Source organism: Rahnella perminowiae, from assembly GCF_019049695.1.
GTDB lineage: Bacteria > Pseudomonadota > Gammaproteobacteria > Enterobacterales > Enterobacteriaceae > Rahnella > Rahnella perminowiae.
Map to the genome: position 1 here is coordinate 115,344 of NZ_JAFMOT010000179.1, position 45,479 is coordinate 160,822.

38 protein-coding genes, 1 other RNA gene, 1 pseudogene and 1 other annotated feature (1 of these 41 only partly in view) are annotated in these 45,479 nt (G+C 50.5%); of the genes and pseudogenes, 23 read left to right on the forward strand and 17 right to left on the reverse strand.

Annotation, left to right across the window (positions count from 1 at the left end; translation table 11 throughout):
• Positions 1 to 1,108: the 5' portion of an SgrR family transcriptional regulator gene (locus tag J1781_RS14970; protein ID WP_217233813.1), read on the reverse strand. Its footprint begins 605 nt before the window's first position; the window shows 1,108 of its 1,713 coding nt (coding positions 1-1,108); it begins with the start codon at positions 1,106 to 1,108; its stop codon lies off the left edge, out of view.
• A gap of 193 nt (positions 1,109 to 1,301) precedes the next feature.
• Between J1781_RS14970 and cof the strand changes: the two genes are divergently transcribed.
• Positions 1,302 to 2,120 carry an HMP-PP phosphatase gene (gene cof, locus J1781_RS14975; protein WP_217220239.1) on the forward strand — a complete coding sequence of 273 codons (819 nt, stop codon included), beginning with the start codon at positions 1,302 to 1,304 and terminating at the stop codon, positions 2,118 to 2,120.
• Positions 2,121 to 2,292: 172 nt separating this feature from the next.
• Here the strand turns inward: cof and J1781_RS14980 are convergent, their stop codons facing one another.
• The gene (locus J1781_RS14980; RefSeq protein WP_217233814.1) at positions 2,293 to 3,336 is read right to left on the reverse strand and encodes a PLP-dependent cysteine synthase family protein; all 1,044 of its coding nucleotides are present in this window, start codon (positions 3,334 to 3,336) and stop codon (positions 2,293 to 2,295) included.
• Positions 3,337 to 3,456: 120 nt separating this feature from the next.
• On the opposite strand from J1781_RS14980, the pseudogene J1781_RS14985 reads away from it, so the two are divergent.
• From J1781_RS14985 to amtB, 5 genes and pseudogenes are all read left to right on the forward strand, one after another.
• Positions 3,457 to 3,912, forward strand: a pseudogene (locus J1781_RS14985) (Lrp/AsnC family transcriptional regulator).
• Between the two features lie 136 nt (positions 3,913 to 4,048).
• On the forward strand, positions 4,049 to 5,797 hold the full coding sequence (locus tag J1781_RS14990) for a SmdA family multidrug ABC transporter permease/ATP-binding protein (protein WP_217233815.1): 1,749 nt from the start codon (positions 4,049 to 4,051) through the stop codon (positions 5,795 to 5,797).
• Entirely contained in the window at positions 5,784 to 7,613 is a 1,830-nt protein-coding gene (locus J1781_RS14995; protein ID WP_238483555.1) for a SmdB family multidrug efflux ABC transporter permease/ATP-binding protein, read from the forward strand. Before J1781_RS14990 ends, J1781_RS14995 begins: the two co-directional genes overlap by 14 nt.
• A gap of 342 nt (positions 7,614 to 7,955) precedes the next feature.
• The gene (gene glnK, locus J1781_RS15000) at positions 7,956 to 8,294 is read left to right on the forward strand and encodes a P-II family nitrogen regulator (RefSeq protein WP_009639071.1); all 339 of its coding nucleotides are present in this window, start codon (positions 7,956 to 7,958) and stop codon (positions 8,292 to 8,294) included.
• Positions 8,295 to 8,379: 85 nt separating this feature from the next.
• Positions 8,380 to 9,669: an ammonium transporter AmtB gene (gene amtB / locus J1781_RS15005; RefSeq protein ID WP_015698311.1), complete on the forward strand. Its 1,290-nt coding sequence runs from the start codon at positions 8,380 to 8,382 to the stop codon at positions 9,667 to 9,669.
• 151 nt (positions 9,670 to 9,820) lie between these two features.
• On the opposite strand, the gene tesB is transcribed toward amtB, so the two are convergent.
• On the reverse strand, positions 9,821 to 10,687 hold the full coding sequence (gene tesB, locus J1781_RS15010; RefSeq protein WP_129992082.1) for an acyl-CoA thioesterase II: 867 nt from the start codon (positions 10,685 to 10,687) through the stop codon (positions 9,821 to 9,823).
• A 269-nt stretch (positions 10,688 to 10,956) separates the two neighbouring features.
• Between tesB and J1781_RS15015 the strand changes: the two genes are divergently transcribed.
• Positions 10,957 to 11,538, forward strand: coding sequence for a YbaY family lipoprotein (locus J1781_RS15015; protein ID WP_129952825.1), 582 nt, complete (start codon positions 10,957 to 10,959; stop codon positions 11,536 to 11,538).
• Between the two features lie 70 nt (positions 11,539 to 11,608).
• Here J1781_RS15015 and J1781_RS15020 read toward each other — a convergent pair whose 3' ends face one another.
• Positions 11,609 to 11,917, reverse strand: a complete 309-nt coding sequence (locus J1781_RS15020) for an MGMT family protein (protein ID WP_129952824.1) — start codon at positions 11,915 to 11,917, stop codon at positions 11,609 to 11,611.
• Positions 11,918 to 12,109: 192 nt separating this feature from the next.
• Between J1781_RS15020 and ffs the strand changes: the two genes are divergently transcribed.
• An RNA gene (gene ffs, locus J1781_RS15025) (signal recognition particle sRNA small type) lies at positions 12,110 to 12,206 on the forward strand.
• 127 nt (positions 12,207 to 12,333) lie between these two features.
• Here ffs and J1781_RS15030 read toward each other — a convergent pair.
• Both J1781_RS15030 and J1781_RS15035 read right to left on the reverse strand, forming a co-directional pair.
• Positions 12,334 to 13,683, reverse strand: coding sequence for an NCS2 family permease (locus J1781_RS15030; protein WP_217233816.1), 1,350 nt, complete (start codon positions 13,681 to 13,683; stop codon positions 12,334 to 12,336).
• 74 nt (positions 13,684 to 13,757) lie between these two features.
• Positions 13,758 to 15,545: an adenine deaminase gene (locus J1781_RS15035; RefSeq protein WP_217233817.1), complete on the reverse strand. Its 1,788-nt coding sequence runs from the start codon at positions 15,543 to 15,545 to the stop codon at positions 13,758 to 13,760.
• Between the two features lie 139 nt (positions 15,546 to 15,684).
• Between J1781_RS15035 and J1781_RS15040 the strand changes: the two genes are divergently transcribed.
• Complete coding sequence (locus tag J1781_RS15040; RefSeq protein WP_129992080.1) at positions 15,685 to 16,641, forward strand: LysR family transcriptional regulator; 957 nt, start codon at positions 15,685 to 15,687, stop codon at positions 16,639 to 16,641.
• Between the two features lie 75 nt (positions 16,642 to 16,716).
• Here J1781_RS15040 and J1781_RS15045 read toward each other — a convergent pair whose 3' ends face one another.
• The 3 genes from J1781_RS15045 to J1781_RS15055 form a co-directional block, all read right to left on the reverse strand.
• A complete protein-coding gene (locus J1781_RS15045) occupies positions 16,717 to 16,920 on the reverse strand; it encodes a hemolysin expression-modulating protein Hha (protein WP_013576617.1) in 204 nt (67 codons plus the stop codon).
• 45 nt (positions 16,921 to 16,965) lie between these two features.
• Positions 16,966 to 17,334, reverse strand: coding sequence for an Hha toxicity modulator TomB (tomB, locus tag J1781_RS15050; protein ID WP_129952820.1), 369 nt, complete (start codon positions 17,332 to 17,334; stop codon positions 16,966 to 16,968).
• A 231-nt stretch (positions 17,335 to 17,565) separates the two neighbouring features.
• Positions 17,566 to 17,919: a hypothetical protein gene (locus tag J1781_RS15055; protein WP_217233818.1), complete on the reverse strand. Its 354-nt coding sequence runs from the start codon at positions 17,917 to 17,919 to the stop codon at positions 17,566 to 17,568.
• Between the two features lie 380 nt (positions 17,920 to 18,299).
• Here J1781_RS15055 and J1781_RS15060 point away from each other — a divergent pair, with 380 nt between their 5' ends.
• From J1781_RS15060 to J1781_RS15070, 3 genes are read left to right on the forward strand one after another with little or no spacing between them, the layout of a single operon-like run.
• Entirely contained in the window at positions 18,300 to 19,028 is a 729-nt protein-coding gene (locus tag J1781_RS15060) for a metal ABC transporter ATP-binding protein (RefSeq protein WP_205951586.1), read from the forward strand.
• Positions 19,025 to 19,882: a metal ABC transporter permease gene (locus J1781_RS15065; RefSeq protein WP_217139370.1), complete on the forward strand. Its 858-nt coding sequence runs from the start codon at positions 19,025 to 19,027 to the stop codon at positions 19,880 to 19,882. Before J1781_RS15060 ends, J1781_RS15065 begins: the two co-directional genes overlap by 4 nt.
• Before the next feature lie 28 nt (positions 19,883 to 19,910).
• Positions 19,911 to 20,789: a metal ABC transporter substrate-binding protein gene (locus J1781_RS15070; protein WP_129992124.1), complete on the forward strand. Its 879-nt coding sequence runs from the start codon at positions 19,911 to 19,913 to the stop codon at positions 20,787 to 20,789.
• A 122-nt stretch (positions 20,790 to 20,911) separates the two neighbouring features.
• Here the strand turns inward: J1781_RS15070 and ykgO are convergent, their stop codons facing one another.
• The 4 genes from ykgO to J1781_RS15090 form a co-directional block, all read right to left on the reverse strand.
• On the reverse strand, positions 20,912 to 21,052 hold the full coding sequence (gene ykgO / locus J1781_RS15075) for a type B 50S ribosomal protein L36 (RefSeq protein ID WP_013576611.1): 141 nt from the start codon (positions 21,050 to 21,052) through the stop codon (positions 20,912 to 20,914).
• 21 nt (positions 21,053 to 21,073) lie between these two features.
• Complete coding sequence (locus J1781_RS15080) at positions 21,074 to 21,328, reverse strand: type B 50S ribosomal protein L31 (RefSeq protein ID WP_120506405.1); 255 nt, start codon at positions 21,326 to 21,328, stop codon at positions 21,074 to 21,076.
• A gap of 119 nt (positions 21,329 to 21,447) precedes the next feature.
• Positions 21,448 to 24,600, reverse strand: a complete 3,153-nt coding sequence (gene acrB, locus J1781_RS15085; protein WP_129952815.1) for a multidrug efflux RND transporter permease subunit AcrB — start codon at positions 24,598 to 24,600, stop codon at positions 21,448 to 21,450.
• A gap of 16 nt (positions 24,601 to 24,616) precedes the next feature.
• A complete protein-coding gene (locus J1781_RS15090; protein ID WP_129952814.1) occupies positions 24,617 to 25,792 on the reverse strand; it encodes an efflux RND transporter periplasmic adaptor subunit in 1,176 nt (391 codons plus the stop codon).
• Positions 25,793 to 25,933: 141 nt separating this feature from the next.
• On the opposite strand from J1781_RS15090, the gene acrR reads away from it, so the two are divergent.
• Positions 25,934 to 26,572, forward strand: a complete 639-nt coding sequence (acrR, locus tag J1781_RS15095) for a multidrug efflux transporter transcriptional repressor AcrR (protein ID WP_129952813.1) — start codon at positions 25,934 to 25,936, stop codon at positions 26,570 to 26,572.
• A 171-nt stretch (positions 26,573 to 26,743) separates the two neighbouring features.
• Positions 26,744 to 30,139: a mechanosensitive channel MscK gene (gene mscK, locus J1781_RS15100; RefSeq protein WP_217219826.1), complete on the forward strand. Its 3,396-nt coding sequence runs from the start codon at positions 26,744 to 26,746 to the stop codon at positions 30,137 to 30,139.
• A gap of 60 nt (positions 30,140 to 30,199) precedes the next feature.
• Here the strand turns inward: mscK and rsmS are convergent, their stop codons facing one another.
• Both rsmS and priC read right to left on the reverse strand, forming a co-directional pair.
• Complete coding sequence (rsmS, locus tag J1781_RS15105; RefSeq protein ID WP_129952811.1) at positions 30,200 to 30,373, reverse strand: pleiotropic regulatory protein RsmS; 174 nt, start codon at positions 30,371 to 30,373, stop codon at positions 30,200 to 30,202.
• Between the two features lie 95 nt (positions 30,374 to 30,468).
• A complete protein-coding gene (gene priC / locus J1781_RS15110) occupies positions 30,469 to 31,005 on the reverse strand; it encodes a primosomal replication protein PriC (protein WP_129952810.1) in 537 nt (178 codons plus the stop codon).
• Between the two features lie 114 nt (positions 31,006 to 31,119).
• On the opposite strand from priC, the gene J1781_RS15115 reads away from it, so the two are divergent.
• The gene (locus J1781_RS15115; protein ID WP_217139368.1) at positions 31,120 to 31,488 is read left to right on the forward strand and encodes a DUF454 family protein; all 369 of its coding nucleotides are present in this window, start codon (positions 31,120 to 31,122) and stop codon (positions 31,486 to 31,488) included.
• A gap of 184 nt (positions 31,489 to 31,672) precedes the next feature.
• Positions 31,673 to 32,224, forward strand: a complete 552-nt coding sequence (apt, locus tag J1781_RS15120; protein ID WP_013576602.1) for an adenine phosphoribosyltransferase — start codon at positions 31,673 to 31,675, stop codon at positions 32,222 to 32,224.
• 63 nt (positions 32,225 to 32,287) lie between these two features.
• On the opposite strand, the gene J1781_RS15125 is transcribed toward apt, so the two are convergent.
• A complete protein-coding gene (locus J1781_RS15125; RefSeq protein WP_217233819.1) occupies positions 32,288 to 34,351 on the reverse strand; it encodes an alpha-amylase in 2,064 nt (687 codons plus the stop codon).
• A 320-nt stretch (positions 34,352 to 34,671) separates the two neighbouring features.
• Here J1781_RS15125 and dnaX point away from each other — a divergent pair, with 320 nt between their 5' ends.
• From dnaX to J1781_RS15160, 7 genes are all read left to right on the forward strand, one after another.
• Positions 34,672 to 36,621 (forward strand): DNA polymerase III subunit gamma/tau, encoded by a 1,950-nt coding sequence (gene dnaX / locus J1781_RS15130; protein WP_217219824.1) that lies wholly within the window; start codon positions 34,672 to 34,674, stop codon positions 36,619 to 36,621.
• Positions 35,957 to 36,021: a sequence feature (DnaX frameshifting element), on the forward strand. It overlaps the preceding gene by 65 nt.
• A 41-nt stretch (positions 36,622 to 36,662) precedes the next feature.
• The gene (locus tag J1781_RS15135) at positions 36,663 to 36,992 is read left to right on the forward strand and encodes a YbaB/EbfC family nucleoid-associated protein (protein ID WP_013576599.1); all 330 of its coding nucleotides are present in this window, start codon (positions 36,663 to 36,665) and stop codon (positions 36,990 to 36,992) included.
• Positions 36,992 to 37,597 carry a recombination mediator RecR gene (gene recR, locus J1781_RS15140; RefSeq protein WP_015698289.1) on the forward strand — a complete coding sequence of 202 codons (606 nt, stop codon included), beginning with the start codon at positions 36,992 to 36,994 and terminating at the stop codon, positions 37,595 to 37,597. The genes J1781_RS15135 and recR overlap by 1 nt, the downstream gene beginning before the upstream one ends.
• 174 nt (positions 37,598 to 37,771) lie before the next feature.
• A complete protein-coding gene (htpG, locus tag J1781_RS15145; RefSeq protein WP_217219828.1) occupies positions 37,772 to 39,640 on the forward strand; it encodes a molecular chaperone HtpG in 1,869 nt (622 codons plus the stop codon).
• 278 nt (positions 39,641 to 39,918) lie between these two features.
• Positions 39,919 to 40,563, forward strand: a complete 645-nt coding sequence (gene adk / locus J1781_RS15150; RefSeq protein WP_217233820.1) for an adenylate kinase — start codon at positions 39,919 to 39,921, stop codon at positions 40,561 to 40,563.
• A 351-nt stretch (positions 40,564 to 40,914) separates the two neighbouring features.
• Complete coding sequence (gene hemH / locus J1781_RS15155) at positions 40,915 to 41,877, forward strand: ferrochelatase (RefSeq protein ID WP_129952804.1); 963 nt, start codon at positions 40,915 to 40,917, stop codon at positions 41,875 to 41,877.
• Positions 41,878 to 41,915: 38 nt separating this feature from the next.
• On the forward strand, positions 41,916 to 43,235 hold the full coding sequence (locus tag J1781_RS15160) for an inosine/guanosine kinase (RefSeq protein WP_217219822.1): 1,320 nt from the start codon (positions 41,916 to 41,918) through the stop codon (positions 43,233 to 43,235).
• Between the two features lie 38 nt (positions 43,236 to 43,273).
• On the opposite strand, the gene J1781_RS15165 is transcribed toward J1781_RS15160, so the two are convergent.
• Positions 43,274 to 45,415 (reverse strand): metallophosphoesterase family protein, encoded by a 2,142-nt coding sequence (locus J1781_RS15165; protein WP_217233821.1) that lies wholly within the window; start codon positions 45,413 to 45,415, stop codon positions 43,274 to 43,276.
• Between the last annotated feature and the right edge of the window lie 64 nt (positions 45,416 to 45,479).

Genomic DNA, 45,479 nt, shown 5'->3' on the forward strand with positions numbered 1-45,479 from the left:
CGCTGCGCTGAATAATACGGACGATTTTACGTGCCTGAGCCTCATTTAACACGCCACGTTTAAGATTGGCAGCGATGTAGCAAAATCCCAGGCTGGTACTGCGTCTGACGGGTTTCACACGCGATAATTCATCCTGTTCCCCCAAAATGATCCGCACAGGATGCTGGCAACTGACGTTGCTCTTCTGCGCAAACAGTTGCGGCGTGATCCAAAATTCGATAGCTGCCAGATAAGGGTGCTGCAAGGCGTACAACGTATGTTGTTCCAGCCTGAGAAGTTCGGGCGAAAAGGTAGTCAGGCGAAAAGGGCCTGCACCGATATGCGGGTTATCAGGATGCGATAACAAGCAGTTCAGGTCGGCAAACCGGTGCGCCAGCCAGTAATCAGGTTTATCGAGTTCAAACTGCAGGCACAGTGCGTGCGGCTGTGACAATTTGCTCACGGATGCCAGATTATGTTTACCGCGCGGCGAATTTCTCAGTTGTTCAAAACGCGCCATCAATTGCGCCGTTTTAAGGGGTTCACCGTTATGCCAGAACAACTGGCTGCGCAGGAAAAACTGCCAGGTTTTGCCGTTATTACTGATTTGCCAGTGATGAGCAAGATCGGGCTGAGGGGTTGAATTTCCGGGAATAAAACGCGTCAGCCCTGCATGAATAGTATGGGCAAGATGCTGCTCAGCGCGACCGGTCAGTGTCAATGGATCCAGCGGCTGGAGAGGGCGATAGTAAGGAATGCGCAGTGTGGGCGCATCCTCCTGCCATTGTCCGCCCAAATGCGGTGCGAGCAATGCATTGAGATGGCTCGGATCCAACTGACTAAGTTGCAATGCGGTCGAATGTTCGCCATTTTTCAGCAGTGCCTGCAGATAGGCTCCCCGCAGATCTTCAGGTGTTCTCAGGCAACAGAGCGAGGCGCGTTTCCCGCGGCCGGCTTGCGATTGCCAGTCAATCCAGCCCGCATCCTGAAAATGTGCCAACAGTGTACGGGTATGCCGTTCACTGCAGCAGAATACCTCTGCCAGTTCTGCCACGGTAAACTGAACCGGATGTTGTCCGGTCTTCAGGTATAAACGCTGGAACTGATTTAGCCGGTTTTGCAGGCGCACGATAAACAGGAAGCCTTATTTTTTCAGATTAAATAATCTGTTCAGCCTATCGCACCTATGATGCCCTGGCTTGCAGTGAAGAGCCAAAGTGTGAACTAAAACCGGAACAGTATTCACAAACTGTTCACTATTAGTTCCGCAAATCGCAGTCCATACTTTGACGGTGAAAATCATTCCCTTTCTGAGAGAAAATATGTTCCGTTTAGCTGCATTTGATATGGATGGCACACTGCTTTTACCTGATCACACGCTGGGCGAAAAAACGCTGGCGACGCTACGACAGCTGGCCGAAAAGCCAATAAAACTGACGTTTGCGACTGGCCGTCATTATCTCGAAATGAAAGATATTCTGGCGAATATCGGGCTTGAAGGTTTTCTGATCACCGGAAACGGCACGCGCATTCATGACTTATCCGGGCACCGGCTGCATGCCAATGACTTGTCCGAAGATTGTGCGCATGAGCTTTTACATACGCAATGGGACACGCCTGCCAGCTTGCATGTATTCCGTGATGACGGTTGGTTTACTGCTCTGGATGATCCGGATTTACTGATCCCGCATCAGTTCAGCGGCTTTCGCTACCAGTTACAGGATCTGCGTTTATTACCTGACTCCGGCAACAGCAAAGTTTGTTTCTGCGCACCGCACGAAACCCTGCTGGCGCTGGTACCGCAACTTGAAGCGCATTTCGGCCCGCGCCTTGACCTGTGTTTTTCAGCGGCAGACTGTCTGGATGTGCAGCCAGCCGGGAGCAATAAAGGCAGCGCTCTGGCGCTTCTTACTGCTGGTCTGGGTATCGATATGTCAGAATGCATGGCATTCGGCGATGCCATGAACGACAAGGAAATGCTGGAAAGTGTCGGGATGGGGCTGATCATGGGTAACGCCTTGCCTGTGCTGAAGGAACGAGCCTCTCATTTACAAATTATCGGACATTGCCGTAATCAGGCTGTGTCTCACTTTTTGCAACACTGGCTGCAGACTCCACACCTCACCTATTCCCCCGAATAATAAGGTATTGCAGCAAGCCGGGTTCACTTTAACTGTCCCGGCTTTTTTCCGTCATACTTCAAGCTGCAGAGGCGTTGGCTGCGTTTGCTCACCCGAATCACTTACTGATGTATGTTCATTGGGATTCACACATTTTCCGCCTGCCTGCAACGCGAATTATTTTTGATAAATATTAGTTAAGTCCTTCCAGTTGTGCCGCATAAACCGAAATGTCACCGATATTATTCTCTACCCAGTGATTATCAAAATAGGTATTAAGATAACGTTCGCCGCTGTCGCAAAGCAGGGTAACGATCGAACCGGTTTCGCCTTTCTCTCGCATGTGTTTTGCCAGTTGCAATACTCCCCACATATTGGTGCCTGTCGAGCCGCCGACTTTTCTCCCCAGTACCTGCTCAAGCCAGCGGACGGCAGCAATGCTTGCGGCATCAGGCACTCGCATCATGCTGTCAATGACGTCAGGAATAAATGAGGGTTCGGCACGCGGGCGCCCGATACCTTCAATGCGACTGCTGCATTGTGCATTAACGCTGGCGTCACGTTGCTGAAAATAATCGTAAAAGACAGAGTTTTCCGGATCCACCACCACCAGTTCGGTATCGTGCCCCCGATAACGGATGTAGCGGCCAAGTGTTGCGGACGTTCCGCCGGTGCCGGCGCTCATTACCAGATAACGCGGCACCGGATGTGGTTCGCAGGACATCTGACGAAAAATACTGTCTGCAATATTATTGTTGCCGCGCCAGTCAGTGGCCCGCTCCGCGTAGGTAAACTGATCCATGTAATGGCCGTTCAGTTCTTTCGCGAGCTGCTCCGAGGCAGCATAAATCTGACCGGAGTTTTCGACAAAATGACAGCGGCCGCCATAAAACTCAATTTGTTGAATTTTGCGCGGGGCGGTACAGGCGGGCATCACGGCAATAAAGGGCAGGCCCAGAAGACGCGCGAAATAGGCTTCGGAGATAGCGGTACTGCCCGAAGATGCTTCAATAATCGGTGTATTCTCGCGGATCCAGCCATTACACAGGCCATATAAAAATAATGAGCGAGCCAGACGGTGCTTCAGGCTGCCGGAAGGGTGCGTGCTTTCATCCTTCAGATACAACGAAATTCCGGGAAAATCATTCAGTGCGAGACGGATTAAATGTGTGTCGGCTGAACGCTGATAATCGGCGTCGATTTCTCTGATGGCGTGATTGACCCAGGGATTACGCATGTTGCAGGCTCGTAAGTAAGTTTTGATAAGATAAAGAATAACGTAATCATTAGAGAAATAAGTTACTCTTTTTGCCATGAATACCCTTATTGAGAGAAAATATTTCTCCGGGAGAGCGAGATGATAGATAAAACTGACCGCGCACTTTTATCGTTGCTACAGAAGGATTGCACCCTTTCTCTCAACACACTGGCGGAGGCCGTCAATCTCACGACCACCCCTTGCTGGAAAAGAATAAAGCGTCTTGAAGATGAAGGGATTATTTGCGGGAAAGTGGCGTTGCTCGATGGTGAGAAACTGGGGCTGAGCCTGACGGCATTTGTGCTGATTAAGACGCAGCATCACAACAGCGAGTGGTAACAGCGATTTGTTCAGCAAGTCGAAGCGTTTCCGGAGGTGCTGGGTTTTTACCGGATGGCGGGCGAATACGATTACCTGCTGCAGGTTCAGGTCTCCGATATGAAAAGCTACGATAACTTTTACAAGCGACTTGTGAATGGCATTCCAGGACTGAACGATGTGACCTCAAGTTTTGCGATGGAGCGCATAAAATCGACCACTGCATTGCCGATTTAATGCAAAAGTTGCAGTAAAAAGTTTCATCAGAAACACTTGTTAACTCTGGTATCCTTGTCGGCCTGAAGAGGAAACGGGGAGTTCGGCTGCCGGTTTAACTCAATAAAATCATTATTATTTGTATGGAAAATGCTGCGTGAGATTGTTTGCACAACTGGGCTGGTACTTCCGGCGTGAATGGCGCCGGTATCTGGGAGCCGTCGCCTTACTGGTCATTATCGCCGTTCTGCAATTACTGCCGCCAAAACTGGTGGGGGTCATTATCGATGGTGTTACGTCAAAACAAATGTCTTACAGCATGCTTTTTGCGTGGCTTGGCCTGATGCTGGGTACGGCTGTTGTGGTCTACCTGCTGCGTTATGTCTGGCGTGTGCTGCTCTTTGGCGCGTCTTATCAGCTTGCAGTTGAACTGCGGCAGGACTTTTTTCGCCAGCTGAGTCGCCAGCATCCCGCTTTTTATCTGCGCCATCGCACGGGTGATTTAATTGCACGTGCTACGAATGACGTCGACCGTGTGGTGTTCGCTGCGGGGGAGGGCGTACTGACGCTGGTGGATTCTCTGGTCATGGGGTTGGCGGTACTTATCGTTATGGCAACCCAGATCAGCTGGGAACTGACATTACTCTCGCTGGTGCCGATGCCGGTAATGGCCATCATCATCAAGCGCTATGGCGACCAACTTCATTCCCGCTTCAAGACTGCACAAGCTGCGTTTTCCTCGCTTAACGATCAGGCGCAGGAAAGCCTGACCAGTATCCGCATGATCAAAGCTTTTGGCCTGGAGAATCATCAGTCATCGCAGTTTGCTGACGTGGCTGCGGATACCGGTGCAAAAAATATGCGTGTCGCGCGCGTTGATGCCCGCTTTGATCCGACCATTTATGTTTCTATCGGCATGGCGAATCTGCTGGCCATCGGCGGCGGTAGCTGGATGGTCGTTAATGGTCACCTGACGCTGGGTGAACTCACCAGCTTTGTCATGTACCTTGGCCTGATGATCTGGCCGATGCTTGCGCTCGCCTGGATGTTTAACATCGTCGAACGTGGCAGTGCGGCCTACAGTCGTATTCGTAGCCTGTTGCAGGAAGCCCCCTCTGTTGTGGATGGCATCATCCCCCTACCGGCAGAGCGTGCGGTGCTGGAAGCACGCATCACTGATTTCCATTATCCGGAAAATAGCCACGCTGCGTTAACGTCGGTCAATTTTTCCCTGCAACCTGGGCAAATGCTGGGGCTATGCGGTCCGACAGGTTCCGGTAAAAGCACGCTGTTGGCACTCCTTCAGCGCCAGTTCGATGTCACTGACGGGGATGTGCGTTATCACGGATTATCCCTTAAAGAAATTCAGCTTGATGACTGGCGTGCCCGTCTGGCTGTTGTCAGCCAAACGCCTTTCCTGTTTTCAGACACTGTCGCGCAGAATATCGCGCTCGGAAGACCTGATGCCACGCAGGAAGAGATTGAAGAAGCCGCGCGTCTCGCCAGCGTCCATGACGATATTCTGCGATTGCCTCAGGGATATGATACTGAAGTCGGCGAGCGTGGCGTCATGCTTTCCGGTGGTCAGAAGCAGCGTATTTCGATTGCACGTGCATTGCTCCTCAAAGCTGAAATTCTGATCCTTGATGATGCTTTATCCGCCGTTGATGGCCGGACAGAACACCAGATCCTGCACAATCTTCGCCAGTGGGGCAGTGACCGTACGGTGATCATCAGTGCTCATCGACTTTCAGCACTGACCGAAGCCAGTGAAATTTTGGTGTTCAGTCAGGGGAGTATTTCACAGCGTGGCAATCATGATCAGCTTGCTGCAGAACCCGGCTGGTACCGCGATATGTTCCGTTATCAGCAATTAGAAGCCGCGCTGGATGATGTGCCGCAGTAAAAGGAGCCGGAACGCCGTGGCTGAACAAAAAATAATTAAAATTCAGAAGCTTTGGCCAACGCTAAAGCGCCTGTTAAAATACGGAAAACCCTACACTACACCGCTGTCTTATGCGGTGCTGATGCTATGGATTGCCGCTGCAGCGGAAGTGACCGGCCCTATCTTAATCAGCTTCTTTATTGATCATTACGTGGCTAAAGGTGAGATGCCGTGGGGGAAGGTTAGTTTGCTCGCGTTAAGCTTTCTTTTCCTGCAATTCCTGGCGGCAAGCCTGCATTATTTTCAGGCACTGTTGTTCAACCGTGCTGCGGTGGGTGTCGTTCAGCGCCTGCGCACCGAAGTTATGGATGCTGCACTACGGCAGCCGCTGAGTGCATTCGATACTCAACCTGTAGGTCAGCTGATTTCCCGCGTGACAAACGACACGGAAGTTATCCGTGATTTGTATGTGACTGTGGTATCGACAGTCTTGCGCAGTATTGCCCTGATTGGGGCAATGCTGGTGGCGATGTTCAGTCTCGACTGGCGTCTGGCATCGGTGGCGATTTGTATCTTCCCGGCCGTGTTTGTTGTGATGGGGTTGTACCAGATTTACAGTACGCCGGTGGTGCGCAAAGTACGTGCTTACCTGGCGGATATTAATGATGGTTTCAATGAAGTCATCAACGGTATGAATGTCATTCAGCAGTTCCGCCAGCAGAAAAGATTTGGGGAACGGCTTGCCCGCGCCAGTCAGTCGCACTATATGGCCCGTATGCAAACGCTGCGGTTGGAAGGATTCCTGTTGCGTCCTTTGCTCAGTTTATTCTCCTCGTTAATTTTATGTGGTCTGCTCATTCTCTTTGGATTCAGCGCAGAGGGCTCTGTGGGCGTTGGTGTTTTATACGCCTTCATTAATTATCTCGGACGGCTCAACGAGCCTCTGATTGAACTGACCTCACAGCAATCGATTATGCAGCAGGCAGTGGTTGCCGGTGAGCGTATCTTTGATTTGATGGACAGGACGCAGCAGCAGTATGGACCCGATGATAAATTGCTGACCAGCGGTGAGATTGATATCAAAGACGTCAGCTTTGCTTATCTGCCGGATAAATGGGTGCTGGAAAACATTTCTTTGCACGTCCCTTCACGCGGATTTGTCGCGTTGGTCGGGCATACCGGCAGCGGTAAAAGCACGCTGGCAAATCTGCTGATGGGCTATTATCCGCTAAACAAAGGTGAGATCCGGGTTGACGGGCGTAACCTCGCCGATTTATCGCATACCAGCCTGCGTAAAGGTATTGCGATGGTGCAACAGGATCCGGTCGTTCTGGCAGAGTCCGTATTTGCCAATGTCACGTTAGGCCGTGATATTGATGAAGCACAGGTTTGGCATGCGCTGGACATTGTCCAGCTCTCACCGCTGGTGCGCGAAATGCCCGAAGGTATCAATACGCGTCTGGGAGAACAGGGCAATAATCTTTCTGTCGGGCAGAAGCAATTATTGGCGATGGCGCGCGTTTTGGTGCAGGCACCGGAAATTCTGATCCTTGACGAGGCAACGGCCAATATTGACTCCGGCACAGAGCAGGCAATTCAGCGCGCATTACGGGCTATCCGTCAGCAGACTACACTTGTGGTTATTGCACACCGGCTTTCAACGATCGTAGATGCCGATAATATTTTGGTATTGCACCGCGGACAAGCCGTTGAGCAGGGTAATCACTTGCAGCTGCTGGCAGAAAAAGGCCGGTATTATCAGATGTATCAGTTGCAACTTGCCGGGCAGCAATTGGCTTCTGCCGGACAGATTACACCTGCAACAGAAAACGCATAATCTTATCCCGGTGCCGTCTCTCCGCGGTACCGGCTATCTTTTTTCCCCGGTTTTCTTTTCCCGTTTTTAGCTTTCCCCGCACTGTATTCATGCAGGCAAAACCTTTTTATCAATCCGGATGCACTAAAAAGCAGCGATGAGCACTTAAATGGTGCGAGCGCTGCTGTGCTGAATAGGATTTGGCAACTGTGCGCAGGGTCACGATTATTCTGAAAATGCCGTATTACGTGGGAATTGCATGAATCTGTGACCAATTTCAACTCTGGCACACCCTTTGCTTTATTCAATCCGTATCGGGCGTGAGTCCTCTCACGGCAGGCCCTTAATTCGAGGAGTGGCACAATGAAGCTGGTTACTGTGGTGATCAAACCTTTTAAGCTGGAAGACGTGCGTGAAGCGCTGTCTGCTGTTGGAATTCAGGGGCTGACCGTAACGGAAGTTAAAGGTTTTGGCCGTCAGAAAGGTCATGCAGAACTTTACCGTGGCGCGGAATACAGCGTGAACTTCCTACCAAAAGTAAAAATCGACATTGCTATCGCTGACGATCAGCTTGATGAAGTGATCGACGTGATCAGCAAAGCGGCCTACACCGGCAAGATCGGTGATGGCAAAATTTTCGTTGCTGAGTTGCAACGTGTTATCCGTATTCGTACCGGTGAAACCGACGAAGCAGCACTGTGATTTCAGGTTCTTTTCTCTCACACCAATCGGTTTGAGATAAATCAGATGAGAAAAAACAGTTTTGAGAAACAGGGGTGGGTTAATAATGAAAAAACTTTTATCCATGATGGGGCTTGGTGCAGTGGCTTTGCTGCCTTCGCTGGCCATGGCGGCAGCACCAGCAGCGGCAAACGGCGCTGATAATGCCTTTATGATGATTTGTACTGCGCTGGTATTGTTCATGACCGTACCTGGCGTAGCGTTGTTCTACGGCGGCTTACTGCGTTCGAAAAACGTTTTGTCCATGCTGACTCAGGTTATTGTCACCTTTGCTCTGGTCTGCGTTCTGTGGATCCTCTACGGCTACAGCCTTGCTTTCAGCGAAGGTAATGCGTTCTTCGGGGGTTTCAGCAACGTCATGATGAAAGGCATTGGACTGGATTCTGTGACAGGCACCTTCTCGCAGATGATTCATGTTGCATTCCAGTGCTCATTTGCCTGTATCACGGTGGCGCTGATCGTGGGCGGTATCGCTGAGCGTGTACGTTTTTCAGCGGTTCTGATTTTCACGGTGATCTGGCTGACTTTCTCTTACATCCCGATGGCTCATATGGTGTGGGCAGGTGGTTTCCTGGCTGCTGATGGTGCGCTGGACTTTGCCGGTGGTACTGTTGTCCACATTAACGCCGCAATTGCAGGCCTGGTGGGAGCGTATCTGCTCGGTAAACGTGCCGGTTTTGGTAAGGAAGCTTTCAAACCACACAACCTGCCAATGGTCTTCACGGGTGCCTCAATCCTCTACGTGGGCTGGTTTGGCTTCAACGCGGGTTCAGCAAGTGCCGCAAGCTCTGTTGCCGCATTGGCTTTCCTGAACACGGTAATTGCTACCGCTGGCGCAATCCTGTCCTGGACGCTGGTTGAGTGGATGGTACGTGGTAAGCCTTCACTGCTGGGCGCAAGTTCTGGTGCTATCGCGGGTCTGGTCGCTATCACGCCGGCATGTGGTACGGTGGGCGTTGGCGGTGCTTTGATCATCGGTCTGGTCGGTGGTATCACTGGCCTGTGGGGTGTGGTTACCCTGAAAAAATGGCTGCGTGTTGATGACACCTGTGACGTATTCGGTGTTCACGGCGTGTGCGGTATCGTAGGTTGCCTGCTGACTGGCGTGTTCACTTCCAGTTCCCTGGGCGGCGTAGGTTATGCAGAAGGCGTGACCATGGGCCATCAGGTGTGGGTGCAGTTCTTCAGCGTATGCGTGACCTTGGTGTGGTCCGGTGTTGTGGCCTTCATCGGTTACAAAGTGGCTGATATGATTGTAGGTCTGCGTGTTCCTGAAGAGCAGGAACGTGAAGGTCTGGATGTTAACAGCCACGGTGAAAATGCTTACAACCAATAAGCCAGTAGTAATCTGATTTCAGAGAAAGTAGTGCGCTAACTCTCTCATTAAGCAGTACAGAACAATAAAATAATGATGATATGCAAAAGGGGCGATAGTGATATCGCCCCTTTTTAATGCGCCATTTTCACAGGACGTTTTTTAATAAAGATTATTCAGGCTTTCGCTGACGAATAACGCCTTCCTGGACCGTAGAGGCGACCAGAACGCCATCGCGGGTATAAAACTGCCCACGCACAAAACCGCGCGCACCGGAAGCAGAAGTACTTTCAACGGCATACAGCAACCAGTCATCCATGCGGAACGGACGGTGGAACCACATCGAATGGTCGATGGTCGCGACCTGCATTCCCGGTTCAAGGAAGCCAATGCCATGAGGTTGCAGCGCCGTAGGCAGGAAATTGAAGTCAGATGCATAGCCCAGCAAATACTGATGAATTCGCAAATCATCTGGCATCTCACCGTTTGCCCGGAACCACACGGCACGGTTAGGTTCTTCGACGCTTCCTTTCAGCGGGTTATGAAACTTCACCGGACGCATTTCAATAGGCTTATGGCCGATAAATTTTTCGCGGAATTTTTCCGGTATCAGATGCGCCAGATTTTTAGCAATATCGGATTCTGATACCAGCGTTTCCGGTGGTGGTACATCCGGCATGGCGTTCTGATGCTCAAAGCCACTTTCCTGGCTCTGAAACGACGCTGTCATATAGAAAATCGGTTTTCCATGCTGTACGGCTTTTACACGGCGTGCACTGAAGCTGTTGCCATCGCGCAGGATTTCCACGTCATAGATGATGGGCTTACTGCTGTCGCCTGGGCGCAAAAAATAGCTGTGGAAAGAATGGATACCCCGCTCCGCCGGGACAGTCTGCTTGGCGGCATACAATGCCTGTCCGACCACCTGACCGCCAAAGACCTGACGTAAGCCTAAATCTTCACTTTGGCCACGGAACAACCCTTCTTCAATTTTTTCCAGATCGAGCAGATCCAGCAGATTTTTTAATGCCTGACTCATAGTGGCCTCATGAAAGTAACCAGAGAAATCGACCTCAGTTGTTCGGGGTAATGCAGGCAGGAATCTTCTGAAATACGCCTTCACCGACAGGTCTAACCTGTTAATCATAGTGGATCTTCCGTTTTGCCAGAAGATCTGTTTGGCCGTTAACAGGAAAACCTCAGATTCTTGTGCCATGATTAATAGGTAAGCTGGTTAAAGTCACTACATTCATCGTCGGCGCTTATTACGGCTTGTCGACAAGCGACTATAAAAAGGGAGTACGATCAATGAAACTTTGGCAGATAGTAGGTGGAACCGCGCTGTCTCTGACTCTTGCCGGATGTGCACAGCATCATGAGGCACCAGCGCAGCAACCTCCTGTGAATACGGCGGCCAGTCCGGTCACTCAACCTGCGATCACCGGCCCGAATGTATCGGGTAGTGTGTTCATCAATCAGCGTGTTGCTTTGCCACCGGATGCTGTCCTGACGGTGACATTGTCTGATGCTTCGGTGGCGGATGCGCCATCCCGGGTGATTTCGCAAAAAGTAGCAAGAACGCAAGGGAAACAGGCTCCGTTTACCTTCATCCTGCCATATAACCCGCAGGAAATTGCTCCTGACGCCCGTATTCTTCTGAGTGCAGCGGTAACCATCAATGGTCAGATGACCTTCATCACTGATTCCATTAAAGAAGTGATTAACCATGGTCAGGGTACACGTGCTGATCTGCAACTTGTCCCTGTTGTCGCCGTACCTGTCGCGACTAAACCGAGCACTTTGGGGCCAATGAGCAACCCGTCAAATCCGGGGCTGGGCACATCACCCGCACCGGTAAGTTCGGCACCCGCGCAACCCATGACTTATTGATTCATGACTTGTGATGGCTAAGCACCGCTCCGGCGGTGCTTATCTGTAAGATGGTTTAGTGAACGCAACATCACCATTTCCAGCCATATTTCTCTAAATCCACTTTGCCTTGCTTAAAGGTAATGCCTTCTGCCAGCAGTGCCTGACGCTGACGCTTAAAGTCTTCGCCCTGCAGGGATATTTCGCCGTGCCGGTTAATCACCCGATGCCAGGGAAGGGTGCTGCCTTCCGGCAGCTTCTTGAGTACGCCGCCGACCTGCCGCGCTGCACGCGGTGAACCGGCCAGTTGTGCGACGTTACCGTAAGTTGTAACTTGCCCGACCGGAATGGCGGCGATAATCTGAAATACGCGCTGGCGAAAGTTATCGGGTTCCGACATGACATCCTCCTCGGTGATTTGCGCCAGTATGACGCAAAAATTAAGGCATTGTTGGCTCTGATTTAGGCATATCGTTTAAGAAAACAACGGTTGTCGGCGGTTAACTTGCTTTTGCTTCGGGCATCGCAGATAATGCCCGTCGCTTCAATTCTCTTAGCAGAGAAATGAAGCCGACAACGTCAATGGGGGCCCTGTTGGTTCTCCCGCAACGCTAACTTGTCAACTTGGTCAGGTCCGGAAGGAAGCAGCCATGGCAGGTGTCGTGTGTGCCGGGATGTAGCTGGCAGGGCCTCCACCATTTCAGGTGTCTACCGATTCTTCTTATCTTCCTCATTTCTTCTTAAACATCCGTAAAGCCAGGCTGCGCCCGTAAAAAAGGGCACGTTTTCACGCACCCTCTGTTTGTTTCATTAGGGTCAGTGATGTACCAGCGTCGCAAAATAATAGACCAGCGGGATCGCCAGAATATAAAGGCTCATCGGTACCTCACGTGCCTTGCCGGCAACGACCTTAATGCTGACGTAAAACAGCAATCCGCCGGCGATACCTGTACCGAAGCTGTTGGAAATCAGCGTAATCATCACCATCATCAGTACTGGCAGCGCGTCGGTAAAATTCGCTAAGTCCACTTTTCGTAAATTACTGAACATGTTCAGGCCAATCAGAATCAGCGCCGGAGCGGTCGCCTCTTTCGGGATCATCAGCGCAATGGGGGTAAATAACAGCATCAGCAGAAACATCATGGCTGCAGCCAGCGCGGTCAGGCCAGTTTTTCCGCCTGCTTCAGCCGCTGCAGAGGACTCGATCAGTGCGGTGGCGGCAGGAATACCGACGATCGGGCCCAGCGCCGCCGCAATGGAATCCACCATGAAAGGCCGGTTGATATGTTTCATATTGCCGCGCTCATCGAGCAACCCGGCTTCACCGCCAACAGCCAGTGTGGTGCCCATTGTCGAGAAGAATTCTGAGGCGAAAAAGATAAACAGGAATGGCAGGAAGGCGATGTTGATGGCACCGGTAAGATCGACTTTGCCCAGCAGCGGAGCCACAGAATGTGGTACAGAGATCCATTGTTCAGGTAAATGTGTTACACCAAACGGTATGCCAGCCACCGTCGCCAGCAAAATGGCCCACAAAATAGCACCGGGTACTTTTCGGGCCTGTAAGCCCACGGCGACCAGCAGACCAAGAAGCGCGATTAAGGCACCCGGCGCGGTAAAATCTCCTAAAGCCAGTGCATGCGTTTTGGCATTTGCCATGACCAGTCCGGCATTGCGGAAGCCGAGCAGGGCGACAAAAATGCCAATAGAAGCGGTCAGTCCAAGTTTGATCGACTGCGGAACAGAACGGGTGACCACTTCACGCAAACCAAACACTGTCATCACGAAAAATAAAACCCCCGACCAGCATGCAATACCCAGTGCGACGGGCCAGGTAATGCCGTCGCCCGCCAGCGTAATACCGACCAGTACCGAGCCGCCAATGCCTGGCCCGACCATAAAAGGCAGGTTGGCGTAAAAGGCCATCAGCAGAGAACCCAGCACAAACACCAGGATCACACCGGTGGTGGCTGCACCTTTATCCATACCGCTGACCGCCAGTAAGCCTGGGATCACCACCAGTAAATACGCTGCCGCCAGGAAACCGGTGATACCTGCCAGACATTCCGTTTTAATTTTGGTCCCGCGCTGACGCAGATGGAAACGGCGTTGTAACCAGCTTTCGTCAACTGAGACGGTAACATTTTTCACAGAACTTTCGGACATGCTTAAATACCCCTGAAAACAATTATTTATATTATTGTGTTTGCTGTCTTTTTGACGTGTAGTGGTTTTCTGCTTCAGATTTCTTCTGGCCAGATTTCCAGAACCGGATCGACGATTTCACGTAATCCGCCATCTGTAAGTCCTAAATCGGTCAGATGCGGGCCGGCATTACAGGCGAGACATGTCCCTTCGATAGCTTTGAAAACGCGATAAGGGGGTTCCCAGTCGGCGACCTGTGCGCTGAGGTCGCGCAGGTTTTTAAACTGCTTCGCTAATTCTGGAGCCGGTAAATCAGACAGCATGCCGCCAATCGGCATATCGATGCTTGCCAGTAATTTCCCATGCTGACTGAGGGCCATACCGCCTCCGCTGGCAATCAGTTGATTGGCTGCTACCACCATATCAGCAGGATCCCGGCCGATAACCACCAGATTATGGGAGTCATGCGAGTAAGAAGTTGCAATGGCGCCGCGCAAAGCTCCCCAGCCTTCGAGTAATGCCATTTTCGGTGTGGCCTCGTGGCGGCCATGCCGGTGCTGTACCCAAATCAGGCTGAAATCGTCGGGTATCTGCACGACACCGTTCCTCACATTCACGGTCACTTCACTCCATTGTGTAAAGCGCGCGCCTTTAATATTGCGCAGACGCGCTTTACCGTTGTTCAGACCCGGAATTTTCAGTTGGAAATCATCGGCGCTTAAGGCACTTAGCCGCATAGTATTGCGCGGAGGTGTCACGTCGCGGGCTGCCGAAGGGGTAGATAACAGTTTGCCTTGTCTGGCAACGCAGCTACCCGCAACGTACACCGCGCACGGATGCAGAGTATCCAGCGAATCAAACGCGATAATATCTGCCGTACGCCCTGCGGCAATAAGGCCTAAATCTGTACGTTGCATGCGGATCGCTGCATTGAATGTTGCCATCCTCAGTACATCTTCCGCACGTAACCCGTGTGAAATCAGAAGCCTGATTAAGGCAATCAGCCCGCCTTTTTCCAGCAAGTGATCGGGTGGAACATCATCAGTACACAGTGTTATCTGCGATGAAAGGTGGGGAAGTGCCAGCAAAGCTGCGGCGATATCGGGCAGAAGATAAGGATGTGAGCCGCGAATTTGCAGCGTCAGGCCAGCACGCAGCTTTTCCAGCGCATCTTCAGCTGAAGTCAGTTCATGATCGGATGTCACACCCGCAGCCAGATACGCCTGTAATTGTTCGTCTTTAAGGCCGCGGGCGTGTCCTTCAATGAGTTTCCCACTGTTTAATCCCGCCTCAAGAATTTCCAGCATTCGCTCGCTGCCATTGAGCACGCCATACATATCCATCACTTCGGCCACACCGGCAATTTCCGGCCAGCTAAGCATTGTCTGCATTTCCTGGCCTCTGAAATCTGCACCGGACATCTCTAAGCCCGGCGTTGACGGCACGCTGGAGGGCGCAGCACATATCACACGTAATGGCAGATTACGGCTGGACCGGACGGCGTACTGTACACCGGCAACACCCAGTACATTCGCCAGTTCATGCGGATCCCAAAACACTGTTGTTGTGCCCTGAGCAACGACGATTTCTGCATACTTTTCCGGTGGTAAATGAGAGCTTTCGATGTGAACATGCGTATCGATAAGGCCGGGGGAGAGATAATTTCCTGATAAATCATCGACATTTTCAGTCTGCGAGAATTTCCCCCGCGGATGGACGCTGGCAATCATATTTCCGGTGATACCGACATCGGCTTCGCGGATCTCTCCTGTGACCATGTCGATGACTTGGGCGTTAATCAGCAGGCGGTCAAAAGGGATCTTCCCCAGTGCAGCGTTTATTGCCCTCTGTCGCAGAGGGCGGGAGGCGGTGCTGTCGGTCATATCAGTTTCCGGATTTAAACAAGATGAAGTTAATGTAGGGAGCGGCAGGGGCTTTGCACAGATGAATTATTTTATCCGTTTATAAGATGCGGTTATGCTGAGCAAACGTTTCCTATTTTTAGCGGAAGAGCTGCTCATTATGTCTGAACCCTGGCGCCGGTTGCCGGCCCTTTCCCTCAAGCAAATTCAATACTTTGTGACGCTGGCGCAACTGCGCAGTTTCACCGATACGGCAAATCGTCTGGCGATAAGTCAGCCCGCACTGAGCAGCGCGCTTCGTCAAATTGAATCCGTATTAGGCGGGAAATTACTTAACCGGACGGCACAAGGTGTGAGTCTGACAGAGCAGGGGGAAGCCGTTTTGCCTTATGCAGAACGCTTATTGAATACTGCACTTAGCGTTTTCGACGATATGCAGCAAATTATGCTTCAGGGCGGGGATGGCACTTTACGCATAGGATTAGTGCCTTCGGTCAGCACGTTATTATTTCCGGTCGTTCCGCAATTACTGGCAGAATATTTCCCTGATATGCGTGTTGAATTCCATGACCTCACAAACGACGCACTATTGCTGGAACTGGAGAACGGCTCGGTGGATTTTGGTATCGGTGCAACCGACAGTACCGTGCCGGAATCCCTGGCAGTCTACCCATTGCTGGAAGATCCTTTTGTGGCCGTTATCAGACGAGATGATCCGCTTTCTCAAGGCCACAATATTCCCTGGCGGCAACTGCTGAAAAGAGATATTGCATTGTTTTCAAAGGGGAATGTCAGCAGGCTGGTGACATCACTGAGTGAGAGCCATCGTCTGAATTTACGGGTCAGTTATCGCGTGGATTTTCAGGAGACATTATATGGGCTGGTTCGTTCGCGTCTGGCATTAGCAATATTACCAGAGTTATATACTGCAACACTCAACGATAATGAATTAACGGTGATTCACTTGCAGCAACCCACATTAAGCAGAACGGTGGCAATGATGCGTAAACCTGCACCATTACGTTCACCCAAAACAGAAGAATGTTTTCAGTTTCTATTACGGACATTTCATCGTCAGATCAACGAGAAAGCGGAACACCTTAACCCGCAGATATAGTTAAAGAATATTAACGTTATTTTGGTTAAATATTAAGCGGCCAGGCCGGAAGATATTACGGCCTGGCGTTATAGATCAGCGTACAAATTTCCAGACTGATACCGGAATTTTATCGTACAGTTTGTTCATCGTTAGCTCCGCTAAACGATGGTCAGCTGCCGAGTAAAACAATTCCAGTTCGTCGTCGGAAAGTTCATACTTATTTTTCTCAATAACACGTTCGAGTGTATCGATTGTGGTGCATTTTCTTAAACGCATCAAATAGTCGATTTTGTTCATCTTAGCCTTTTGATTTTTATCTGATGACTGCATATAAATTATTACTCAAGTCTTCATTAGGGTACAGATGTAGTCCCCTGAGAACATTCTGAATAAGCGCTTCTTGGTCTTTTGCCATTGACGCAAATCAGAATCGTTAATTCCATAATTGCTGAACAGGGTGTAGGTATCATCCAGATACTCTTCAACCAGATCACTTAAATGGTTATCAGCCGGATACTTAATTTTAAAACTCATCACAAAGGATGCAATGTGCTCAATCAGTTCATTGAGCTGTAGGTTAACGGCCGAAGTCGGATCATTAACCCAGCCATGATGGCTGTCACCCAGTGTTGCAATCCCTTCATCGTACAGCATTTCATTCAGGTAGCGTAACTGAGCGATATCGTGCCGCTTAGGCGAGTACTCATCCATATCATCCCCTCCGTAATGGTTTATTCGGTGTTGATAACACTCTGTGAGTAAACAACAAAACTTAATGGCTTACAGGAAACGGCTCTCACTAAAAACGCTATGAACTGGCTTAAACATCAAAGACAATCACAATGAGCTGTCTTCGGGATGAGGTTTAAAGGATTTTATTATATAGCCGGTATTTTAAATATAATTCATTTTTAGAAAGCTGTGCAAACGTATTACTCAAACTTACAATTCTTCGGAAGCGGAGCCTTTGAAACAATCAATAATATCAAACTCCAGTCCGTCAGGTTTAACCTGGAATGCGACGCTTTGCTTCGTTAACTCATCAGCATTAATGTCCAGACAAGCATTGAAAATCGTCCATTTGAACTGGTAAGTCATTGAATAATAGTTTTTGCTAATTTCCATTATTGACACAATCTGCAAAGAATTTGTTTCATAGCGTGCATTTTCTGAAAAGTAAGTTAAATCTCCAATTAGAGGCTCTTCAATTTCAGATAAAGCAGGCTCAATAATCTGCTGTAACTCGTCAACCGTCAGAACGTTCCCCTTAATAAGGTAAGGGATTAGTATCTTCAAGGCGTTTACCTCTTAACCGTATTCCTTTTCATTATCGCATACTTTCCTCAGGATGTGTTTTGAGGGAAGAAAAAAAATTCTAAAGCAAAATTCCATAACCTGCTGATTATAAAGTGGATTGCAACTCGCTCATCATTTTTTACTTTTTTTTTACACTCGGGGGCCTCGTCCTTCGAAGATCTCCGGTTGCATCTGTACCCGTAAAAAACTGAAACAGTTGCTGTATTGATACCGAAGCTCTATTGTGATGTTATATTATAACTTTTCGGAGGGCGCATGACAAAAACACTGTTTACACTTTCTTCGCCGGTACGCTGCATTGTTGTACTGGCTGTGCTCGCTGTTTTATGGGCAGCTATCTACTGGGCAATTTCATTACCATGATTTTTGTTAACAATGTCGAAGTGGGGTATGACCGTCTGGCAGTAGCCATGCCGCTAAACGGACAGTTCTGTTCTGGTTCCCTGACGGCAGTTATCGGTGCCAACGGTGCAGGAAAATCCACCTTTCTCAAAACACTGGCCGGTTTGCAGCAGGCTGTTGCAGGGAATATTACTTTTACTGGCGGGAAACGTCCCCGGCTGGCGTATTTACCGCAGCAGGCTGAGTTGGATCGCGGTTTCCCTATCAGTGTATTTGACCTGGTTGCAATGGGATGTTGGCCGCAAAGCGGGCTATTCGGTGGCATAAACCGACAGTCAGCGACAGCCGTCGATAATGCACTGCATACGGTGGGCATGAAGGAAATGTCGCACCTGCCTGTAGGATTGCTTTCCGGCGGGCAATTACAACGTACGTTGTTTGCCCGCTTACTGGTTCAACAGGCACCTCTCATTATGCTCGATGAACCGTTCACGGGTATCGACACTCAAACCACTGATTTACTGCTAAAAGTTATCGCGCAATGGCATCGGGAAGGCAAAACTGTCATTGCGGTTTTGCATGATATTTCGATGGTTGCCCGGCACTTTCCACATGTGCTTTATCTCAGTGCGCAGCAGAATTTATGGGGAAGCACGCCGGATGTCCTCGGGCATTTCCCTCATCAGGCACATGCCTGCATTTCGACAGAACCTTTCTCCCTGACGACGGGAGTCGCGAATTCATGATGCTTTTTCATTTGCTTGCTGACCCTTTTATTGAATTCGGCTTTATGCGCCGGGCTTTAATTGCCTGTATCGCATTATCAATCAGCGCCACGCCATTGGGTGTTTTCCTGTTATTACGCCGGATGAGTCTGGTGGGAGATGCACTGTCGCATGCTGTCTTGCCTGGCGCGGCGATTGGCTATCTGCTCTCGGGAATGTCGCTGGTCGCTATGGGGATTGGCGGTTTTATCGCAGGCCTTGCTGTTGCGATGTTATCCGGACTGGTGAGCCGCCGTACGCAATTAAAAGAAGACGCCAGTTTCGCTGGTTTCTATCTGGGCTCTCTGGCGCTTGGGGTCACGCTGGTTTCCCTGCGCGGCTCGAGCGTTGACCTTTTACATGTGCTGTTCGGCTCAATTCTTGCCATCGATTCCTCCGCCATGATCATGGTCGGCATTATCACCAGCCTCTCTTTAGTTGTACTGGCATGCATCTACCGCGCACTGGTCATTGAGTCATTTGATTCGCTGTTTCTGCGCGTCAGTGCCGGGAAATGGCTGGCAGCAATCCACGGCATTTTCCTGGCGCTGGTGGTACTCAATCTGGTGGCGGGTTTCCAGATCCTCGGCACTCTGATGTCTGTGGGGCTGATGATGTTACCTGCTGCCAGTGCCCGTTTCTGGGCCCGTGACCTTCCTCATACCTTACTGAGTGCGATGATCATTGGTGTGATTGCCAGCGTCGTAGGCCTTATCTGGTCTTATTATGCCTCGCTGCCCGCCGGGCCCGCGATTGTCCTGAGTGCAACGGTTATCTTCTTTATTTCGGTTTTATTTGGAAAGCGGGGCGGGATGTTAACAGCTTCGCGAAATTAAGCAGCAGTACCACAATTAAGGGGACATGATGAAAGTATTACCTGTATCACTCGCAGTAGCTGCCCTGCTGTCGAGCCCGCTGGCAATGGCGAAAACCATCGATGCGGTAGCCAGTTTTTCAATTCTTGGGAATATCGTGCAGGAAGTCGGAGGTGATCATGTGAAAGTCACGACGTTAGTCGGGCCGGACGGTGATCCGCACAGCTTTGAACCTTCACCCAAAGACAGCAAAGCGATCAATGCGTCTGATGTCGTGTTTGTCAGCGGCCTGGGGCTGGAAGGGTGGATCGATCGCCTGGTGACGGCGTCGGGTTATAAGGGACATCTGGTGACAGCATCGAAAGGCGTAAATTCCCGTAAAATGGAAGAAGACGGTAAGCAGATCACCGATCCACACGCCTGGAACAGTATGGCAAATGGCGTGATTTATGCCACTAACGTGATGAATGCACTGATCAAAGCGGATCCGGAAGATGCGGATTATTTCCGTCAGCGCGGCGCTGCCTATATTGAACAATTGCAAAAGCTGGATGCGTGGGCAAAAACTGAATTTGCCGGTATTCCGCAGTCAAAACGTAAAGTGCTGACCAGCCATGATGCCTTCGGATATTTTGGTCAGGAATATCATGTCAGCTTTATGGCGCCTGTTGGATTTTCTACTGAAGCTGAAGCCAGTGCCAGCGGAGTGGCTTCTCTGATTAAGCAGATTAAAGCGGAGAAAGTGAAAACTTACTTCATCGAAAATCAGACCGACCCGCGACTGGTTAAGCAGATCGCTGCAGCCAGCGGGGCTGTACCCGGCGGTGAGTTGTACCCTGAAGCATTGTCCGGTCCGCAGGGACCCGCGACAACGTACGTGAAGGCATTTAAGCATAATGTTGAAACGATTGTGGCCAGCATGAAATAAGATCTTTCCTCCTCACCGCAATACGGTGGGGAGGTTTACATCATGTCTTAGCATAAGAAAAGCCCCGCCGGGCAAGCGGCGGGGCTTTTTTATTGAGCAACCATGGGCATGAAGAGGCGTTGTTAACGTTTTTTCTTCTTACCCTGTACAGCTTTAAAACGTGGATTGCTTTTGCAAATCACATAAACCCTGCCTTTACGGCGAACAACGCGACAATCCGGATGACGATTTTTTGCTGAACGTAATGAACTCAGAACCTGCATAACGATTTCCCTGATGTAATTTTATTTTTTACCGAGGAAGCTACCGAAACGTTGGTTGAACCGCGCGGTGCTGCCTTCCTTGGAATACTCTTTCTGCTTACCGGTGTAGTAAGGGTGAGAGGCTGAAGACACTTCAATCGTGATATACGGGTAGGTTGCCCCTTCCAGTTCAATGGTGCGGTCCGTTGATATGGTAGAGCCGACTTTGAAGTATTCGTCAGCACTGGTGTCGTGAAAAACCACGGTGCGATATGCAGGATGGATAGTGGGTTTCATGATGCCTCTTTATGTAATGTTATACTATAACATAAATTATGCACTCATCAGGTTTAAGGTTCAAGTCTTAGGGGCGAAAAAAAGGCCGCATAAGCGGCCTTTTCAGAGTAGATATCCGGTTATAGCGTCGGATGCTCTACTTTGTGGGTATGTTCGGTATTCTCATTCTTCTTACCAAAGCGGCGGCGAACCACCACGAAGAAGACCGGAACAAAGAAGATCGCCAGCAGAGTGGCTGTGATCATCCCGCCCATAACGCCGGTACCTACAGCATTCTGAGAACCGGAACCTGCACCAGAGCTGATAACCAGCGGCATAACACCGAGGATGAACGCCAGGGAAGTCATCAGAATCGGACGCAAACGCATACGAACCGCTTCAAGCGTTGATTCGATAAGGCCCTTGCCTTCTTTATCCATAAGATCTTTGGCGAACTCAACAATCAATATGGCGTTCTTCGCGGACAGCCCGATGGTAGTCAGCAGGCCCACCTGGAAGTATACGTCGTTGCTCAAACCACGCATTGTCGCTGCCAGAAGTGCACCCACAACACCGAGCGGAACCACCAGCATGACCGAGAACGGTATTGACCAGCTTTCGTACAATGCTGCCAGACACAAGAATACGACGATCAGAGAGATAGCATACAAGGCCGGAGCCTGGTTACCTGACAGACGTTCCTGATAAGACAGACCGGTCCAGTCATAGCCGATACCGTTTGGCAATTTAGAAGCCAGAGACTCCATCATTGCCATGGCAGCACCCGAACTTTTGCCCGGCGCTGGCTGGCCCAGAATTTCCATTGATGGCAAACCGTTATAACGTTCCAGACGCGGTGAGCCGTATTCCCATTTCGCACTTGAGAAAGCGGAGAACGGTACCATCTGTCCAGCGCTGCCACGGACATACAGATTGTTAATGTCCGAAGGCAACATACGGTATTTATTTTCAGCTTGCACATACACTTTCTTCACACGACCACGGTCGATGAAGTCGTTGACGTAGCTACCACCAATCGATGCACCCAATGTGGTGTTGATGTCGGAGATAGAAACGCCAAGTGCCGTTGCTTTTTCCTGATCAATTTCGATTTTGAACTGTGGCGTATCTTCCAGACCATTTGGACGAACCTGAGTCAGCAAGTCAGGGTGTTGAGCAACCATGCCCAACAACTGGTTACGTGCCTGCGTCAGTTTGTCATGCCCAAGGTTAGCCTGGTCAATCAGCTGGAAGTCGAAGCCTGTCGCCGTACCTAACTCAACAATAGCCGGTAAGTTGAACGGGAACACCAGTGCATCTTTAATGGTGCTGAATGCGCCCATTGCACGGCCTGCAATAGCAGGAACTTTGTTTTCAGCGCCGCTACGTTCTGACCAGTCTTTCAGACTGACAAACGCGATACCGGTGTTCTGTCCACGACCTGCAAAACCGAAGCCGTTAACCGTAAACACGGAATTCACGTTAGCTTTTTCTTTCGTCAGGTAGTAGTTGCTGACTTCATCGAGCACTTTCTGTGTACGTTCCTGGGTTGCACCTGCTGGCAACTGCGCCATGGTCAGGAATACACCCTGATCTTCTTCCGGCAGGAAGGAGGTTGGCAGGCGGATAAACAGGAATGCCATGCCGACAACGATCAGCAGATAAATCACCAGATAACGACCGGTGCTGCGCAGAATGTTACCCACGCTGTCGGTGTAGTGGTGCGTACTTTGCTCGAATTTTTTGTTGAACCAGCCGAAGAAACCTTTCTTCTCGTGATGCTCACCTTTAGCGACCGGTTTGAGCATGGTCGCACAAAGCGCAGGCGTCAGGATCATCGCCACCAGAACTGACAGCACCATGGCAGAAACGATGGTGATGGAGAACTGGCGATAAATAACACCGGTTGAACCGCCGAAGAAGGCCATCGGGATGAATACGGCAGACAGCACCATCGCGATCCCGACCAACGCTCCCTGGATCTGTTCCATGGATTTTTTGGTGGCTTCTTTTGGTGGCAAACCTTCTTCGACCATGACACGTTCGACGTTTTCGACCACGACGATGGCGTCATCAACGAGCAAGCCTATCGCGAGCACCATCCCGAACATCGTCAGGGTGTTTATCGAGTAACCGAACGCTGCCAGAATGGCAAAGGTACCCAGCAAGACCACCGGGACCGCGATCGTTGGGATCAGGGTTGCACGGAAGTTTTGCAGGAACAGGAACATCACCAGGAATACCAGGACGATGGCCTCGAACAGCGTTTTACCCACTTCTTTAATCGAGATTTTAACGAACGGCGTGGTGTCGTACGGATAAACAACTTGCAAGCCAGACGGGAAGAATGGCTCCAGTTTAGCCAGCGTAGCTTTCACGGACGCTGCAGTATCCAGGGCGTTAGCACCGGTCGCCAGTTTAATCCCAAGACCTGAAGCCGGCTGTCCGTTGAAGCGGGCAATAACGTCGTAGTTTTCACCACCGAGTTCAATTTTTGCCACATCTTTCAGGCGAACCTGAGAACCGTCCTGATTCACTTTCAGGATAATTTTGCCGAATTCATCCGGTGATTTCAGACGTGTCTGAGCCACGATAGAAGAGTTCAGCTGCTGTCCCGGAACCGGTGGCGTACCGCCTAACTGACCGGCAGCAATCTGGTTGTTCTGGACTTTAATGGCATTGATGACATCAACCGGCGTCAGCTGGAAGTTGTTCAGCTTGTTCGGATCCATCCAGATACGCATTGCGTACTGAGCACCGAACAGCTGAACGTCACCCACACCGGCGGTACGGCTGATAGGGTCCTTGACGTTGGAACCGACGTAGTCGGCAATATCATCCTGAGTCATTGAACCATTGTTAGAAATAAAGCCAGCAACCATCAGGAAGCTACTGCTCGATTTCTCAACGGAGATACCCTGTTGCTGAACTTCCTGCGGCAGCAACGGCGTTGCGAGCTGCAGTTTGTTCTGCACCTGTACCTGTGCGATATCCGCATCAGTACCGGAAGCAAAAGTCAGGGTAATCTGAACAGTACCGGACGAGTCACTCGTCGACGACATGTACATCATGTTGTCGATACCGTTCATGTTCTGTTCAATAACCTGAGTGACGGTATCCTGTACCGTCTGCGCATCCGCGCCCGGGTAAGTTGCGGTCAGCTGGATAGCCGGTGGCGCAACGGTTGGATACTGTGCAATTGGCAATTTAAGAATTGCCAATCCCCCGGCCAACATGATGATGATCGCAATCACCCATGCAAAGATGGGACGATCTATAAAAAACTTAGCCATGAATTACCGGCTCCTATTAAGACTTCGTCGCTGTAGCGGGCGCTGCTGCGTTTTGATCGACTTCCTGTGCAGTAACCTGTACGCCTGGCTTAATTTTTTGCAGACCTGTCACGATAACTTTATCGCCACTTTTCAGGCCTTCTGTCACAACCCATTTGTCGCCAATCGCCTGTGTCGTCGTCACAGTTCGAAGTTCAACTTTATTGTCCGCACCGATAACCATCGCTGTTGCATCACCGCGTGGGTTACGGGTGATACCTTGCTGCGGTACCAGCAGCGCGTTGTTGTTAACACCTTCATCAAGACGCGCGCGTACAAACATACCCGGCAGCAGGGCATCATTTGGATTCGGGAAGATGGCGCGTAAAGTAATGGAACCGGTAGTTTCATCAACCGTCACATCAGAGAATTCTAATGTACCCGGCTGTGAATATTCTTTACCGTTATCCATCAGCAGCTTGACTTGCGCTTTACCGTCTGTCTGTTTCAGTGAACCGTCAGCCAGTTCCTGTTTCAGGCGCAGGAAATCATTACTGGACTGCGTCACGTCAACATAAATAGGATCGAGCTGTTGCACGGTCGCCAGCGCATTGGTCTGGCCGTTAGACACCAGCGCACCTTCTGTCACAGACGATTTACCGATGCGTCCGCTGATCGGGGAGGTGACTTTGGTGTAAGCCAGATTGATGCGTGCAGACTCAACGGCTGCTTTCGCACTGACTACCGCCGCATCAGCCTGTGCCGCCGTAGCGACAGCCGTATCGTAATCTTGCTTACTGATATAGCTGGTGCCGAGCAGAGGCTTGTAACGGGTAACGGTAAGACGGGAAATTTGTGCGTTTGCCTGAGCTTTTACCAGATCGCCTTTAGCGCTGTCATACGCGGCCTGATAAGTGGCAGGATCAATTTGATATAATGAAGTACCGGCTTTAATGTCGCTGCCTTCAACAAAGTTGCGTTTGAGAATGATACCGCTAACCTGTGGGCGTACTTCAGCAATGCGAAAAGCAGCAGTACGACCTGGAAGTTCGGTAGTCACATTAAGCGGTTCAGTTTTCAGGGTAACGACGCCAACCTGCGGAGCCTGTGGCGCACCTTGTTGAGCTTCTTTATCGTTACATCCTGTAAGTGCTAAGCTTCCGGATAGCATCAGAACTACCGCCAGAGGCGTTAACCCTCTGTTTTTGTTCATAAATAAACCTCAAGTGTCCGATTTCAAATTGTCCAATGGATCACAACATTCTAAATCCATTGCTGCGCTTTTAGTATGTGCGTGCTATGTTACATACATTCAAGAATGTATGTAAATCAAACTCCCCTGAAAGATAAACCTATGGCACGAAAAACCAAATCACAGGCGCTGGAAACCAGACAACACATTCTGGATGCTGCTGTGCGCGAATTTTCTGCCCGTGGGGTATCGTCGACATCACTGACTGATATTGCTAATGCAGCCGGTGTGACGCGGGGCGCAATTTATTGGCATTTCAGGAACAAAGTGGAACTGTTTAACGCGATCTGGGAAGCTTATGAATCCCGGATAAAAGTGCTCGAAGTAGAGTATCAGACAAAGTTTCCGAATAATCCACTGCGTATTTTGCGCGAAATCCTTATTTACATACTGGTCGCCACCGTCACGGATAGCCAGCGTAAGGCATTGATGGAGATTATATTCCATAAATGTGAATTTGTTGGGGAGATGACTTCAGTCCATGAAGCCCGTAAAGCGCTCTATATGGAAGGGTACGGTAAAATCGAACGTATTCTCCTGCGCTGTATAGACGAAAAGCAACTACCCGCTAATCTTGATACCCGCCAGGCTGCCATTATTTTACGTGCCTATCTGACCGGCTTAATGGAAAACTGGTTATTTATCCCTGAAAGCTTTGATTTAGAAGGTAATGCCGGGAAATTTGTGGATACCTATATTGATATGTTGCGACACTCGTCCTTTCTCGCCGTAGTAAAGTAACGCTCTGATACTTTCTCCTGTATTAATAAGCCTGCAAATTTTTTCTCCTGTTGATGATTAAATAACCACCCTGATGTTGTATTCAGATACGCTTTTCTCCTTCCTTTCATTGTTAACACTGTTATTGTCGTTACCATATTATTCATTTGGTAAATGAGTTGGCACAGACGTATGTGTATCCGGTTTTTGACCGCTTTTTCTGATGTAATTTTTCCCCGCAAAAAAAAGGGGATGACAGGGTTTTTTACGGGGATGATTTGCATTGCCCTGTTTCTTTTCTCCCTTCCCGGTCACGCGGCCAGTAATGATATTCCCAGCCGGAATGAAGTTCAGAACCAGCTTGATGCATTAAATCGCCAAAAAAACCTGACGCCGGTCGATAAACTTTCGCAACAGGATCTGATCCACACGCTGGAATATCTTGATGCGCTTGACCGGGTGAAGCAGGAAGTTAATCAGCTGCAAAAACAGGTCGCGGAAGCCCCGCAAAAATTGCGTAGCGCGATGGATGGCCTGGATCAAATCAAAAACAACCCGAAAGATGATGCGAATAAAGCGCAGCTTTCTGCGCTGTCGCTGCGTCAGCTGGAAAATCGTCTTAACGATACGCTCGATGATCTTCAGTCTTCTCAGGAAGATTTATCGACGTTTAATACCCAACTGATTTCCCTGCAAACCCAGCCGGAACGTGTACAAAACGCGATGTACACCTATTCACTGGCCATCCAGAAAATTCGTAATCAGCTCAACGGGATGTCGCCCGGTCAGCAGGATCTCCGGACTACTCAGCAAAATATGCTGGTCACGCAACAGGCGTTGCTGACTGCGCAGATTGATCTGCAACGCAAGAGCCTTGAAGCCAACACGACGTTGCAGGATCTCCTGCAAAAACAACGCGATTACACCAATGCACACATCAGTCAGTTGGAACATACCGCACAATTGTTGCAGGAAGTGGTCAACGGAAAACGGCTGATTTTGTCTGAACGTACGGCAAAAGAAGCCCAGAGTCCGGATGACACCTCTAACATCCAAAATGATCCGCTGGTCGCGCAGGAACTGGGGATTAACCGTCAGCTCAGTGAACGCCTGATTGCCGCAACGGAAGAGGGCAATCAGTTGGTGCAAAAAAACATCACGGTGAAAAACTGGCTCGACCGTTCGGCTCAGGCTGAGCATGACCTCAAAGAGCAAATCACTGTGCTGAAGGGCAGTTTATTACTGTCGCGCATTTTGTATCAGCAACAGCAAAATACCATCCCGCCTTCCGGCCTGATAACCGACATGAGCACACATATTGCCGATCTGCGTCTTGAACAATTCAAGATCAATCAGCAGCGTGATGCCTTATTCCAGGGCGACAGTTATATTCAGGGCGTTGTCAGCAGCAGTAAAGAAACCATTAATGGCGATATCAGCGATGCGCTGGATCAGATTGTCGACATGCGACGGGAGTTGCTTGATCAACTGAATAAACAACTCGGTAATCAGCTTTCGCTGGCCATCAGCTTACAGATTAACCAGCAACAATTACTGAGCATCAATCAGTCGCTGACCGAAACGCTGACCCAGCAAATTTTTTGGGTGAGCAGCAACAAACCGATGAACTGGGAGTTCATCAAGTCTCTGCCCGATGAAGTGAAAAATCAGCTGAGCGGCCTGCATGTCAGTATTCCGCCGGGCGAACTGATGCTGGGTGCACTGCATTCTCTGCCGGTGACCATCCCGCTGTTAACTGTCATTTTGTTGCTGTTATGGCGCCGGAAATATATCAATCAGCGGATTGAAATGCTGGGTAAAGATGTCGGACAGCTCAAGCGGGACAGCCAGTTGCATACACCGCAGGCGCTGGCATTGATGGCACTGAATGTGTTGCCGGGCGTCCTGCTTATACTCGGCATCGGCTACTGGCTCTCAGTGTGTGATATCGATCCGAGTGATTTCTTATGGACACTGGCGCAACGGCTGGCGGTTTTCCTGCTGGTGATGGGCTTTTGTTATCGCATTCTCAAACCTGGCAGCATAAATGAACGGCACTTTACTATGCCGGCAACCACCTGTGCTCACTATCGTCGTTCTGTCATTCGTCTGAGTCTGATGATGTTGCCCGTGATTTTCTGGTCGGTACGCGGTGAGAAAGCGCCGCTCGGGCTGGTGGATGACATCATCGGTCAGGTCGTGATTTTCCTGACAATGCTTGCTCTGGCCGTTCTGGTCTTCCCGATTGCGCGTGATGGCTGGCGTGAAAAAGATTCACACAGTATTCGTCTGGTGGTGGTGACGGCCATTGCGCTGGCACCGCTTTTCTTTGTCGGATTGATGGTCACCGGTTATTTTTACACCACGCTGCGTCTGGCTGGCCGCTGGATTGACAGTCTGTATCTGCTGATTTTCTGGAACATTACCTATCTCACGGCATTGCGTGGATTAAGCGTGGCCGCACGGCGCCTGGCTTATCGCCGAGCGCTGGCGCGACGCCAGACCATAGCGGCGAAAGATGGCGCGGAAGGCAGCGAGCCGGTCGAAGAGTCGCAGATCGGGTTAGATCAGATCAACCAACAGTCATTGCGCCTGACCACGATGGGTCTGTTCTTTATTTTCGCGACCATATTCTATTGGATCTGGTCGGATTTACTGACGGTCATTTCGTATCTGGACAGCATTACCTTATGGCATTACTCCAGCACGGTAGCGGGTGCGGTCATTCAGCAAACGGTGACGCTGGGTAATTTACTGCTCGGTTTTCTGGCGGTGATTGTGGCCTATGTGTTAACACGAAACTTACCGGGGCTGCTTGAAGTCGTCGTGCTATCACGGCTGCAATTGCGGCAGGGGACGTCCTATGCCATCACGACTATCCTGACCTATTCGATTACGGTGATTGGCGCAGTCACGGCACTCGGATCGCTCGGCGTCTCGTGGGATAAATTGCAATGGCTGGTGGCAGCGCTGTCGGTCGGGCTCGGCTTTGGTTTGCAGGAGATCTTCGCGAACTTTGTTTCAGGTCTGATCATACTTTTCGAACGTCCGGTACGTATTGGCGATACCGTCACCATCGGGACATTCTCGGGCACCGTCAGCCGCATCCGTATCCGTGCGACCACGATTATCGATTTTGACCGCAAAGAAGTGATCATCCCGAATAAAGCCTTTGTGACTGAGCGGCTGATTAACTGGTCGCTGAGCGATACCGTCACCCGGGTGTTAGTCAAAATTGGCGTGGCGTATGGTTCTGATCTCGACAAAGTGAAGGAAATTTTATTGCAGGCGGCACATGAAAACTCTCGTGTGATGAGTGACCCCGCACCCTTGGTGTTCTTCCTCAATTTCGGAGCCAGTACGCTTGATCATGAGCTACGGGTGTATGTGCGTGAGCTGGGGGATCGCAGTTATACCGTGGATGAACTCAACCGCAGCATTGATAAGCTGTGCCGCGAGAACAACATTAATATCGCGTTCAATCAGCTGGAAGTGTATCTGCATAATCAGGACGGTAGCGAAGTTCAGGAAGTGAAAAGGGTGCTGAGACAGCCCGGCGATCAGCAGGACCATTTCTCACCGGTCTGAGGCGTAGCGTGCCAGTCAGGGGAAAGCGACGGATTCCCCTGAAACAGGCAGCCGGCTGGCTTAAAGGTAGCTGATCGACAGCGTACTTTTACTGTTCTTTAACTTTTCCTGATAATCGCGATGTACAATTTCCAGCGCCGCAAGAGCGGTTTCAGGGGCAATCTCATTGCACTCAAGCAGGTAAATCAAATCGACAGCAAGCTGAAGTTCGGGGGGCGCATTTTCTACGGACATATAGGCCAACGTTATGATTAGCAGGTTTTGGACTTACTATTATAGATAAGAAAAGGCTTAGCCTGAATGCCGGATTAAAAAAATGTGATAAAGATTCAAAAACCTTTTTCCTGCCGCTCGATTTGTCTCTCAATTTTGGCCAGTGCCTGCCGACAACGCATTAAACGTCCTTCGAGTGCTGCCAGCTCCTTCTGCACCCGCTGCTGATCGCTGAATGTAGCCAGCTGGCCCAGCGTCGTCTCCCGGTCTTCAATCATCGCGATCAGACGCCGCTCGAACTGCTGAGTTTCCGCCAGTTTGGTATAATTATCATGGCTTTTGCGTTCGGGTGCCTGGTGTGTTTTACGCAAAGACTGGGTCGCCAGTTCGCGCTGCATGGCGGTAATTTGTGCCACCAGCCGTTCAGCAATAAATGCCACCTGTGCGGAACGTTTCTCGAGTACTTCCTGATTAAGTTGCTGCAAATTGGTTTTAATTTCTGCCAGATAGTCGCGCAACCGGGTACCTTTGGTTGAGAAAAGTGCGACATCAAACCGCGCCTGCGAGGCGGAAACATGGCCGATCGGTTCAATTTCCCTGGCCAGTGTTTCGATCTGCTGATCGAGGACATGTAAAATTCGTTCTGTGCTCACGATAATCTCCCTTAAACTCTGGCGTAGCTTACCGGTATGGCAGCTTCTGCGCACTTGTTTACACTGAGAATCCGCAAACCGGCTACGCAGTCTGTTTGAAACCGAAGGAAATGCATGAAACGCGTACTACTGATTACCCTAGGCTGGTTGTGTGTGGTGCTGGCGACGCTCGGGGTGGTGCTACCGCTGTTGCCGACGACCCCCTTTTTACTGCTGGCCGTCTGGTGCTTTGCCCGCTCATCACCACGCTTTCATCAGTGGTTATTGTACCGCTCATGGTTTGGCAGCTATCTGCGCCACTGGCAGACACATCGCGCATTACCGAAAGGTGTAAAACCGAAAGCGATCGTACTGATTGTGGTGAGTCTCTCGGTTTCGATCTATTTTGTGCCGTTATTGTGGGTGCGTATTTTACTGGTTTGCATGATGTTTGCGTTACTGATCATGATGTGGCGATTACCAGTGGTTGACCTTGAGCAATAAAACAGGCGATCATGTCCGGCTGCGGGTTGCTTTTTAAAGCAGCTTTGCATAGATTTGGGCATCTCGTACGTCGGTGCGCTCCCAATTTCCTTCCTTGAACGACATGCTTTATCACGGCATGACGGGGGACATTTGACCGCCCGCGTTTAAGTATGAACAGCAGCTTTATCAGGCAATTAACATTATGACCGCTACCGCACAGCAGCTACAGTTTATTAAAGACAGTATTAAAACCATCCCTGACTATCCTAAGCCAGGCATACTGTTCCGTGACGTCACCAGCTTGCTGGAAGACCCAAAAGCTTACGCTGCAAGCATTCAGTTACTGGCTGATCGTTACCGTGATGCCGGCGTCACCAAAGTGGTAGGCACCGAAGCGCGGGGCTTCCTGTTTGGCGCACCGGTTGCGCTGGTTCTGGGCGTGGGCTTTGTTCCCGTGCGTAAGCCGGGCAAGTTACCGCGTGAAACCATCAGCGAAACCTACGATCTGGAATACGGTACTGACAGCCTTGAAATCCACGTTGATGCTATTCAGCCTGGCGAAAAAATTCTGGTGATCGACGATTTGCTGGCAACGGGTGGCACGATTGAAGCCACGGCGAAACTGATCCGCCGTCTGGGCGGGGAAGTGACCGATGCCGCATTCATCATCAATCTGCCGGAACTGGGCGGTGAAAAACGCCTGAATGATTCAAATATCAACTGTTACAGCCTGGTCTGTTTCGACGGCCACTGATTTTTACCCGTTGGTAATGAACTGGCCTCGCCGTTAACGCGAGGCCTTTTGCTTTCTGCGCCGTTATTTTCCGCTTTCTCCGGTCCAGACCACCATGACTTTATCCTCACCTTGCTGACGGCTGAAGGCATAATATTGCGCGGTTTGCTGTGATTTCTGCACGCCTGCGCCAACCGCGGGGTGTTGTTCCCTGAACGTTCCCAGTTTTTGCCAGTGCCTGAGTAAAGCCTGTTTCGGGCCAGTCAGTTCATGCCAGTTCATGTCGGACCGCGTTCCTTGTAAAGGATCTGAACCCGTCGGGCCAAACTGACGGCCACTTTCATCGCCGTAATAAATCTGTACCGCGCCCGGTGCCAGTAATAATAAATCTGCGGCACGCTGCTGTAATGCCAGAGACTCCCTGGCATCGGCAGTGAAAAACAGCCGGGTATCATGTGATGACAAATAACTGAGAACGTTAAAATCCTGCATTTTCTCCGCCATCTGCTGATAAGTTGTGTCGATATTGGCAAAACAACTCAGCGCCGCTGCTGCCTGATCCTGAAAATCAAAATTAATCATGGCATCAAATCCACTGGCGTAATAATCGCTTTTCATCACGCCATGACCCCACGCCTCGCCGGTCATCCAGAATGGCGCGTCATCAAGCACCTTTGCAGGATTGGCGGCTTTCCATTGTTTCAGGGCTTCGGCTGAACGCTCTTTAAGTAAGGCCAGTGTTGATTTTTCGACGTGTTTGGCGGTATCCACACGGAACCCGTCTATGCCGTAGTCCCGTACCCACTGACTGAGCCAGGTGACCAGATAATCACGCGGTGTTGCACCGGGAATTTCACGTGCGGCCGTATCGGGTTTGTTGCGATAGAAAACGGGCAGGCCGCTGACCTGACTGGATTCCGTTTTAATATCCGGCAGGAAGGCTAATGACATGGTCAGATCGTCATAACCGGGCGAGTCATAATCGCCAATGTCGGTACGGATCCATTTTTCACCCCACCAGGTACGCCAGCCGTCCTTGTCGCCGAAATTGATATAATCATTAAAGCTGTGCCAGTTCTGACCAGGGCCGGGCTTCCAGTCCGTCCAGTTTTTGCCGAGCATTTTTGCGATATCATCACCTTTCAGATACAACGAGCCAAAATGGAAGGTTTGCATATCCGCCAGCGTGGCGTAACCGGTGTGATTGACGACAACGTCAAATAAAATGCGGATCCCACGCCGGTGGGCTTCACTGACCAGCTTTTGCAAATCTTCCCCGGTACCCATATTGGCATCGAGTTTTGTCCAGTCGAGGGTGTAATAGCCATGATAGGCATAATGCGGAAAATCGCCTTTGGTGCCGCCGCCAACCCAACCGTGGATCTGTTCGAGCGGCGAACTGATCCACAGCGCGTTAACGCCCAGCCGTTGCAGATAATCGAGTTTGGTTGTGAGTCCGGCCAGATCGCCACCGTGGAAAGTACCGATTTCCTGCAGGCCGTCACTGTGGCGACCATAGCTGTGATCGTTTTCCGGATTGCCGTTTTCGAAACGATCGGTCAGTACAAAATACACCGTGGCATTTTTCCAGTTGAATGTGGCTGGCGTTTTACGCTCTGCTGATTCCAGTAACAGCAAACCCCCGCTGGCCGGGTCGGGCATCATGGTGATGTGGCCTTTTGTTACTGTGGCGCTCTGGCCGGAATAAAAATCGCGAACAGTTTCACCCTCAGCAAAAGTGCCGGAGACATCGACAATCAGCGGTTTCCCATCCTGACGCGGACAGGTTTTCGCCACGGCAGCGACAGATTCCTCCGCCGTATTCAGACTGAGCTGAAGCGTTGGCGTACCGCTGCGGGTATCAATTCGAACCTGATAATCTCCGGAGCGGAACTGTTTCCAGTAAACCGGCGGGTGGCTTTTGCAGGGTTGCAGTGACAGCACATCGTTAAGCTTTATCGCGGTAGACGGTTGCCAGCACTGATTATCCTGATGTAATTCAAGCGTACGTTGCCCTTTTGGTAACGTGGTGTGGCTGGTGAATATGCCGCTGACCGGTTCGGCGAAACCGGGAAAGCCTTGCAGCGTCCAGCTGGCCTGTGCGGCGGGGCAAACGAGCAATAATAAAGGCAGTGTCAGGGGTTTCATGGCTCTCCTTACAAAAGGCAGGAAGCATTATCAGAACAGAGGTGAATCCAGTTTAGTAAGTGCGCAAAATTTGCCCTCATCCTGTGAGACGAATTGTCAGGAGGAGAAGGAAGGGGGAGAAACTGCGACGCGGTATGCAAAAGTAAAGTAATAGGAATGAGGGCGACCCTGCTGGTACACTATGCAGTGGCAGTCTGGCTCAGGCATCATTATGCTGAGTCTTCAGTCTCCGTTTCGCAGACCCGCGCAGAAAGACGGGTTAAACGATGTTTTTTCGTGTATCGTCAAATTAATCATTATAAATCAACGATGAAGTGTTAATGAGCTATCAGGTTCTTGCCCGTAAGTGGCGCCCCCAAACTTTTGCCGACGTCGTCGGACAGGAACATGTGCTGACCGCACTGGCCAATGGCCTGTCGCTCGGGCGCATCCATCACGCCTACCTGTTTTCCGGTACCCGTGGCGTGGGCAAAACCACCATCGCCCGCCTGCTGGCGAAAGGGCTTAACTGCGAAACCGGGATCACCTCCACGCCTTGTGGCGTGTGCGATAACTGCCGTGAAATCGAGCAGGGCCGTTTTGTCGATCTGATTGAGATCGATGCCGCATCGCGTACTAAAGTCGAAGACACCCGCGATTTGCTGGATAACGTGCAATACGCACCGGCGCGTGGCCGCTTCAAAGTTTACCTGATTGACGAAGTGCATATGCTTTCGCGTCATAGCTTCAACGCGCTGTTGAAAACGCTGGAAGAGCCGCCTGCACACGTCAAATTCCTGCTGGCGACCACGGATCCGCAAAAGCTGCCGGTCACCATTTTATCGCGTTGTTTGCAGTTCCATCTGAAAGCGCTGGATGCTGAACAGATCCGCAAACAGCTCGAACATGTATTAACGCAGGAAACCATCACCACTGAGCCGCGTGCCTTACAACTGCTTTCCCGCGCTGCCGACGGCAGTATGCGTGATGCGTTAAGTCTCACCGATCAGGCAATCGCGATGGGACAGGGTGCCGTCACCACTGAAACCGTGGCACAAATGCTTGGTACGCTGGACGACGAGCAGCCGCTGGCCATGCTCGAAGCGCTGGTCAGCGCCGACGGTAGTCAGATGATGGCGCAGGTCGAACAGGCCGCATCCCGTGGGGTCGACTGGGAAAATCTTTTGGTGGAGACGCTGGCGCTGCTGCACCGTATTGCAATGGTTCAGCTCCTGCCGTCCGTGCTGGATAATCATTACGCAGCTATTGAGCAACGCCTGCGTGAGCTCGCGCGTGTCATTCCGCCAGCTGATGTGCAGCTTTATTATCAGACTTTACTGATTGGCCGCAAAGAGCTGGCGTATGCGCCCGACAAACGCATGGGCGTCGAAATGACGCTGCTGCGCGCTCTGGCCTTCCATCCGAAAGTGATTATTGCTGAACCGGCTCCGCAACCCGTCGCAACCCCGGCAAATGTGGCGACACCAGCGCCATCGCAACCGGCAGCGCCGCGTAACGCACCGCCGCAACCAAACTATAATGCTCCGCCGCCGCCGGGGAATGCAGAACCGGCGGCGATGCCGGATACCACTGCGCAACTTCTACAGGCGCGAACACAATTGCTCAGGCAGGGGAGTACCACCCCAAAAAAAGCTGAGCCGGCAGCGCCAGGAAAAGCGCGGCCGGCAACCTCAGCACTGGAGCGCCTCGCTTCGGTGACTGAACGTGCGCAGACATTGGCCGTGAAGAAAGAGCCCGCCGCGCCAATAAAAGAAGAAGCCTATCGCTGGAAAGCGATGACGGAACCGGAAGTCGCACCGGAACCGGTGGCGACGCCGAAAGCGTTGCGCACCGCGCTCGAACATGAAAAATCGCCGGAACTGGCTTCCCGTCTGGCAGAAGAAGCGACTGAACGTGATGAATGGGCGGCTGAAATCAGCCGGATGTCCATTCCGAAACTGGTGCAACAACTGGCGCTGAATGCCTACCGCGAGCAACCGGAACCGGGCAAAATCTGCCTGCATCTGCGTTCGTCGCAAAAGCACCTGAATTCGCCGTCTGCACAAAAGGTACTGACGGAGGCCTTATCGGCACTGCATCAGATGCCGGTTGAACTGACCGTGCTGGAAGATGATAATCTGGCGGTGAAGACGCCGCTGGAATGGCGACAGGCCATTTATGAAGAAAAACTGGCGCAGGCGCGTCAGTCTATTATTGCGGATAACAACATTCAGACTTTGCGCCGTTTCTTCGACGCGGAGCTGGATGAAGAAAGTATTCGCCCAATTTAAACGCCGCGATTGTGACGCGGCCATTGCTGAGAGAGAAGACTATGTTTGGAAAAGGCGGCATTGGTAACCTGATGAAACAGGCCCAGCAAATGCAGGAAAAAATGCAACAGGCTCAGGCGGAAATCGCTCAGCTGGAAGTGACCGGTGAATCAGGTGCGGGTCTGGTGAAAATCACCATCAACGGTGCGCATAACGTGCGTCGTGTTGAAATTGATCCAAGCCTGCTGGAAGACGATAAAGATATGCTGGAAGACCTGATCGCTGCGGCGTTCAACGATGCAGCACGCCGTATCGATGAAACTCAGAAAGAAAAAATGGCAGCCGTGTCTGGCGGTATGCAATTGCCACCAGGCTTTAAGATGCCGTTCTGATGCAAACCAGCCCTCTCCTTGAATCTTTAATGGAGGCGTTGCGTTGCCTGCCGGGCGTTGGCCCGAAGTCCGCGCAACGAATGGCATTCCAGTTGTTGCAACGTGATCGCAGCGGCGGAATGCGGCTGGCACAGTCTTTAACGCGTGCCATGTCTGAGATCGGCCATTGCGCCGATTGCCGTACCTTCACCGAGCAGGAAATCTGTACTATTTGTGCCAACCCACGGCGCAAAGAAAATGGTCAGATTTGTGTGGTGGAAAGTCCGGCTGATATTCATGCGATAGAACAAACCGGTCAGTTCTCTGGTCGCTATTTTGTGCTGATGGGCCACCTGTCACCCCTTGATGGCATCGGGCCTGACGACATCGGTTTAGGTCGCCTGGAAGAACGACTTGAAAGTGAAAATATTCAGGAAGTGATCCTCGCGACTAACCCGACGGTTGAAGGTGAGGCGACCGCCAACTATATCGCTGAAATGTGCGGCCAGTACGGTGTGCTGGCCAGCCGCATCGCGCATGGTGTGCCGGTTGGTGGTGAACTGGATATGGTGGACGGTACCACGCTGTCCCATTCCCTCGCCGGACGTCATCCCTTCCGGTTCTGACTGTCGACTGTCATGCGGGCGCGGTTCTCTGCGCCCCGTTTTGTTCCGTTATCCCTCTGCATTTCTTCTTAAAAATTTTTCCCTGCGCTTGAAAAGCCTGACGCGTAACCCCACTTATTCCTCAACGTCTGATTTGGTCAATAACAGTATCTGGATTGAGGTAATTTGATGAGTATGAAAGGACAAGAGACACGCGGATTCCAGTCTGAAGTAAAACAACTGCTTCATCTGATGATCCATTCCCTGTATTCAAACAAAGAAATTTTCCTGCGGGAGCTGATTTCTAACGCCTCCGATGCCGCTGATAAACTGCGTTTCCGTGCATTATCTGCGCCTGAACTTTATGAAGGTGATGGCGAGCTGCATGTCCGTCTGGCATTTGATAAAGAAAAACGCACCCTGACGCTGAGTGATAACGGTATCGGTATGAGCCGTGATGAAGTGATTGATAACCTCGGGACTATCGCTAAATCCGGTACCAAAGCCTTCCTGCAATCTGTCGGTTCGGAACAGGCGAAAGACAGCCAACTGATTGGTCAGTTTGGTGTGGGGTTCTACTCTGCCTTTATCGTGGCAGACAAAGTCACCGTGCGCACCCGTGCAGCCGGTGCCAGCGCTGAAGAAGGCGTATTCTGGGAATCTGCCGGTGAAGGTGAATACACCCTGGCGGATATCGAGAAAGCCGATCGCGGCACTGAAATCACTTTGCACCTGCGCGAAGATCAGGACGAATTCCTTGATGACTGGCGCGTACGCTCCATTATCAGCAAATATTCCGACCATATTGCGTTGCCGGTGGAAGTCGAAACCCGTAACGAAGAAGACGGCACCGTAACCTGGGAACAAATCAACAAGGCGCAAGCCCTGTGGACGCGCGGTAAAGCGGAAGTCACGGACGAAGAATATAAAGAATTCTACAAACATATTTCTCATGATTTCAGCGATCCGCTGAGCTGGAGCCACAACCGCGTTGAAGGTAAGCAGGAATACACCAGCCTGCTGTATATCCCTTCACAGGCACCGTGGGATATGTGGAACCGTGATCATAAACACGGCCTGAAACTGTATGTTCAGCGCGTGTTTATCATGGACGAAGCCGAGCAGTTCATGCCGAACTACCTGCGTTTCGTGCGTGGTCTGATAGATTCCAACGATCTGCCGCTGAACGTATCCCGTGAAATTCTGCAGGACAGCCGCATTACTCAGAATCTGCGCAGTGCGCTGACCAAACGCGTTCTGCAAATGCTGGAAAAACTGGCCAGAGATGACAATGAAAAATACCTGCAATTCTGGAAACAGTTTGGTCTGGTATTGAAAGAAGGCCCGGCAGAAGACGGTGCGAACAAAGAAACGATCGCCAAACTGCTACGTTTCGCCAGCACCCGCAACGACAGCAGTGAGCAGACGTTGTCGCTGGAAGACTATGTGACGGCGATGGTAGAAGGTCAGGACAAAATTTATTACATCACTGCCGACAGTTATGCGGCGGCGAAGAGCAGTCCGCACCTGGAATTGTTCCGCAAAAAAGGCATTGAAGTCCTGTTGTTGTCTGACCGCATCGACGAATGGATGATGAGCTACCTCACTGAGTTTGAGGGTAAAGTCTTCCAGTCCGTCAGCAAGGCCGACGAGTCACTGGATAAACTGGCTGACGAAGAAAACGAACAGCAGAAAGAAGCCGAAAAAGCGCTGGAGCCGTTTGTTGAGCGTGTGAAAACCCTGCTGGGTGACCGTGTGAAAGAAGTGCGTCTGACGCACCGTCTGACTGATACACCGGCTATCGTCACCACGGGCGCTGACGAAATGACCACGCAAATGGCAAAACTGTTTGCGGCGGCCGGTCAGGACGCGCCGGAAGTCAAATATATCTTTGAGCTGAACCCGGAACATGCGCTGGTAAAACGTGCTTCGGACGTCGCTGATGAGACTCAGTTCAGTGAGTGGATTGAACTGCTGCTGGATCAGGCACTGTTCGCCGAACGCGGCACGCTGGAAGATCCAAACCTGTTCATCCGTCGTATGAATACGTTGCTTCAGGCGTAATTTGCACATTGAACCGTAAACCGGAAGGGTGTCGTTAACACGACACCCTTTTTTTGTCTGTAAAAGACCCCGATTTCATGTTGTCGTGTGGTTTTGCACTGCAGGCGGTACAACGCTTCTGCTGGCCGTAGCCAGCCCGAAACAGGGGATAAAACGCCAGTCTGCACCGGCTTAACCCCTATTTCAGCAGGGCTTGTTCCTTGAGCAAAAGTGCTCAGAATGGTATGGTTGACCGGTTTTCGTGATTCATAATAATTACATGCAAGGGGATTTACGCAATGCGTATCATTCTGCTGGGCGCTCCGGGCGCAGGTAAGGGTACTCAGGCTCAATTCATCATGGAGAAATTTGGTATTCCACAAATTTCTACCGGTGATATGTTGCGCGCCGCTGTGAAGGCCGGAAGTGAGCTCGGCAAGAAAGCAAAAGAGATTATGGATGCCGGTAAACTGGTGACCGATGAACTGGTTATCGCACTGGTGAAAGAACGTATTCAGCAGGAAGATTGCCGTAATGGTTTCCTGTTAGACGGTTTCCCACGCACCATTCCGCAAGCTGATGCCATGAAAGACGCGGGCATCAAAGTGGATTACGTGCTGGAATTTGATGTGCCTGATGAACTGATCGTTGATCGCATCGTTGGCCGTCGCGTACACCCGGGCTCTGGCCGCGTGTACCACATCCAGTACAATCCGCCGAAAGTGGAAGGTAAAGACGATGTCACCGGTGAAGAACTGATCACCCGTAAAGACGATCAGGAAGAAACCGTGCGTAAACGTCTGGTGGAATACCATGAACTGACGGAGCCGCTGGTGTCTTATTACAGCAAAGAAGCCGAAGCGGGCAACACCAGGTACGTCAAAATTGACGGCACACAACAGGTCTCTGCCGTGCGTGACGAACTGGCTGCCATCCTCAGCTGATCGTCTACTTTGCACGCCATCACGGGGTGACTTCGGTCGCCCCGTTTGTATTTTAAGGCTCCTCACCTTCCTCATAACCCCAATATTCCAAGTGGCAGAACGGCGGCAAGCGGGCGGAGCCCCGATGAGCTTACTAAAGTAAGTGATTCGGGTGAGTGAACGTAGCCAATGTATCAGCCTTTGAAATAGAACGGGTATTAATAACAATTCGCATTGATAGCTTCTGCCGTTGTTCCGATCGTCATTGTTTTCGTTACAATGGCCTGCGCTTCTTTACTGCATCTCCAAATAAACGGTGGCGCCCATAACTTTTTGCACTGGCTTCAGTGCCTTCAATTTAGGAAATTCAGCATGACGCAGACCAAATTCGGTGTTCTTCTGGTCAACCTCGGGACTCCGGAGGCTCCGACTCCGCAGGCCGTTAAAAAATATCTGGCTGAATTTTTGAGTGATATTCGTGTGGTTGATACACCCCGTTGGCTGTGGTGGCCTGTACTGAATTTAGTGATCCTGCCGCTGCGTTCTCCACGTGTGTCCAAACTGTACAAAGCCGTGTGGATGGAAGAAGGTTCACCGCTGATGGTGTACAGCCGTCGTCAGCAGAAAGCTCTGGCAGAACGCCTGCCGGGTACGCCGGTCGAGCTGGCCATGAGCTACGGTAAGCCGGGCATGAAAGAGCCTATTGAAAAACTACTGGCGCAGGGTGTGACCAAAATGGTGGTGTTGCCCCTGTATCCGCAATACTCCTGCTCCACCAGTGCTGCAGTTTTTGACGGTGTTGCGCGCGTGCTGAAATCGCAGCGTCGTCTGCCTTCAATGAGTTTTATCCGTGATTACGCCACGCATCCGGCGTACATTTCCGCACTGAAAGCCAGCATCGAACGTTCGTTCGCTCTGCATGGCGAACCGGACCGTCTGGTGTTGTCCTTCCACGGTATTCCAAAGCGTTTTGTGGCGGAAGGTGATGATTATGAACAGCGTTGCCGCGATACCGTGCAGGCGCTCACAGACGCGTTGCAACTGCCTGTGGGCAAAATAATGCTGACTTTCCAGTCCCGCTTTGGTCGTGAGCCCTGGCTCACGCCATACACCGATGAAACACTGAAAGGCCTTCCTGCTCAGGGAGTTAAACATATTCAGATCCTTTGTCCGGGCTTCGCGGCAGACTGTCTCGAGACCCTGGAGGAAATTAAAGGCGAGAATCGTGAAATTTTTATTCATGCAGGCGGCGAGCGCTTCGAATATATTGACGCCTTGAACGACCAGCCGGAGCATATTGATTTGCTGCAACAACTGGTCACTCAGCACTTCTGAATGAAGCCTGAGCTTTTTGAACTCCCCGAGAATAATGAATGAAATTTCCTGGTAAACGTAAGTCCAAACACTATTTTCCGGTCAGCGCGCGCGACCCTTTATTACGTGATTCTATGTTGCAGGACATGCTGCCGGAGTCAGAAGCCGGTGCTTCGTACATCACCGGCATTGACCAGACGATGGTCGATATCGAAGCGCGTGTTGATGAAAATTTTGTTGCCCGCTACGGGCTGACACCGGGTGAATCCAATATTCTTGATGATGAGACGTCGGAAACGCTGTATCAGGAACTGATGAGCAACGCGCTTATCACGCATCAGTTTGCGGGCGGCACCGTCGGTAACACGTTGCATAACTATTCGGTGCTGGCGGATGACCGCTCCGTTTTGCTTGGCGTTATGTGCAACAATGTCAAAATTGGTGATTATGCCTATCGCTATCTGTGCAACACCTCCAGCCGTGTGGATCTTAACTTCCTGCAAGGCGTGGACGGTGCAATTGGCCGCTGCTTTACCCTCATCAGTGACACTGGCGAACGTACCTTTGCTATCAGCCCCGGTAAAATGAACGATCTGCGTGCACAAAGCATACCGGAAGATGTGATTGCCGGTGCATCAGCACTGTTACTGACATCGTATCTGCTGCGCAGTAAGCCAGGTGAACCCATGCCGGAAGCGACTATGCAGGCGATTGAATACGCGAAAAAGTATCATGTGCCGGTGGTACTGACGCTGGGCACCCAGTACGTTATCGCGGAAGATCCCCAGGCATGGCGCGATTTCCTGCGTGATCACGTCTCGATCCTGGCAATGAACGAAGATGAGGGATTTGCGCTAACGGGTCTGAGGGATCCGCTGATGGCTGCTGATAAAGCGCTGGACTGGGTTGATTTGGTGCTGTGTACCGCCGGGCCAAACGGCCTGTTTATGGCGAGTTATACGGAAGAAGAATTCAAACGCACCACCCAACATCCACTGCTGCCTGGCGCAATAGCTGAATTTAACCAGTATGAATTTAGCCGCGCCATGCGCCATGACTGTTGCCGTCAACCGTTGAAGATTTATTCCCACATTGCACCCTATATGGGCGGGCCTGAAAAGATCATGAATACCAACGGAGCAGGAGACGGCGCGCTGTCAGCATTGCTGCATGATATTGCCGCGAATGGGTTCCACCGGACTTCGGTGCCGAATTCCAGTAAACACGCCCGTGAATATCTGACCTATTCCTCTCTGGCCCAGGTGTGCAAATACGCAAACCGCGTGAGTTATCAGGTGCTGAACCAGCACTCTCCGCGTCTGACGCGTGGCTTGCCGGAACGTGAAGACAGCCTTGAAGAAAGTTACTGGGAACGTTAAATAAACAAGGCGGGGATTTTCATCCCCGCCGATACTTTTTATCCGCAATAACCCCAACGAAGGTTTTTAGGTAGTGTTCCCCAGCTCTTAATGCAGACATCTTTATAATCGTTCAGACTGACGTTATAAATCGACCGACCGGATTTTGATTTCCCAATAACCTGAACATTTTTAGCCCCACGTGGCACTTCGACAGTGACGGTGTTGCCCAATGCCAGACGATGATCAATGGTTGCATTTGATCCGTCTTCCCGGACGTATTTAACTTTATAAACACCAATGTAACCGCCACCGTTTTTCAGTGTAACTCTGAAAGCATTTTCCTTAATGGTCTTATCCACCACGGAAAGTTTAAGAGGGATGGTTGCTGCCAACTTTTTCGTTTTCAGGTCGTTATCTGAAACCTCATAAATGGACAATTCTTTTTTAAGGTTATTAACTTCAACCAATAGAAATGTCTCTTTGAATGTCGCACCACTGTTGGCGAAATAATTACCTACTGACATTTCATGAGTATGGCCATTGAAAATAGCAGTAATATCATAGTCGCTATTTTTCGCCGTCATCTTATGCAGACGTGAATTCGCTGCACCCATATTCTCAACATGCGAAAGTAATATAACGGCTTTGCCTTGTTTACGGGCATCAGCGAGTTGTTGCTCCAGCCAGTCTACAGAGGAGGTGACTTTTACTGTATATTTTCGGGCGTCTTTAAAACTAAACCCGCTGTAATTCTTGGTATATTCAGCATAGTTGTTCAGTTGGATGAAACGAATGCCTGACATATCAAAGCTATAGGAGAAACTCCCAATATAGTTCGTCGAAAGTGTAGGGAATGAATAACCTGAAATTACATTGTAATCGATCGCATTAATATTTTTACGCGATTTAAGATTGTCGGTCAGTTCGCGGATACTGCGCACGGCACAGTTATTTTTGTAACAATCATCGACATTGTTTTCGTAGTCATGATTGCCTAGCCCATACCAGTAATCATGGTTAAGCGTTCCCAGGGCCTTGTTCATTTCTGCCCACTGCCATTTATGACCAAAATCTGTAATATCGCCGTTAATGATGGTGCCCTTAAAGGCATCACCATAGGTGCTTTTCAGACTGTTGAGCACTTGGTACTGATTGTAGATAGGCGGTTTTGCCTGCTCTTTCTGGTCAACGCCGTTGGGGGTACGGGCATACTGCGGATCAGAGGTTATCGCATAATATTCAATTGGGTGAACAATTTTCCACCAGGCATTATCTTTATTATTTTCCGGGTAATACCATTTGTTTTGCCCAGGCGCACCGTCTTGTTTAGCTTCAAAATAGTGACGACCATCCGACCAGTCCACGTAGTAAATCTCACCTTTGGTCCCTGCTTCATTCCAGGTTTTAGGTGATCCGAGTGAACCAAAATGAGTAGTGCTATTTCCCTGCTCATTTTTGATTTTTTCAGCCATTCGGGTTTTAAATGTCGTCAGCGACATTTCCACATCATCTACAGAGTCTGACAGTATTTCATACTTTTCAGTCTGTTTGCCGCCATGGGCGGTATAATTCACTTCACCGGAAGTAAAGGCATAATCCCCATTGCTGACATTATTTATCTGCGTAGGGGCGGACATTGCAGGATATAAAGTATCTAACTTATCTGACATTACAGCATAGGTATCATTATCAGGCTCGATATCAGCCTCGCCAGACTCCACATCGACAGAAGGAACATTGTGTTCAGGATTTATGCAATCTAGTTGATCAGGAGCGGTTGTACCCTGATTGGCCTGTAGGGAATGTGTTTCGTTATTACGGGATATGCCGCCTATGTCCGTTGTTCCCGCCGGGGTTACTGCTCCTCCGGTTCCTGTATCATCGTTTCTGACGCTTACATCCGTTGAACGGGTGCAATTATAAGGTGTTATATCTGCGCTCGTTCCCGCCGGGACAGTTGCCCCCGAAGGGATACCTACATCGTCGCGCTGGACGGTTGCATCCATAGAGCTGGCGTTATTATGGGGGGTTATGTCTATATTCGTTCCAGGAGAAACGTTAGCCCCAGATGTTGAACCCGACCAGGAGGGAGTTACCCCGGTATTAATATAACCGGAATCTGCGTATGAACCTGATGATAATATTGACAAAATTACTAAAGATAATACTTTTACTGAGTGTTTGTTTAAAGATTTCATGTTTTAATTTCCGTTAATATCCATATTAATCCGGGCGAATTATAACGTGTAGCTGATATTTAAT

Bases quoted from the DNA above. Each gene is read 5' to 3' on its own strand.
- cof (WP_217220239.1), top strand. From the start codon at position 1,302: ATGTTCCGTTTAGCTGCATTTGATATGGATGGCACACTGCTTTTACCT.
- J1781_RS14980 (WP_217233814.1), bottom strand. From the start codon at position 3,336: ATGCGTAATCCCTGGGTCAATCACGCCATCAGAGAAATCGACGCCGAT.
- J1781_RS14995 (WP_238483555.1), top strand. From the start codon at position 5,784: ATGTGCCGCAGTAAAAGGAGCCGGAACGCCGTGGCTGAACAAAAAATA.
- glnK (WP_009639071.1), top strand. From the start codon at position 7,956: ATGAAGCTGGTTACTGTGGTGATCAAACCTTTTAAGCTGGAAGACGTG.
- amtB (WP_015698311.1), top strand. From the start codon at position 8,380: ATGAAAAAACTTTTATCCATGATGGGGCTTGGTGCAGTGGCTTTGCTG.
- tesB (WP_129992082.1), bottom strand. From the start codon at position 10,687: ATGAGTCAGGCATTAAAAAATCTGCTGGATCTGCTCGATCTGGAAAAA.
- J1781_RS15015 (WP_129952825.1), top strand. From the start codon at position 10,957: ATGAAACTTTGGCAGATAGTAGGTGGAACCGCGCTGTCTCTGACTCTT.
- J1781_RS15020 (WP_129952824.1), bottom strand. From the start codon at position 11,917: ATGTCGGAACCCGATAACTTTCGCCAGCGCGTATTTCAGATTATCGCC.
- J1781_RS15030 (WP_217233816.1), bottom strand. From the start codon at position 13,683: ATGTCCGAAAGTTCTGTGAAAAATGTTACCGTCTCAGTTGACGAAAGC.
- J1781_RS15035 (WP_217233817.1), bottom strand. From the start codon at position 15,545: ATGACCGACAGCACCGCCTCCCGCCCTCTGCGACAGAGGGCAATAAAC.
- J1781_RS15040 (WP_129992080.1), top strand. From the start codon at position 15,685: ATGTCTGAACCCTGGCGCCGGTTGCCGGCCCTTTCCCTCAAGCAAATT.
- J1781_RS15045 (WP_013576617.1), bottom strand. From the start codon at position 16,920: ATGAACAAAATCGACTATTTGATGCGTTTAAGAAAATGCACCACAATC.
- tomB (WP_129952820.1), bottom strand. From the start codon at position 17,334: ATGGATGAGTACTCGCCTAAGCGGCACGATATCGCTCAGTTACGCTAC.
- J1781_RS15060 (WP_205951586.1), top strand. From the start codon at position 18,300: ATGATTTTTGTTAACAATGTCGAAGTGGGGTATGACCGTCTGGCAGTA.
- J1781_RS15065 (WP_217139370.1), top strand. From the start codon at position 19,025: ATGATGCTTTTTCATTTGCTTGCTGACCCTTTTATTGAATTCGGCTTT.
- J1781_RS15070 (WP_129992124.1), top strand. From the start codon at position 19,911: ATGAAAGTATTACCTGTATCACTCGCAGTAGCTGCCCTGCTGTCGAGC.
- ykgO (WP_013576611.1), bottom strand. From the start codon at position 21,052: ATGCAGGTTCTGAGTTCATTACGTTCAGCAAAAAATCGTCATCCGGAT.
- J1781_RS15080 (WP_120506405.1), bottom strand. From the start codon at position 21,328: ATGAAACCCACTATCCATCCTGCATATCGCACCGTGGTTTTTCACGAC.
- acrB (WP_129952815.1), bottom strand. From the start codon at position 24,600: ATGGCTAAGTTTTTTATAGATCGTCCCATCTTTGCATGGGTGATTGCG.
- J1781_RS15090 (WP_129952814.1), bottom strand. From the start codon at position 25,792: ATGAACAAAAACAGAGGGTTAACGCCTCTGGCGGTAGTTCTGATGCTA.
- acrR (WP_129952813.1), top strand. From the start codon at position 25,934: ATGGCACGAAAAACCAAATCACAGGCGCTGGAAACCAGACAACACATT.
- mscK (WP_217219826.1), top strand. From the start codon at position 26,744: ATGTGTATCCGGTTTTTGACCGCTTTTTCTGATGTAATTTTTCCCCGC.
- rsmS (WP_129952811.1), bottom strand. From the start codon at position 30,373: ATGTCCGTAGAAAATGCGCCCCCCGAACTTCAGCTTGCTGTCGATTTG.
- J1781_RS15115 (WP_217139368.1), top strand. From the start codon at position 31,120: ATGAAACGCGTACTACTGATTACCCTAGGCTGGTTGTGTGTGGTGCTG.
- apt (WP_013576602.1), top strand. From the start codon at position 31,673: ATGACCGCTACCGCACAGCAGCTACAGTTTATTAAAGACAGTATTAAA.
- J1781_RS15125 (WP_217233819.1), bottom strand. From the start codon at position 34,351: ATGAAACCCCTGACACTGCCTTTATTATTGCTCGTTTGCCCCGCCGCA.
- dnaX (WP_217219824.1), top strand. From the start codon at position 34,672: ATGAGCTATCAGGTTCTTGCCCGTAAGTGGCGCCCCCAAACTTTTGCC.
- J1781_RS15135 (WP_013576599.1), top strand. From the start codon at position 36,663: ATGTTTGGAAAAGGCGGCATTGGTAACCTGATGAAACAGGCCCAGCAA.
- recR (WP_015698289.1), top strand. From the start codon at position 36,992: ATGCAAACCAGCCCTCTCCTTGAATCTTTAATGGAGGCGTTGCGTTGC.
- htpG (WP_217219828.1), top strand. From the start codon at position 37,772: ATGAAAGGACAAGAGACACGCGGATTCCAGTCTGAAGTAAAACAACTG.
- adk (WP_217233820.1), top strand. From the start codon at position 39,919: ATGCGTATCATTCTGCTGGGCGCTCCGGGCGCAGGTAAGGGTACTCAG.
- hemH (WP_129952804.1), top strand. From the start codon at position 40,915: ATGACGCAGACCAAATTCGGTGTTCTTCTGGTCAACCTCGGGACTCCG.
- J1781_RS15160 (WP_217219822.1), top strand. From the start codon at position 41,916: ATGAAATTTCCTGGTAAACGTAAGTCCAAACACTATTTTCCGGTCAGC.
- J1781_RS15165 (WP_217233821.1), bottom strand. From the start codon at position 45,415: ATGAAATCTTTAAACAAACACTCAGTAAAAGTATTATCTTTAGTAATT.